This window comes from Paraburkholderia strydomiana (genome assembly GCF_046030495.1).
GTDB lineage: Bacteria > Pseudomonadota > Gammaproteobacteria > Burkholderiales > Burkholderiaceae > Paraburkholderia > Paraburkholderia strydomiana_A.
This window is the reverse complement of record NZ_JAQQCJ010000022.1, coordinates 57,077-114,086: the sequence shown is the minus strand read 5'-3', so window position 1 is coordinate 114,086 and position 57,010 is coordinate 57,077. Positions and strand designations below refer to the sequence as shown.

The 57,010-nt window shown below is 63.3% G+C and carries 49 protein-coding genes and 2 pseudogenes (2 of these 51 cut by a window edge); 23 read left to right on the top strand and 28 right to left on the bottom strand.

Translation table 11 applies throughout. The annotated features are described in order from the left end of the window. Positions 1–991: the 5' portion of an ABC transporter substrate-binding protein gene (locus PQQ53_RS25880; protein ID WP_408149331.1), read on the bottom strand. Its footprint begins 50 nt before the window's first position; only the first 991 of its 1,041 coding nucleotides appear in the window; it begins with the start codon at positions 989–991; its stop codon lies beyond the left edge, outside the window. Positions 992–1,186: 195 nt separating this feature from the next. On the opposite strand from PQQ53_RS25880, the gene PQQ53_RS25875 reads away from it, so the two are divergent. Beyond that, a complete protein-coding gene (locus tag PQQ53_RS25875) occupies positions 1,187–2,095 on the top strand; it encodes a LysR substrate-binding domain-containing protein (protein ID WP_408149329.1) in 909 nt (302 codons plus the stop codon). Between the two features lie 65 nt (positions 2,096–2,160). Here the strand turns inward: PQQ53_RS25875 and PQQ53_RS25870 are convergent, their stop codons facing one another. The 4 genes from PQQ53_RS25870 to PQQ53_RS25855 form a co-directional block, all read right to left on the bottom strand. Then, entirely contained in the window at positions 2,161–2,592 is a 432-nt protein-coding gene (locus PQQ53_RS25870; protein ID WP_408149327.1) for an NUDIX hydrolase, read from the bottom strand. Between the two features lie 204 nt (positions 2,593–2,796). Beyond that, positions 2,797–4,086 (bottom strand): MFS transporter, encoded by a 1,290-nt coding sequence (locus PQQ53_RS25865; RefSeq protein ID WP_408151805.1) that lies wholly within the window; start codon positions 4,084–4,086, stop codon positions 2,797–2,799. Between the two features lie 109 nt (positions 4,087–4,195). Then, positions 4,196–5,524 carry an MFS transporter gene (locus PQQ53_RS25860; RefSeq protein ID WP_408327208.1) on the bottom strand — a complete coding sequence of 443 codons (1,329 nt, stop codon included), beginning with the start codon at positions 5,522–5,524 and terminating at the stop codon, positions 4,196–4,198. Positions 5,525–5,577: 53 nt separating this feature from the next. Further along, a complete protein-coding gene (locus tag PQQ53_RS25855) occupies positions 5,578–6,852 on the bottom strand; it encodes a glucarate dehydratase family protein (RefSeq protein WP_408149321.1) in 1,275 nt (424 codons plus the stop codon). Between the two features lie 209 nt (positions 6,853–7,061). On the opposite strand from PQQ53_RS25855, the gene PQQ53_RS25850 reads away from it, so the two are divergent. Continuing rightward, entirely contained in the window at positions 7,062–7,766 is a 705-nt protein-coding gene (locus PQQ53_RS25850; RefSeq protein WP_408149319.1) for a GntR family transcriptional regulator, read from the top strand. 90 nt (positions 7,767–7,856) lie between these two features. Here the strand turns inward: PQQ53_RS25850 and PQQ53_RS25845 are convergent. After that, positions 7,857–8,120, bottom strand: a pseudogene (locus PQQ53_RS25845) (ATP-binding cassette domain-containing protein); the annotation flags it as partial. Here PQQ53_RS25845 and PQQ53_RS25840 point away from each other — a divergent pair. Beyond that, complete coding sequence (locus tag PQQ53_RS25840) at positions 8,041–8,400, top strand: PRC-barrel domain-containing protein (RefSeq protein ID WP_408327206.1); 360 nt, start codon at positions 8,041–8,043, stop codon at positions 8,398–8,400. The pseudogene PQQ53_RS25845 and the gene PQQ53_RS25840 sit on opposite strands and share 80 nt — an antisense overlap. Positions 8,401–8,425: 25 nt before the next feature. Here PQQ53_RS25840 and PQQ53_RS25835 read toward each other — a convergent pair whose 3' ends face one another. Together PQQ53_RS25835 and PQQ53_RS25830 are read right to left on the bottom strand one after the other, a co-directional pair. Continuing rightward, positions 8,426–9,385, bottom strand: a complete 960-nt coding sequence (locus PQQ53_RS25835; RefSeq protein WP_408149315.1) for a substrate-binding domain-containing protein — start codon at positions 9,383–9,385, stop codon at positions 8,426–8,428. Between the two features lie 97 nt (positions 9,386–9,482). Beyond that, positions 9,483–10,823 (bottom strand): leucine-rich repeat-containing protein kinase family protein, encoded by a 1,341-nt coding sequence (locus PQQ53_RS25830; protein WP_408327203.1) that lies wholly within the window; start codon positions 10,821–10,823, stop codon positions 9,483–9,485. A 360-nt stretch (positions 10,824–11,183) separates the two neighbouring features. Between PQQ53_RS25830 and PQQ53_RS25825 the strand changes: the two genes are divergently transcribed. Both PQQ53_RS25825 and PQQ53_RS25820 read left to right on the top strand, forming a co-directional pair. After that, the gene (locus tag PQQ53_RS25825; protein WP_408327200.1) at positions 11,184–11,813 is read left to right on the top strand and encodes a methylated-DNA--[protein]-cysteine S-methyltransferase; all 630 of its coding nucleotides are present in this window, start codon (positions 11,184–11,186) and stop codon (positions 11,811–11,813) included. A gap of 77 nt (positions 11,814–11,890) precedes the next feature. Then, positions 11,891–12,196 (top strand): panthothenate synthetase, encoded by a 306-nt coding sequence (locus tag PQQ53_RS25820; RefSeq protein WP_408149309.1) that lies wholly within the window; start codon positions 11,891–11,893, stop codon positions 12,194–12,196. 63 nt (positions 12,197–12,259) lie between these two features. Here PQQ53_RS25820 and PQQ53_RS25815 read toward each other — a convergent pair whose 3' ends face one another. Next, complete coding sequence (locus tag PQQ53_RS25815; protein WP_408327197.1) at positions 12,260–13,501, bottom strand: Zn-dependent hydrolase; 1,242 nt, start codon at positions 13,499–13,501, stop codon at positions 12,260–12,262. A gap of 153 nt (positions 13,502–13,654) precedes the next feature. Here PQQ53_RS25815 and PQQ53_RS25810 point away from each other — a divergent pair, with 153 nt between their 5' ends. Further along, positions 13,655–14,254 carry a phosphatase PAP2 family protein gene (locus tag PQQ53_RS25810; RefSeq protein WP_408327195.1) on the top strand — a complete coding sequence of 200 codons (600 nt, stop codon included), beginning with the start codon at positions 13,655–13,657 and terminating at the stop codon, positions 14,252–14,254. Between the two features lie 40 nt (positions 14,255–14,294). Here the strand turns inward: PQQ53_RS25810 and PQQ53_RS25805 are convergent, their stop codons facing one another. The 4 genes from PQQ53_RS25805 to PQQ53_RS25790 form a co-directional block, all read right to left on the bottom strand. After that, complete coding sequence (locus PQQ53_RS25805; RefSeq protein WP_408327192.1) at positions 14,295–15,284, bottom strand: helix-turn-helix domain-containing protein; 990 nt, start codon at positions 15,282–15,284, stop codon at positions 14,295–14,297. Positions 15,285–15,472: 188 nt separating this feature from the next. Continuing rightward, the gene (locus PQQ53_RS25800; protein ID WP_408149301.1) at positions 15,473–16,180 is read right to left on the bottom strand and encodes a dienelactone hydrolase family protein; all 708 of its coding nucleotides are present in this window, start codon (positions 16,178–16,180) and stop codon (positions 15,473–15,475) included. 139 nt (positions 16,181–16,319) lie between these two features. Further along, complete coding sequence (cynS, locus tag PQQ53_RS25795) at positions 16,320–16,763, bottom strand: cyanase (protein ID WP_408149299.1); 444 nt, start codon at positions 16,761–16,763, stop codon at positions 16,320–16,322. A 627-nt stretch (positions 16,764–17,390) separates the two neighbouring features. After that, complete coding sequence (locus PQQ53_RS25790) at positions 17,391–17,555, bottom strand: hypothetical protein (RefSeq protein WP_408149297.1); 165 nt, start codon at positions 17,553–17,555, stop codon at positions 17,391–17,393. On the opposite strand from PQQ53_RS25790, the pseudogene PQQ53_RS25785 reads away from it, so the two are divergent. Continuing rightward, a pseudogene (locus PQQ53_RS25785) lies at positions 17,554–17,679 on the top strand (hydroxyquinol 1,2-dioxygenase); the annotation flags it as partial. The gene PQQ53_RS25790 and the pseudogene PQQ53_RS25785 overlap by 2 nt on opposite strands. Before the next feature lie 81 nt (positions 17,680–17,760). Continuing rightward, entirely contained in the window at positions 17,761–18,828 is a 1,068-nt protein-coding gene (locus PQQ53_RS25780) for an SDR family oxidoreductase (RefSeq protein WP_408327189.1), read from the top strand. A 55-nt stretch (positions 18,829–18,883) separates the two neighbouring features. On the opposite strand, the gene PQQ53_RS25775 is transcribed toward PQQ53_RS25780, so the two are convergent. After that, on the bottom strand, positions 18,884–19,666 hold the full coding sequence (locus PQQ53_RS25775; protein ID WP_121323611.1) for an IclR family transcriptional regulator: 783 nt from the start codon (positions 19,664–19,666) through the stop codon (positions 18,884–18,886). 267 nt (positions 19,667–19,933) lie between these two features. On the opposite strand from PQQ53_RS25775, the gene PQQ53_RS25770 reads away from it, so the two are divergent. The 3 genes from PQQ53_RS25770 to PQQ53_RS25760 all read left to right on the top strand — a co-directional run bounded on the left by PQQ53_RS25770 (position 19,934) and on the right by PQQ53_RS25760 (position 23,629). Beyond that, positions 19,934–21,310 carry an MFS transporter gene (locus tag PQQ53_RS25770; protein ID WP_408149292.1) on the top strand — a complete coding sequence of 459 codons (1,377 nt, stop codon included), beginning with the start codon at positions 19,934–19,936 and terminating at the stop codon, positions 21,308–21,310. Between the two features lie 76 nt (positions 21,311–21,386). Beyond that, the gene (locus PQQ53_RS25765; RefSeq protein ID WP_408149290.1) at positions 21,387–21,842 is read left to right on the top strand and encodes a type II 3-dehydroquinate dehydratase; all 456 of its coding nucleotides are present in this window, start codon (positions 21,387–21,389) and stop codon (positions 21,840–21,842) included. A gap of 278 nt (positions 21,843–22,120) precedes the next feature. Next, positions 22,121–23,629, top strand: a complete 1,509-nt coding sequence (locus PQQ53_RS25760) for an MFS transporter (RefSeq protein ID WP_408149288.1) — start codon at positions 22,121–22,123, stop codon at positions 23,627–23,629. A 335-nt stretch (positions 23,630–23,964) separates the two neighbouring features. Here PQQ53_RS25760 and gudD read toward each other — a convergent pair whose 3' ends face one another. Further along, complete coding sequence (gene gudD / locus PQQ53_RS25755) at positions 23,965–25,314, bottom strand: glucarate dehydratase (RefSeq protein ID WP_408327186.1); 1,350 nt, start codon at positions 25,312–25,314, stop codon at positions 23,965–23,967. Positions 25,315–25,466: 152 nt separating this feature from the next. Next, the gene (locus PQQ53_RS25750; RefSeq protein WP_408327183.1) at positions 25,467–26,798 is read right to left on the bottom strand and encodes an MFS transporter; all 1,332 of its coding nucleotides are present in this window, start codon (positions 26,796–26,798) and stop codon (positions 25,467–25,469) included. A 558-nt stretch (positions 26,799–27,356) separates the two neighbouring features. On the opposite strand from PQQ53_RS25750, the gene PQQ53_RS25745 reads away from it, so the two are divergent. The 3 genes from PQQ53_RS25745 to PQQ53_RS25735 all read left to right on the top strand — a co-directional run bounded on the left by PQQ53_RS25745 (position 27,357) and on the right by PQQ53_RS25735 (position 30,622). Continuing rightward, positions 27,357–28,067 (top strand): FadR/GntR family transcriptional regulator, encoded by a 711-nt coding sequence (locus PQQ53_RS25745; protein ID WP_408149282.1) that lies wholly within the window; start codon positions 27,357–27,359, stop codon positions 28,065–28,067. A gap of 412 nt (positions 28,068–28,479) precedes the next feature. Continuing rightward, complete coding sequence (locus PQQ53_RS25740; RefSeq protein ID WP_408327180.1) at positions 28,480–29,982, top strand: DASS family sodium-coupled anion symporter; 1,503 nt, start codon at positions 28,480–28,482, stop codon at positions 29,980–29,982. A 409-nt stretch (positions 29,983–30,391) separates the two neighbouring features. After that, positions 30,392–30,622, top strand: coding sequence for a hypothetical protein (locus tag PQQ53_RS25735; protein WP_168667352.1), 231 nt, complete (start codon positions 30,392–30,394; stop codon positions 30,620–30,622). Positions 30,623–30,735: 113 nt separating this feature from the next. On the opposite strand, the gene PQQ53_RS25730 is transcribed toward PQQ53_RS25735, so the two are convergent. After that, positions 30,736–32,964: an NADP-dependent isocitrate dehydrogenase gene (locus PQQ53_RS25730; RefSeq protein ID WP_408151792.1), complete on the bottom strand. Its 2,229-nt coding sequence runs from the start codon at positions 32,962–32,964 to the stop codon at positions 30,736–30,738. Between the two features lie 411 nt (positions 32,965–33,375). Between PQQ53_RS25730 and PQQ53_RS25725 the strand changes: the two genes are divergently transcribed. Beyond that, the gene (locus PQQ53_RS25725) at positions 33,376–35,550 is read left to right on the top strand and encodes a TonB-dependent siderophore receptor (protein WP_408147532.1); all 2,175 of its coding nucleotides are present in this window, start codon (positions 33,376–33,378) and stop codon (positions 35,548–35,550) included. Here the strand turns inward: PQQ53_RS25725 and PQQ53_RS25720 are convergent. Further along, positions 35,547–36,485 carry a LysR family transcriptional regulator gene (locus PQQ53_RS25720; RefSeq protein ID WP_408151791.1) on the bottom strand — a complete coding sequence of 313 codons (939 nt, stop codon included), beginning with the start codon at positions 36,483–36,485 and terminating at the stop codon, positions 35,547–35,549. The two genes, PQQ53_RS25725 and PQQ53_RS25720, sit on opposite strands and share 4 nt — an antisense overlap. Before the next feature lie 127 nt (positions 36,486–36,612). Between PQQ53_RS25720 and PQQ53_RS25715 the strand changes: the two genes are divergently transcribed. Then, positions 36,613–38,319: an MFS transporter gene (locus PQQ53_RS25715; protein ID WP_408327176.1), complete on the top strand. Its 1,707-nt coding sequence runs from the start codon at positions 36,613–36,615 to the stop codon at positions 38,317–38,319. Between the two features lie 59 nt (positions 38,320–38,378). Here PQQ53_RS25715 and PQQ53_RS25710 read toward each other — a convergent pair whose 3' ends face one another. The 7 genes from PQQ53_RS25710 to PQQ53_RS25680 all read right to left on the bottom strand — a co-directional run bounded on the left by PQQ53_RS25710 (position 38,379) and on the right by PQQ53_RS25680 (position 46,348). Then, a complete protein-coding gene (locus PQQ53_RS25710) occupies positions 38,379–39,248 on the bottom strand; it encodes an alpha/beta fold hydrolase (RefSeq protein ID WP_408327173.1) in 870 nt (289 codons plus the stop codon). A gap of 79 nt (positions 39,249–39,327) precedes the next feature. Then, the gene (mhpT, locus tag PQQ53_RS25705; protein ID WP_408151788.1) at positions 39,328–40,572 is read right to left on the bottom strand and encodes a 3-(3-hydroxy-phenyl)propionate transporter MhpT; all 1,245 of its coding nucleotides are present in this window, start codon (positions 40,570–40,572) and stop codon (positions 39,328–39,330) included. Between the two features lie 99 nt (positions 40,573–40,671). Continuing rightward, complete coding sequence (dmpG, locus tag PQQ53_RS25700; protein ID WP_408327170.1) at positions 40,672–41,709, bottom strand: 4-hydroxy-2-oxovalerate aldolase; 1,038 nt, start codon at positions 41,707–41,709, stop codon at positions 40,672–40,674. A gap of 12 nt (positions 41,710–41,721) precedes the next feature. After that, positions 41,722–42,663: an acetaldehyde dehydrogenase (acetylating) gene (locus PQQ53_RS25695; protein WP_408327167.1), complete on the bottom strand. Its 942-nt coding sequence runs from the start codon at positions 42,661–42,663 to the stop codon at positions 41,722–41,724. Between the two features lie 24 nt (positions 42,664–42,687). Further along, positions 42,688–43,497 carry a fumarylacetoacetate hydrolase family protein gene (locus PQQ53_RS25690; RefSeq protein ID WP_408327164.1) on the bottom strand — a complete coding sequence of 270 codons (810 nt, stop codon included), beginning with the start codon at positions 43,495–43,497 and terminating at the stop codon, positions 42,688–42,690. Between the two features lie 18 nt (positions 43,498–43,515). Next, positions 43,516–44,466, bottom strand: a complete 951-nt coding sequence (locus tag PQQ53_RS25685) for a 3-carboxyethylcatechol 2,3-dioxygenase (protein ID WP_408327161.1) — start codon at positions 44,464–44,466, stop codon at positions 43,516–43,518. A 1-nt stretch (position 44,467) separates the two neighbouring features. Beyond that, the gene (locus PQQ53_RS25680; protein WP_408327159.1) at positions 44,468–46,348 is read right to left on the bottom strand and encodes a bifunctional 3-(3-hydroxy-phenyl)propionate/3-hydroxycinnamic acid hydroxylase; all 1,881 of its coding nucleotides are present in this window, start codon (positions 46,346–46,348) and stop codon (positions 44,468–44,470) included. A gap of 247 nt (positions 46,349–46,595) precedes the next feature. On the opposite strand from PQQ53_RS25680, the gene PQQ53_RS25675 reads away from it, so the two are divergent. Further along, on the top strand, positions 46,596–47,432 hold the full coding sequence (locus tag PQQ53_RS25675; protein ID WP_408327156.1) for a DNA-binding transcriptional regulator: 837 nt from the start codon (positions 46,596–46,598) through the stop codon (positions 47,430–47,432). 177 nt (positions 47,433–47,609) lie between these two features. Here the strand turns inward: PQQ53_RS25675 and PQQ53_RS25670 are convergent, their stop codons facing one another. Then, positions 47,610–48,305, bottom strand: a complete 696-nt coding sequence (locus PQQ53_RS25670) for an RNA polymerase factor sigma-70 (RefSeq protein WP_408327154.1) — start codon at positions 48,303–48,305, stop codon at positions 47,610–47,612. A gap of 435 nt (positions 48,306–48,740) precedes the next feature. Between PQQ53_RS25670 and PQQ53_RS25665 the strand changes: the two genes are divergently transcribed. Then, the gene (locus PQQ53_RS25665; RefSeq protein WP_408147508.1) at positions 48,741–49,049 is read left to right on the top strand and encodes a putative quinol monooxygenase; all 309 of its coding nucleotides are present in this window, start codon (positions 48,741–48,743) and stop codon (positions 49,047–49,049) included. Continuing rightward, positions 49,049–50,209: an iron-containing alcohol dehydrogenase gene (locus PQQ53_RS25660; protein ID WP_408327235.1), complete on the top strand. Its 1,161-nt coding sequence runs from the start codon at positions 49,049–49,051 to the stop codon at positions 50,207–50,209. The genes PQQ53_RS25665 and PQQ53_RS25660 overlap by 1 nt, the downstream gene beginning before the upstream one ends. Positions 50,210–50,278: 69 nt before the next feature. Here PQQ53_RS25660 and PQQ53_RS25655 read toward each other — a convergent pair whose 3' ends face one another. Continuing rightward, positions 50,279–51,670, bottom strand: coding sequence for a sensor histidine kinase (locus PQQ53_RS25655; RefSeq protein ID WP_408327151.1), 1,392 nt, complete (start codon positions 51,668–51,670; stop codon positions 50,279–50,281). Beyond that, positions 51,660–52,337, bottom strand: a complete 678-nt coding sequence (locus tag PQQ53_RS25650) for a response regulator (protein ID WP_408147505.1) — start codon at positions 52,335–52,337, stop codon at positions 51,660–51,662. The genes PQQ53_RS25655 and PQQ53_RS25650 overlap by 11 nt, the downstream gene beginning before the upstream one ends. Before the next feature lie 261 nt (positions 52,338–52,598). Here PQQ53_RS25650 and PQQ53_RS25645 point away from each other — a divergent pair, with 261 nt between their 5' ends. The 4 genes from PQQ53_RS25645 to PQQ53_RS25630 form a co-directional block, all read left to right on the top strand. Further along, positions 52,599–53,618 (top strand): ABC transporter substrate-binding protein, encoded by a 1,020-nt coding sequence (locus PQQ53_RS25645; RefSeq protein ID WP_408151780.1) that lies wholly within the window; start codon positions 52,599–52,601, stop codon positions 53,616–53,618. Between the two features lie 40 nt (positions 53,619–53,658). Next, positions 53,659–54,453, top strand: coding sequence for an ABC transporter ATP-binding protein (locus tag PQQ53_RS25640; RefSeq protein WP_121323624.1), 795 nt, complete (start codon positions 53,659–53,661; stop codon positions 54,451–54,453). 16 nt (positions 54,454–54,469) lie between these two features. Further along, positions 54,470–55,333, top strand: coding sequence for an ABC transporter permease (locus PQQ53_RS25635; RefSeq protein ID WP_408327148.1), 864 nt, complete (start codon positions 54,470–54,472; stop codon positions 55,331–55,333). 429 nt (positions 55,334–55,762) lie between these two features. Continuing rightward, a protein-coding gene (locus tag PQQ53_RS25630) for a tetratricopeptide repeat protein (RefSeq protein WP_408327232.1) crosses the window boundary here: on the top strand, positions 55,763–57,010 show its 5' portion. 222 nt of this gene lie beyond the right edge of the window; only the first 1,248 of its 1,470 coding nucleotides appear in the window; the start codon lies at positions 55,763–55,765; its stop codon lies beyond the right edge, outside the window.

Genomic DNA, 57,010 nt, shown 5'->3' with positions numbered 1-57,010 from the left:
CGTTGACGAAGGTCCAATCGGTCTTCACGAGCCGGTTGATCTGATCCGGCGTGTACGGCACGGTCGCGGCGACGGCCGGCGAGAGCTTCGTATTCTTGTTGACCGGCCCCCAGCCCTGCCCTTCGGCAAGCCATGCCTGCACTTGCGGCGACAGCAGGAATTGCACGAACTGTTGCGATAGCGCGGCGACGTCGCTATGCACGACCGGACACGCGGCGGTGAACATTGCCGGAGCGCCCTCTTTCGGATAGATGAACTCGACCGGGAAACCGGTCGCCTTCAGTGCCGCGACGCGGCCGCTGCCCCACACGGCGAGCGTCACGTCGCCGTTCTGGAACATCTCCGTCATCTTGCCCGGCGACGGTTCCCACGCCAGCACGTTCGGGCCGACTTCCTTCGCAAGCGCCGTCATGCCGGGATCGATGTTGTGATCGCTGCCGTGGCGCAGCCGCGCGTAGGTCAGCAGCGTTTGTAGGCCATACGTGTTGTTGATCGGCGGAATCGCGATCTTCTGGCGCAGGCGTTTGTCGGTCAGCACTTCCCACGAGTCGGGCTTCGGCAGGCCGGCCTTTTTGAACGCCTCCGTGTTGTAGACGAGACCCGTCGCCACCACGCCCACCGAGGTCGCGTTCGCGTTCATCTTGCCGATGTCGTACACGTCCTTGTAGACCGGGCCGTCCTGCAGCTTGTCGCAGAAGCCGAACTGGGTCGCCTGGTACATCGGGCCGTCGTCGAGCAGCACCACGTCGAGTTCTTCCTTCGCCTTCTGCGCTTGCAGCTTCGCGAGCGTGTCCGTGGAATTGCCCGGCACGTAGACGATTTTCACGTCGTGATTCGCTTCGAACGCGGGAATGATCTTCTTCTGAAACAGGTCCTGCGTCGAACCGCCATATGAGCCGAGATACAGCGTCGGCGCCGCCAGTGCCGGCAACGCGCAGCCGGCGGCCAGCACGCCGGCTGCACCCAGTAACCACCTCGAACGTCCAGCCATCTTCGTCTCTCCTCGAGAAGCGCCCCGCAGCGCGGTTGAGTCAATGAGGGATATCACCGGGTTATTGGCATGTATCGTAAACAATGCGCCGCATATCCCGCAGTAAAGTCAGCTTATTTGGAAAAAAAAGCAGCGGATAATCGAATTTTTTTGGTGTCGTATAACATTTGCTTATACCAATTGGAGAGACCCGCCGTGAAGATCCGTCAGCTCGAAGCCTTCAACGCCGTGATGGTGTGCCGCACGGTCACGCGCGCGGCGCAAATGCTGCACATCTCGCAGCCCGCGGTGACGCGGCTCATCAACGACCTCGAAGAGAACACCGGGTTCGCGCTGTTCGACCGCACGCTGGGCCGTCTTCAGCCGACACCGGAGGCCTTCGCGCTGCATGAGGAAGTGCAGCGCTCGCTGGTCGGCGTCGAGCGGATCGAACGGGCGGCGCTGGAGATTCGCGCGTCGCAGCGCGGCATGTTGCAGATCGCGAGTGCCCCGGCGCTGGCGCTGTCGTTCCTGCCGCGCGCGATCGCCGGGTTCAGCGCGCTGCATACGGGGGTGGAGATATCGCTGGCGTCGCACGCGTCGCGCACCGTCCTCGACATGGTCGTCGAGCATCGCTGCGATGTCGGGTTCGTGATTCTGGCGCTGACCACACCGAGCGCACACGGCGAGTTGCTGATGTCCACGCGGATGGTGTGCGCGGTGCCGGCCGCGCATCCGCTGGCGGCCAAAAGCACACTCGTGCCGGAGGATTTGCGCAATGAGCCGTTCGTGTCTCATTGGCGCGGCTTGCAGTCGCGTTATGAAATCGACGCGCTGTTCGCGTCGCACGGTATCGAGCGCAAGCTGATGGTGGAGACGCAGACGTCGGCGGGCATTTGTTCGTTCGTCGCCGCGGGCATGGGCATCGCGATTATCGATCCGGTCGCCGCGCTCGAATATCGCGGCAAGGACGTGGTGTTTCGCCGTTTCGAGCCGGCCATCGGAACGGATTTTTCGGTGCTGCTGCCGTCGCAGCGGCCGCCTTCATTGCTGGTGAAGAAATTCGTACAGCACGTGCGGGCGTTTGCGCATGCGCAGTTGCCGGAGGATGCGTGGCTTCGATGAGGATGAGGTCAATGGCGCGAATCGCGCTAGACCGTCGCATCAGAAAAAGATGCGCGAGCCTGCGCCTATGGTTTGAAGTCGGCCAGCTGCACGCCTTCACGAATGCGTTCGAGCGCATTGGCCACGTAGTCGACGGTCGGCGCGGGAGGGTTGTCCAGTTTCGCCCATACGAAGCCGGCGCATTTGTGCGGCTCCATGTTGATCAGGACGCCTTGCCATGCCCGGCACGACAGAAAGAAGCTAATGCGGTTCTGTTCCGAATCGCGCCTCATCACCAGCGAGAATTCAAGCGCCCCTGGTGCAATCGTGACGCCCGCTTCTTCCTTCGATTCGCGGATCGCACACGCCTCGATGGATTCGCCCGGTTCAAGGTGGCCGGCCACCAGCGAGTACTGCCCGTCTCGATGTCCGGTATTGGCTCTCTGGATGAAGAGGCATTCGTCGTTGTCGTTCAGGAACAGAACATGCACATCGACGACACTTTGCATTCGGGTCATTTTGTCGGGCCCCGGGGACCAATGGCGAGAGTAGCCGGATGCGGTATTTCATGCCGGGAGGTTCCGGCTTCAAATAAATGCACCGATGCCGGCCAATGCATGGGCGCAACCCCGTCAATACACACGCAAAACACGGTCTCCGGCGCGACACCCATCCAGTATCGCGCCTGCTCTTTCAAAGAGACCTCAACCAGCCATAGCCCGTTAATCGCGCAACTTCACAGGCGTCATCCGCGGCATCAACAAATGAATGATGCCGAGCGCCACCAGATAAGCCGACGCCCCCACAGCGAAGAGCGCCCAATACTGACCGGTGCGCTGCAACGTCTCGCCGATCACGCCCGAGAAGAAGAACGAACCGATCATCCCCGCCACGCCGCCGATACCGACCACCGTGCCCACCATCCGGCGCGGAAACACATCGCCAACGGTAGTGACGAGATTCGCCGACCACCCCTGGTGAGCCGCCGCGGCCAGACCGACAGCGAAAACCGCGTACCAGAGGCTCTGAAAATGCGACAGCGTGGCAATCGGCAGCACGCACAGCGCGCAGATACCCATCGTGACCTTGCGCGCGATATTGGGTTTGTGGGCACGCTGCATCAGTCGCGATGACAGCCAGCCGCCCGCCACGCTGCCGACGGATGCCATCGTGTAAATGGCGATCAACGGCAGGCCCATATTGCTGATGTCGATATGCCGCGATTCATTGAGCCATTTGGGCAGCCAGAACAGATAGAACCACCACACCGGATCGGTCAGCAGCTTGCCAAAGACGAACGCCCACGTTTCGCGGTACTTCAGCACCGAAAGCCAGCTCACGGGTTGCTCGACGCTTTCGTCGCGGTCCGAATTGATGTAATCCAGCTCAGCCTTCGATACCGACGCATGCTCCGCGGGAGGACGGTACACCAGCATCCACACCGCCAGCCACACGAAACCTGCCGCCCCGCCCGCAATGAACGTCGCGCGCCAACCCCACGTGACGGCGGCGATCGGTACGAATGCAGGTGCCACGATCCCGCCGATGGTAGCGCCCATGTTCCATAAGCCCGTGGCCAACGCGCGCTCCTTCTTCGGGAACCAGGTGGCCGTGGTGCGGATAGCGACCGGGAAATTGGCCGCCTCGCCGAACCCGAGCAAACCACGCACGGCCGCGAAGCCCGGGACGCTCGCCGCCACCGCATGCAGCATCGCGGCGAGGCTCCACATCGCCATCGCACTGCCGTAGACCACCTTGGTGCTGATCTTGTCCGCGATGCGCCCGAACGTCGCGAGACCTACTGCATAGGCGACCGTGAACACCATCACGGTTTGCGCGTACTGGACCTGCGTCCAGCCAATGTCTTTTTGCAGCAGCGGCGCGAGCAGCCCGAGCATCTGACGATCCATGTAGTTGATCGTCGTCGCGAAGAAGATCAGCGCGCAGATCGTCCATCGGTATCGTCCGACTGCCGTTTGATCGGCGGCGGATTGGGTTCCTATCATTTTCATCGTGTGTCCCCAACGTTGGTATGAATGGCCGCGATATCCTCGTGAATACGACGGACACCGGGACCTGAATGTCAATATGAAATGCCCGGCAAAGCGATCCGTACGCCGTCTATAGCGCGAGGGCGCGCCGGCCCTCGCGAGGCGTCATGCGGGCAAAGAAAACCACCCCGGCGGCCACCACCGACATCACGGCCAGCCCCGTGAGCCCGCCTTCGATCGAGCCGGTCTTCTGCTCGAGCAAGCCGAAGGTCGCCGGCGCGACGAAGCCGCCCAGGTTGCCGATCGAATTGATCAGCGCCAGCACCGCCGCGGAAATCCGCGCGTCCAGATAGCCCTGCGGAATCGGCCAGAACAGGGCGGATGCGGCTTTGAAACCGATCGCCGCAAAGCAGATCGCGACGAACGAGAATGTCGGGCTGCCCTTGCCTGCTGCATACATGCCGAGCGCGGCGATCAACAGCACGCACGCAACCCATGCCTGCTGGAACTTGAAGCGCGCGGCGAGCATGGCGAAGAAGTACATCGCCACGATCGAGATCAGCCACGGGATCGAATTGAAGAGCCCGACCTGGAAGTCGTTGAAGTGGCCCATCTTGCGAATGATGCTGGGCAGCCAGAAGGTCGCACCGTAGATCGTCAGCGAAACCGAGAAATAGATCAGGCAGAAGATCAGGATCTGCGGGTCGCGCAGCAGGCTCCACGCCGACGGCGCGACCGCGTGCGCCGCATCGCGCCGGCGCTGCTCGTCCTCGATCTCGGCAACGACCGCATCCTGCTCGGCACGGCTCAGCCATCGGGCGTCGCGCGGATTCGAGTCGAGCCAGAACCAGATGAAGCCGGCCAGCACCACCGAGGCCATGCCTTCGATCACGAACATCCACTGCCAGCCGTGCAAGCCGCCGCCGCTGATCAGCATCAGCGCGCCGGAGATCGGCCCGGAGAGCACCGAGGCGAGCGCCGAGCCGCTGAGAAAGATCGCCATTGCCTTGCCGCGCTCGTCGCGCGGCAGCCATTTGGTGAAATAGAACACCACGCCGGGAAAGAAGCCGGCCTCTGCCGCGCCGAGCACGAGCCGCATCGCGTAGAACGACATCTCGCCGCGCACGAAGGCCATGCCGACCGCGGCCAGCCCCCACGTGAACATGATGCGCGTGAGCCACGCCTTCGCGCCGTAGCGTTGCAACAGCATGTTCGACGGCACTTCGAAGACCGCATAGCTGACGAAGAAAAGCCCCGCGCCGAGCCCGTACGCCGCCGCGCCGATGCCAAGATCGGCGCTCAGGTGCTGGCGGACGAAGCCAATATTCACGCGGTCGATGTAGTTGACGATGAACATCACGACGAAGAGCGGCAACACATGCCACTTGATCTTCCGGACGGCAGTTGCCAGCGCGTCGACTCGGTCCACGCCGGCCGTGGCCGGATTGGATCTGCTCATGGGGTTGTCTCCTTGGTTGGCAATGCGCGTTGCGGATCCGCTGTCCGCGCGGTTCAGAAGCGCGGGTTCTTGCCGGTGAAGCTGGGGTCGTACTTTTGCATCTGCTTCAGGTCGTCGCGATTGCGCACACCGCATGACAGATATTGGGCATGCAATTCGGCCAGCCGGTCGCGGTCGAGCTCGACGCCAAGGCCCGGCGTGGCCGGCACGCGCACCGCACCGTTATCGAAGCTCACGCGGCCGCCCTTGATGACTTCTTCCTCCTGCCACGGGTAGTGGGTGTCGCAGGCGTAGGTCAGATTGGGGATGCTCGCCGCGACGTGCGTCATCGCCATCAGGCTGATGCCGAGGTGCGAGTTGGAGTGCATCGACATGCCCAGGTCCCACAGCTTGCACATGCGTGCGAGAGTCTGGGTCGCGCGCAGGCCGCCCCAGTAATGGTGATCCGAGAGCAAGACCTTGACCGAGCCCATCTCGGCGCCGCGGCGGAAGTCGTCCATGGTCGTGATCACCATGTTGGTCGCGAGCGGCAGGCGGGTGTGCTTCGCCAGCTCGGCCATACCGGCCAGCCCCGGACACGGGTCTTCGTAGTACTCGAGCAGTTCGTCGAGTTCTGGCGCGGCCTTGATGCTCGTTTCGAGCGTCCAGTTGGCGTTCGGATCGAGGCGCAGCGGCACACCGGGGAAGGCCTGATGCAACGCACGCATGCACGCGATTTCGTGCGCCGGCTCGAACACGCCGCCCTTGAGCTTGATGCTCTGGAAGCCGTACAGCTCGATCATGCGGCGCGCCTGCGCGACGATCTGCTCCGCGCTCAGGCCTTCGCCCCAGGCATCAGGCGCATACGGCTTGTCGACGTGCTCCGCGTACTTGAAGAAGAGGTAAGCGCTGTAGGGCACCGCGTCGCGAACCTTGCCGCCGAGCAGGTCGACGATCGGCGCGCCGACGATTTGCCCCTGCAAATCGAGCATCGCGACTTCGAGCGTGCTGATGACTTTCGGCGCGTTCTTCGCCGCGTGCGAGCCGGGCGCGAGTTCGAATTCGACCGCGCCTGGCGCCGCCTTGATCGACGCGCGCACGCGCTCTTCCATCCGGTTGAGATCGAACGGCGACAGGCCGATCACCAGTGCCTTGGCCTGTTCGAGCACGCGCAGCATCGGTTCGTCGCCGTAAGTCTCGGAGATGCCGACGCGGCCGTCGCTCGTCTCCAGTTCCACAATCGCGCGCAAGGCCCACGGCTCGTGGATGCCGGCTGCGTTGAGGAGCGGGCCGTCGCGGAAAGCGATCGGAGTAATTCGCACTTGGGTGACGGTGATGTCCCGAGTCATGGTGGCAATCCGGCAGATAAGGGGGTGGAAATTGATGGACGCATAGTAAAGCACTAATGTATTAGTGCGTTAGTGGGGTAAATACCCACCTTCGCCTGGCCGGAAAATGGTTGCACGATCGCAGAAGGCGTGCGGGCGTCGGCTATAGTATTAATATTTCAGCGGGTCGGATCAGCCTTTCCGTCCGCGTCCACGCATTGCGCTCCGCCATGAAAACCAACGCTTCCCCGCCGACGGCGTGCCGGCTCGACCGGTCCCGCCACGCCGCGCCGCAAGTATTCGAACGACTGCGCGAAATGATCCTGTCGCTCGAACTGGCGCCCGGCACGGTGCTCTCGCGCGCCGATCTGGCCACGCAGTACGGCCTGAGCCAGACGCCCGTGCGCGATGCGTTGATGAAGCTCGGCGAGGAAGGCCTCGTCGACATCTTTCCGCAACACGCCACCGTCGTGAGCCAGATCAGCGTGACGTCGGCGTTGCAGGCGCACTTCCTGCGTCGTTCGATCGAACTGGAGGTCGTGCGCACGCTCACGGAGCAGCGCGATGCCGCATTGATCGCCCAGTTGCGCGCCACGATCGCGGGGCAGATGGAACTGCGTGATCTCAAGAACTACGAGCAGTTCTCGCTGCTCGACCAGCGCTTTCATCGACAGATGTACGAGGCGGCGGGCGTGCCGCAACTGTGGGATCTGGTGCGCAGACTGAGCGGCCACATCGACCGGCTGCGGCGCTTGCACCTGCCGGTGGAGGGTAAGACGATGGCGGTGGTGCGCGATCACACCGAGATCGTCGATGCGATCGACAAGGGCGACGTCGCGGCCGCGCAGGCGGCGCTGCGCAAGCATCTGTCCGGTACGCTCAATCAGGTGGATCAGATCCGCACGAGTCATCCGAACTTCCTCTCGGACGACTGAAGACGCCTGGTGACATGTGGGCGACCGCCGTTGTTGCAAGCCGCCCCACATCGCGTGAATGGCGTACCGGCAACCGACCTGATCCGCCCTCACCACCTGACAAAGAAACTGCTTCAACCGCGCACTGCGAGGATGATCGAACACCGCCCGCGGCGTGACGGTCTCGATGATCTCGCCCTGATCCATAAACACCACGCGGTCCGCAACCTGCCTCGCGAATCCCATCTCGTGGGTCACGCAGATCATCGTCATGCCGGAGTCCGCCAGCCCGATCATGGTTTCAAGCACTTCTTTGATCATTTCGGGATCGAGCGCCGAAGTCGGCTCGTCGAACAGCATGATCTGCGGCTCCATGGTCGACGAGCCGGTCTATAACGACCTCAACGACAAGATCGGCAGCATCGATGACGTGATCGTTTCGCCGGACCGTCAGGCGACTTTCGCGGTCGTGTCGGTCGGCGGCTTTCTCGGCATGGGCAAGCATTATGTCGCGATCCCGATCGATCACTTCGAGATTCGCGACGGCAATCTGTTCCTCGCGGGCGCCACGAAGGAAGCGTTGAAGTCGGTGCCCAGTTTCGAGTGCAACAGGCTCGAAAAGGCGACCAAGCCGCGCAAGGTGAAGGCGGAATAGACAAAGGGCCGGCGAGCGCCGGCGCTCAATGACCCGCGGCGGTGACGAGTTGCAGCGGCGTTTCGATCAGTCTCGACAGTTCTTTCTGCTTCTTGTGCTCGGTCACCGCCTTTAACGCCACATCGATTCCGAAGATGGCTTGCCGGTCGGCAAACTGATTGATCGTCGCGAGCACGCGGCCGTCGGCGAGAAGCGGTTTGATGGCTTCGACTGCGTTATAGCCGGTGACATACACGCCGCCGCTTCGGCCCGCGTCGCGAATCGCATCGACCGCGCCCATCGCCATGTTGTCGTTGCCGCACAGCAGCGCGCGAATCTGCGGATGCTCGTTGAGCATGTTCGTGGCCACGTCGCGGCCCTTGCCGTAGTCCCAGTTGCCGGCCTGAATCGCGACGACCTTGATACCGGCGGCGTCCATGGCGTCCTTGCTGCCGGCCGTGCGTTGCTGCGCATTGCGATCCACCGCGATGCCTTCGATGATCCCCACCTGATCGCCCGCCTTCAGCCGCCCGGCCAGATAGTGGCCCACTTGCGCGGCGCCTTTGCGATTGTTCGGACCGACGAACGGCACCGAAATGCCGGCGGCCACCTGCGAGGCATCGTCGAGTGGATTGTCGATCGTGATCATGATGATGCCGGCCCTGATGCCACGCGCCACCACCGCCGTGAGCGCCTTCGAATCGGTGGGCGCAATCACGATCGCGTCCATCTTCGCCTTGATCATCTCCTCGACCATCCGGATCTGCGCGGCCGTGTCGGTCTCTCTCGCCGTGCCCCGAACAGTCAGCGCGAATTGCGCTGCGTAATGCTGCTGATGATTGCGCGCGGCGTCGGCCATCGCCACCGTGAACGGATCGGCGAGCGACTTCAGCACGAGCGCGACCTTCGGCTTGCCGCCTTGCGCGTCGACACGGGCTGCCCCGCTCAGTCCGGCAGCGGCGAGCGCGCCGGCAAACAGTACGCGGCGGCGCATGGTCTGCTTCATCGGTTCTCTCCTTGCGGGCCGGCTCGGCGCATCGGCGCGCCGCGTTCGAACGAAAGCGGATCGCGACGCCGACAACGTGCGGAGCCGTGCATGCGGTTCATCGATCGCCCTTCAACGCGAGCACACAGGCCGCGATTTCGTCGAACAGCGGACGGCTGCCGACCGCTTCGGTGAGGCAGGCGTCCTTCAATGCGGTGAGCTTCGCCGCGATGTCCGTGTGTGCATCCAGAGCGTCGCAGCGTTCGATCAATTCTTCGAGCAGGCAGCCATACGCCCTGATTTCCACGCGCTGCAACACGGCGCCGGTGTCGCGATCGTCCGCGGCATAGAACGACGCTGCGCCGAAATCGCCCAATAGCGCGCGCCCCGTGCCGTCATACAAAATATTGTGCGCATAGAGATCGCCGTGCATCACGCCACGCCGATGCAAATGATTTGCCGCCGCTGCAATGCCGTACGCGATATCCAATGCGGAGTCGAGATCGAAGCGCGTGCCGGCGTCGTAGATGTCGCGCGTGCAGGACGCGAGGCTCGGCGGACCGGCGAGGTTCCTGAATTGCGGATCGATCAGTTCCATCACGAGACCATGCGTGTCCGCCGGATGGTCCTGCACTTTTCCCGCCACGGGGATCAGGTTCGCATGGTCGCCGCCTCGAATGCAAGCGGCCATTTCGCAGTCGGGCAAACCGTCGCTGGTCACGGCGCCCTTGAACAGCTTCACGGCGACGGCACGCGACGCGTGCTCCGGGTCCGCGAAAAGCTGCGCGCGATAGATGACACCGGAAGCGCCTTCGCCCAATGGCTGTTCGAGTGTCAACCGATCCCATCGAATCCCGGCGATCGGCGTGTCGCGCAATGCCGCCGCTTCCAGCGCCTCGCTGAACGGATTGCCCGCATAAGCCAGCCATGCGAGCCGCGGCAGACGCAGCAGCCAGCCCGGCAATCCGTCGAGCCGGTTCGCCGCGAGACGCAGCAATTCGAGCCGCGAGCACGCGGCCAGTTGGTCGGGAAGCGTGCGCAAACGGTTGCCGGCCAGCATCAGCTTCTGCAATTGCGTACAGCCGCCTATCTCCGGCGGCAACGCTTCGATCTCGTTGTCGGTCAGGATCAGCCAACGCAATTGCGGTGCGAGCGCGTTCCCCGGCACCGTCCGAATGCGGTTCGCCTTGAAGCCGACCATGCTCAATTGCGAGCATTCGCCCAGCACTTCCGGCAGTTCGGTGAACGGGTTGTCGGACGCGAAAAGAATGCGCAGATTGCGCAGTCGCGGCAAATCGTCGGGCAACGAGGTGAGCGCATTGCCCGAGAGGTCGAGTACTTCCAGCGTGTCGGCGAGATCGAAAATTTCGCGCGGGAATTCGTTCAGGCCGCATGTCAGTTTGAGCTGGCGTGCGCCCGTGAGTTGCCCGGCCCGCAGTTGTTCTAGTGTCGTCGTCACAGTGAGGAGAAGGCGGTGAGCATCGTATCGAAGGTATCGATTCTACTGAGTCGCGGGCCGGATGCGCGCGCGGGCCATTCGCCGGAGCTTGTCGATGCGGTGCGGGCTGAGCGTGTCCGATCGGATGGCAATGCCCGCGACCTGCTATGAAGAGACGCGCAAAGAGCGGTACAGTGACAGCCCTGCGTGCTTTCCCGCCAAGGTGCGGGAACATCGATGCCGGGCACGAATCAGATAGCAAGATCTGGAGCGTCTTCAGAAGCAGCGAGGCTCACACTGTCGAATATAGGCGCGCTTTCAGCGCGGATTCGCCGGCCGGCCTCGTTTGCCTCGGCCTCCAACCAGTCAGGAGCAAGCAAAGTGACGTACGCATACAAGTTGATGGATTCGCCTGTCGGTCAGTTGAAGCTCGTCGCCAACGGCGAGCGCCTGGCCGCGATTCTGTGGGAAAACGACAAGCCGAACCGGGTGCGTCTCGGCGAGCTCATCGAAGCGAATGACCGTGGCGTGCTGATCGAAACCGAGCGGCAATTGCAGGAGTATTTCGCCGGCACGCGCCACGCGTTCGACCTCGCGCTCGATTTTCAAGGCACCGAGTTCCAGAAGAAAGTCTGGCACGCACTGTTGACGATCCCGTTCGGCCAGACGCGCAGCTACGCGGAAATCGCGCAGCAGATCGGCAACGTCAATGCGGTGCGGGCAGTCGGCGCGGCAAACGGCAGGAACCCGATCTCGATCGTCGCGCCGTGCCATCGCGTGATCGGCGCGTCCGGCGAGCTGACCGGTTTTGCGGGCGGGCTGGCCAACAAGATGCTGCTGCTGTCGCTCGAAGCCGGGCAGACTTCGCTGGAGGCGGCGGCCGATACGCAAGGAAAGACGCAAGCGCAAGCGCACGCGCCGGCAATCGCCGGCACGGAGAGCAAGGCTCAGGCGAAGCCCGCGCGCTATGCGCCGAGCCACGGAACGCAAGCATCGCTGTTCGGCAACTGAGCGCAAGTGCGGACTAGTAGCGGCGCATAAAGCACCTATCCTTAAGAAGCCCTTTGGGCCTCAACCAGGAGGATGACATGCGCATGCTTCTCAACATACGAATCCCGCACGAACCGTTCAACACGATGGTGCGCGACGGCAGCATCGGCGAAGTCATGGCGAAGATACTCGACGAGACGAAACCGGAGACAGTCTACTTCACCGAACAGAACGGTCACCGCGGAGCGGTGCTCGCGGTGAACATCGACGACGCGTCCGCGATTCCGTCGCTCGCGGAACCCTGGTTCCTGAAGTTCAACGCCGACTGCGAATTGCGCATTGCGATGTTGCCGGAAGACCTGATGAAGGCCGGATTGGACAAGCTCGGCTCGAAATGGAAATAGTGCCTGTGGCGCGTGAAGCGTCGTGGCGGTTCATCTGACGTAACGCCACGGCGCCCGTGCGCGTCACGCATGCTTCGTCCACTGTTCCCGCAAGATAGCGGCGGCCGCCGTGGCCGCGACCTGGCAACCGAGGACGATGTGCTCCTCGGCCGTATCTTCGATGAAGTCGTGGCTCACGCCGCCGATGCTCGGCACGAACATCATGCAGGCCGGCATGCAGCGCGCAATCACCTGCGCGTCGTGCGCCGCCCCGCTCGGCATGCGAATCCATTGCCGTGGCGCGATCGCGTCGGCGGCCTGGGCGAGATGCTCCGCGAGCGCCGACGACATGCTGACCGGTTCCATCGGCTCGTCGATGGCCGTCAATTCCACGTGCACGCCGTTTCGCGCATTGAAGTCCCGTACCAGCCCGGCGAGTCTGCTTTCCATCGCCTGCAAGCGCGCGGCATTGGCATCGCGGAATTGCAGATACATATCGGCCGCGCCCGGCACGACGCTCAGCGAGCCCGGGTCGAGATCGATGCGGCCCACGGTCCAGACGGTGTCGGCATCCGCGAGTTGCGCGAACGCGTCGTTCATCGTGGCAATAAAGGCGACCAGCGCCGCGCCGGCATCGCGCCGGATCGCCATCGGCGTGGTGCCGGCATGGTTGCGCTGGCCCGTGAAGCACAGACGCAACTCGCGCAGCCCAACGATCGTCGTGACGACGCCGATCGATTTCGCCGCCGCTTCCAGCCGGCCGCCCTGTTCGATGTGCGGCTCCAGATAGGCGACCTGACGGCCGGGCTCGAAGCGCGCACGCGGCCGTCCCGCGAGACCCGCGGCTTCGAGCACGTCTTCGAGGCGCTCGCCTTGCCGGTTCGTCGCACCGTGAATCGCGTCGTCGACAGCATCGCCCACGAAGCTGCGGCTGCCGAGCAAGCCGGAAAACGTGCCCTCTTCGTCGATCCACGAAGCCACGTCCACGGCGAGATGCTTCGTATCGTCGTGTTCCGCCAGCGCGCGGGCAATCTCCAGACCGTAGATCACGCCCATCGCGCCGTCGAGCCAGCCGCCGGTCGGTTGCGTGTCGGTATGTGAGCCGATCACGAGCGCGGGACCGCTGTTGCGCGAGCGCCCGAACACCGTACCCACTCCGTCGATGCGCGCGTCGAGTCCCGCCTCCGTCATGCGTGCCGCGAGCCACTCGCGCGACGCCAGATCCACCGGCGAGAGCGCAAGCCGGACCACACCCGGTCCAGTCGCGCCGAAACTGCGCAGCCGCTTGAGGTCGGCCAGCAACCGGTCCGGATTGATCTTCACCACGCTTTGCTCTCCTTTGATTGATTACCCACGCTGCGTGGGTTCGGTTGCGACGCGCGTTCATGCCACGCGAGCGCTAAGCATGCCATAAGCTTGGGCCGCTAATATCGGTCGGCACAACTCAACTGAAACGCACTGCCCCGAAAAACTCACGGCATGAATACACTCGAAGCGTTCAATCAGACGCTCTTCCTGGCGATCAACGCCACGCCTTCGACATCGGCATCGCTGCTCGACGTCGCGCGTTTGATCGCCGATTACGTGATCTATCTCGTGCCGCTGTCGTTGACCGCGATGTGGTTATCGGGCGACGCGCATCGCCGCGAAACCGCGTTGCATGCGTGCTGCGCGGCCCTGCTCGCGCTCGGCATCAATCAGGTGATCGGCTTGCTCTGGCCGCATCCACGGCCGTTCGTGCTGGGCATCGGCTACACCTTTCTCGATCATGCGCCTGATTCGTCTTTTCCCAGCGACCACGGGACGATATTCGCTTGCGTCGCGCTGACGTTGCTGCTGAACGGGGTGAGGCGCCTTGGCGTCGCTATCGTGCTGGCAGGTCTCGCGGTGGCGTGGGCGCGCGTCTTTGTCGGCGTCCATTTTCCACTCGACATGGTGGGCGCCGTCGTCGTGGCGAGCGTGGCCATTTGCCTGCTCGCGCCGTTCTGGTTGCTTGGCACGAGCGCGACGCGCGGGTTGGTCGCGGTGTATCGCAGGCTGCTGGCGTGGCCGATCGGGCGGGGCTGGTTACCCCTGTAGTGCGGCATGACGCGCGCGGTTTGGCCGGCGCGCAACGCGCCTAACGCGTCAGCGCACGGAAATCGCTCGGCGACATGTCATACGCGCGACGAAACGCGCGATTGAAATCCGACGCGCTATTGAAGCCCCAACCATAAGCGACTTCGATAACCGCCTTATGCGGGTAGCGGCGCAGTTCATCGGCCGCTTCGCGCAAACGGCGGTTGCGAATATAAGCGGCGAGGCCGCCTTCGGATTCGAACAGCCGGTACAGCGTGGGCCGCGAAAGTTGCGAGACGGCAAGTACGTTATCGAGCGTGAGATCCAGTTGCCCGAGATTGGTGTCGATGTAACGGCGCGCCGTCGCGAACATCGCGGCGCGCGCCGCCGCACGCGCACTGCCGCTAAGTCCGGTCTGCTTGCCGAAGGCCGCCGCGATCAGCATCGCGCAGGTGTGCATTGCGTCGTGGGCTTCGGGCCCGCTCATCGTCGGCAGCCTCGTGCACAGGTGGGCAAGATGCGTCGGAATCATTCGCGCGAGCGGCGAATGATAGTCGATCACGCGGCCATGGATCGACTCCGCCTCGGGCAGGACGGATTCCACCAGTTCGCGCGGCAGGAAAAACGCGAGTACGCGGCAGGCGCTGCGCGTCATCTGCATCGGCTGATTCATATCGAGCGCGAGGATGCCCGGCTCGGACTGGACTGCGATGCGTTTCGGGTACAGCCCCGAGCCGGTTTCGATCGTGCCTTCGACGGCGACGTGAAACACCAGTTGGCGTACCGAATCCGTGGAAATACGCGCCACCGATCGCGATTGCGAAATCGGATCGGTCCTGCAGTCCATAAAAGTCAGATTGCCGGCGCGGTAGCTGTCGATACTGCCGCTGAAGCCATCGGCCAGTTGACGGCGCGAGATCGGCACATCGAGAAAGTGACCCAGCCGGTCTCGCCATGCGAGTAGTTGCGCGCGTGGTGCTTCGTGATGCGTATCGAAGTGGCTATAGACGCAAGGCGTGGCGGCATGCGTCGTCAAGGAGTCGGTCCTCAAGATTTTTTCCGCCGGTCGCAATTTGCGAATCATAGCCGCACACGGCGAAAACTTCACGACCGGGCGAGGCGGCGGCGCAACACTCGCACTCGAATGCGAAAGCGGGCGAACGGCCCCGCCACGGCGAGAGGAGTATCGGCCGACGCGCTGACCTCAACGGACCATCGTATAACCTGCCGCCCTGCCGCTTACTTCCACATCGTGCGGCCAAAGAAGGTCAGCGTGCGGTCCCACGCAAGCTGCGACCACACCGGATCGAACTGCGTCTTCGCGATACGGCCCGGGCCCACCGCCGTTTCGTTCGCGAACGCGTGATGCGCCAGGTAACGATGGAACTCGAAATCGACGTTGGCGTCGGTCAGTTTCTTCTCCAACGCGTCGACCGTTTCGGCGGGGAAGAATTCGTCCTGCGATGCCCAGTGGCCGATCACCGGCACCTTGATCTTCGACGCGTCGATGTAGTCGAGCGGCGGGAAGCCATACCACACTACACCGGCCGCCACGTCAGGAACATTGCACAGCGAGAGCCAGGTGAGCGCGCCACCCATGCAATAGCCGGTCACGGCGACCTTCGCCGCATGCTGCTTCAGATACTGGACCGCGCCGTGCACGTCCTGGGTGGCGGCGTCGCCGAAATCGAGTCCGCTCATCAGGTGGTGCGCCTCTTCTTCCTCGACCGTCGTTTTGCCGCGGTAGAGATCGGGCACGAGCGCCAGATAACCGGCCTGCGCGAGCCGGTCGGCCACGCCGCGAATCTGCTCGTTCACACCCCACCATTCCTGAATTACGACAATGGCGGGCGCGCCTTCCAGCTTCTGCGGTTTGGCCAGATAGCCCTGGAGCTGCTGGCCATCGGGGCGGCTAAAAGTGATCATCGATCCTGCTGGGTTTTTCATCGCTTGCTCCTCGGGGTTAGACGAAGCTGCTAGCATAAACCCAGCGCAGCTGGTTCTGCGAAGGCCGACGCCGATCGCGGACGACACGCACGACGCCAGCCGGCACAGACACGCGGAGCGCGCACTGCCTGCGGCACAATCAATACGACTTGTAAGGCAGAAACTTGCCGCTGAGCACCACCTGCACGCGGTCGCCATTCGCGTTCGGCTCGCGCTGGATATCCATCGAGAAATCGATCGCGCTCATGATGCCATCGCCGAACTCCTCGTGAATCAACTCCTTGATCGTGGTCCCATACACGTTCACGATTTCGTACCAGCGATAGATCAGCGGATCGGTCGGCACCGCGCCCGGCAGCGAGCCCTTGTACGGGACGATTTGCAGCCATGCGGTTTCTTCGTCGGTCAGATCGAACAGTTCGCGGGCGACGCCGGCCTGCTTCGCATCGAGCGTCATCTGACCGAGCAGCGCCGCGGTCGTCCACTCCTTGCTTTTGCCGATCTTGCCGGCAATCTCGGTCCACGTCAGCTTGCGGGCCACCTTGGCGGCGACAATTTTCTTCGTGACTTCATTGCGGTCCATAATCGCGTCCTTTTGAAAAGTCGGGCAACAGACGTTGCGTGGCACGTACGGATAGTATCCGGAATCGGATCGATCAAAAAAACAGTCTGGCGCCCTCTCACCACTGATTCGTGACTCAATCCGGCATCGCGCCTTCTTTAATAGGGATTGATCAAGGTCATACAAATACTATAAATACTTCTGAATTTTCTGATCATTAACAAGAATTGTTCGGCTGACAAAGTTTATAGAACTGGTTATGCTTCGATCCATGCTGTTTGGTTTAAAGTGACGATCACGAAGGCGACCATTCTGCGCTGCCGCCTGACTGCCGTCGTTAGAAGCTACTCCGCGTGATAACCGCGAATTCCGGTATCAGGCAAACAGTCCCGCATACTGAAGGCTAATTGCAAGATTAGCCTGACTCAATGTCTCTCAGGTTCTGGCAAGCAATCCTCGGACGCCAGAATCTTTAGGCCGACACGTCGTGTCGGCCTTTTTTATTGGCGAATTCTTACAAAATAGAACCATACGGCGCCGAATCAAAAAACCTGCATCCAAATGTCAAATTAATATCACCATTGCCGCGGGAGATTGATGAGCCGCGTCTGAACCCGGTTATCGGATTGAATCCCCGGCGCAATCGGATTACGAAAAAATCAATTGACTTTTGGGGGAGATATTGGCGGACGGTTCGGTCGTCATCGCCACGGCGTTGACGCCGCGCGGCGTCGAGCGAGGGGTCTGCTTCGAACGCCCGCAGTCAAACAGGCCGATAATCGCGAGACCGACAGCAGGAGACAAGACGGTCATGCGCAATCTCGACGAGGACACGATCACCGACGCAGTACTGGCGCGCCTCGCCCACGCCGATGACGAACGACTGAAGACCATCGTCACGAGCCTCGTGCGGCATCTGCATGCGTTCGCCCGCGAGGAGACAGATTCGCCTTCGGCTCGCCCCTGATCGCAGAACCACGCCGAGTCCCCAAGCCCTTCTTTTTACGACTTCACTCTCATGGAAAAACGAGCACTCATCATTGGCGCAAGCGGCATTGTCGGCAGCAATCTCGCGGACCGGCTGCTCTCGAGCGGCTGGCAGGTAGCGGGACTCTCGCGCGGCCGCACGCCGGTCTCACCGGCAGTCGAATCGATCACCGCCGACCTGGGTTCGGCCGACTCCGTCAGCGGCGCGTTAAGCGGCAAGTCGTTCAGTCACGTATTCTTCACCGCGTGGTCGCGCCAGGCCACGGAGAAGGAGAACATTCGCGTGAACGGCGCGATGGTTCGTCACGTGATGGACGCCGTGGGTCCGGCGGGCACGCTCACGCATGCCGCGCTCGTGACCGGCCTGAAGCATTACCTCGGCCCCTTCGAAGCGTATGCGACCGGCGCGGTGCCGATCACGCCGTTTCGCGAGGAGCAAGGCCGCCAGCCCGTCGACAACTTCTACTATGAACAGGAAGACCGTCTGTTCGAAGCGGCGCAGCGCTATGGGTTCGGTTGGAGCGTGCATCGTCCGCATACGATCATCGGCTATGCGCTCGGCAACGCGATGAACATGGGCGTGACGCTCGCGGTCTATGCAACGCTCTGCAAACAGACCGGCCAGCCGTTTGTCTTCCCGGGCTCGGCCGCGCAGTGGAACAGCCTCACCGACATGACCGATGCCCGCCTGCTCGCGCGCCATCTCGAATGGGCCGCCACCTCCGCGACTGCGCGCAACGAGGACTTCAACGTGGTGAACGGCGACGTGTTCCGCTGGAAGTGGATGTGGTCGCGCATCGCCGGGTACTTCGGCATCGAAGCCGCGCCGTTCGATGGCGAACTGCGTCCGCTGGAAGGGCGGATGCAGGACGCCGGGCAGACATGGGCCGCGATCGCGGCGCGCTTCGATCTGAAGGAAGCGGACATCGGCAGGCTCGCCTCGTGGTGGCACACCGACGCGGACCTCGGCCGTCCGATGGAAGTGCTGACGGACATGACGAAGAGCCGCCAGGCGGGCTTCCTCGATTATCAAAGCACGCCCGATGCGTTCTTCGCGCTATTCGACCGGCTGAAGGCGGAGCGGGTCATTCCGCAATGAGCGGGGGCGCGGACAGCCGCTTCCTTCGGCCTTCGATCTTCTCGCTCGCGGGCGGCTAACGCCCGCGATTGAACAACGGCGACGCGTGACTCGCGGCGGCGAGTTCCGCGGCCGCCGCGAGCAGCGTCGGGCCCAGTGTCTCCATGCGTTTTTCGTCGAGCCGCACGAGGGGACCAGCGATACTGATCACCCCCATCGCGGCATAGCCGCGCCGCTGCAAGGGCGCGGCCATCGCCGTCATGCCGGGGGCGAACACCTCGTTGATAGTCGCGTAGCCTCGCTCACGCGCGGCATGCACGAACTTCAACAAGCCGTTGATCGTGGTCGGCGCGTTCGGCCCGTATTGTTTCGGCTGTCCAAAGCCTTGCCGCGAGACGAGTTCGAGCGCGCGTTCGTCGGTCATCGTCATCATCCACGCGTGGCCTGTCGCGCTGCACGAGAGGATCGTGTCCATGCCCATGTCCGGGTCGTAACGAAGCCCTTTCAGCGCACCTTGCGACTTCGCGACCCATGTCAGTCTGTCGCCGTCCACGATCGCGAGCCGCACCAGTTCGCCGGACTTCTCGGCGAGCCGGTCGAGTATCGTCTGCGCGATATCGACGATGCCCGACGTCGCGAGAAAGCCGAGACCCAGGCCGACGAGCTTGGTGGTGAGCACGTAGTCGCCGTGTTCGCGCAACTGCCGCACGTAACCGCATTGCTTCAGATCGACCAGCAGCCGATGACACGCGCTGCGCGGAATATCGAGCTGGTCGGCGATCATCGCGAGCGGCGTGCCCTCCATCTGCGTGGCGAGAAATTCGAGTACCGCGAGGGTGCGTTCGGTGACGCCGGGCATATCCGTCTCCCACGAAAAGCCTGCTTTTTTCCTATGCCGTAAACGCGGCAGCAGCCCGCAGTTTTGCACATTGTGAGATCAAATTCCACCCTGGAATGGCATCCCACCTTCGGATGCTAAGCTGTTTTCAAGGCTGCGATGCCGGATGCCGACAGCGCAATCGCCGAGTCAAGCGATCAGACAAGAGAGCGAAAGCGAGGGCATGGCAAGGCGTCAGGACTCCGCCCTCCCCAGCATTTCGCACGACAGACGGACAAAGGAGACAACATGATTCAGGATGCACAAGCCGGCGCGCACGCCGCGATGCGCACGCGAGCGGTGACCGCCGCCGCCATCGGCACGGCGCTCGAATGGTTCGATTTCACGCTGTACGGTGCGCTCGCCGCGACGATTTTGCCGCGGCTGTTTTTCCCGTCGATGGACCCGACCTCCGCGCTGCTCGCCTCGCTCGCGACCTTCGGCGTAGGGCTCGCCGCGCGCCCGCTCGGCGCGATCATCTGCGGGCATCTGGGCGACAAGCTTGGGCGCCGCAACCTGATGCTGGGCACCGTCACGGTGATGGGCCTCGCGTCGATGGCGATGGGTCTGTTGCCGACCTACGCGAGCATCGGCGTATGGGCGCCGGTCATCCTCGTGCTGCTGCGCATTCTGCAGGGCTTCGCGCTGGGCGGCGAATCGACCGGCGCGCAATTGATGGCGATCGAACATGCGAGCGCCGATAAACGCGGCAAGTACTCGGGCCTGCTCGGGCTGTGCTCGCCGCTCAGCCAGATCATGGCCAACGGCGTGCTGCTTCTGCTGTCGTCCGTGATGTCGGCGCAGGCATTCGATTCGTACGGCTGGCGCATCCCCTTCGTGCTGAGCTTTATTCTCGTGATCGTGGGCGTCTATATCCGTTTGCGCGTCAGCGAAACGCCCGCGTTCGAGGCGCTGCGTAAAACGGAAGTCGTGCACGTAGGCAGCCCGTTGCGCGATGCGCTGCGTCTGCACTGGCGCACCGTGCTGCGCTGGATGCTGTTCTTTTGCGGCCCGGCGGCGATCTTCTATCTGATCGTGGTGTTCTCGCTCAGCTACATCACGAAGACGCTCGCCATTCCGAAGCAAACCGGTTTCCTGCTGCTGATGGGCGCCAATGTCTGCGCGATCGTCGGCGCGCTCGCGGGCGGCATGTTGAGCGACCGCATCGGCCGCAAGAAGGCGCTCGCGATCGGCTCGACGGCGACCCTGCTGATGCTGTTCTTCTACTTCCAGATTCTCGATACCAAAAGCTTCCTGCCGATGCTGGCCGCGATGGGGTTTTTTCTCGGCTTCACGCAGTTTCAAAGCGGCATTCAACCGGTGGCTTTCGCGGAAGCGTTTCCGACCAACGTCCGCTACTCCGGCTCAGCGCTCGCCTACACGGGTGCGAACCTGGTCGCGGGCGGCCCGATGCCGGTACTGGCCGTGTGGCTGTTCGCCGTATGCAACGGCTCGCCGTGGGGAGTCGTCGCGGTGTGCGTGGTCTTCAACGTGATCTCGCTCGTGATGATTCTGACGGCACGCGAGACGCGCGGCATCGACATGAATCGCACGGATTCGGCCGCGGCCGTGACCGGCGAAGCAGACTTTGCGGCGGCCGGCGTGGGTAACGGCCACCGCACGTGAACACCAATGTGAGCACCGACGTACGCGCTACGGCATGCCGGCGACAGACTGAATTTTGCAAACAGGCGACTGAATAATGACTGAACTCGTTTATGTATTGAATGGCTCGAATCTCAACATGCTCGGTAAGCGCGAGCCGCATCTGTACGGCACGACCACGCTCGCGCAAATCGAACAACAGGTGCAAGCGCTAGCGACGAAGCTCGAACTCACCTGCGAGTTCCGCCAGACCAACAGCGAGGCGGCCATGGTCGACTGGCTGCAGGAAGCGTTCGAACGCGATGCCGCGGTGATCATCAACCCGGCGGGCTTTTCGTTCGCGTCGGTGCCGGTGTTCGATGCGGTCAAGCTGATCGAGCGTCCGTTGATCGAGCTGCACGTCACCAACATTCACAAGCGCGATGAAACCTACCGCCATTCGTTGATCTCACGCGCGGCGACCGGCGTGATCTGCGGGCTCGGCGCGAACGGCTATCTGGTCGCGTTGCAGGCCATGGCGATGGCGCTCGGCAAGAGCCCGCATTTCGGCTGACGTGTGATGTGCCCGGAGGGCGGCAGAGATCGTACGTCCCCCTCCCCCAACATGCCGTGCCCGCGTGGCGCGGCATTTTTTTGCCTGTCAATCGCAAGAAATTGTTTTGCCTAGGGGAAAACCCGTATAATTCCCGCCAAGAGGTCAGACAACTAGAGGATGTAGCCGTCAAGACCCTGGCCCGCGCTCCAGCGCGCGACGCCCACCCTGAACAGCCCTTTGCCAGCTCCGTGAATCCGACTGCCACTGCACTGCCTTTCCGAAACGCCCTCTTTGCGATGCTCGGCATCGGTCTCGTCAACATGCTGGTCGCGCTCGACCAGACGGTCGTCAGCACCGCGCTGCCGTCCATCGTCGCCGAATTGCACGGCTTTGAATATTTCGCGTGGATCGCCAGCGCGTACCTGCTGGCGTCGGTGGTGACGGTGCCGGTGTTCGGGCGGCTCGGCGACTACTTCGGCCGCAAGCGTTTCGTGATCGCCGCCGTGATCACGTTCACCGTGGCGTCGGTGCTGTGCGGCCTCGCCAACGACATGCTGTTTCTCGTCATCGCGCGCGGCCTCCAAGGCGTCGGCGGCGGGATGATGGTCGGCACGGCGTTCGCATCGATACCGGATCTGTTTCCCGATGCCCGCACCCGCGTGCGCTGGCAAGTGGTGCTGGCCGCCGCGTATGGCATCGGCACGGCCGCGGGCCCGTCGCTGGGCGGCTGGATGAGCGAGCACTGGGGCTGGCGCTCGACCTTCCTCGTCAACCTGCCGGTCGGCGCCGCCGCGCTGTATTTCATCTGGGCGCATCTGCCGAGTTTCCGCCGACCGCAAGAGGGCGAGGTCAAGATCGACTGGCTCGGCGCGGCACTCGTCGCGGCGGTGCTCGCCGGCTTGCAGACGTTCATCGAAGCGGTGCCGAAAAGCGGGCTGACCACCGGCAACGTCGTATTGGCGGTGTGCGTGGTCGCCGGCGCGATTGCGTTATTCATCTGCGAAAAGCGCGCCACGCATCCGATCATTCCACTCGACCTGTTCAAGGACGCGCAGCTCGTGACGCTGTTTACGCTCGGCATGTTGTCCGGCTTCGTGATGTTCTCGCTGATCTTCTTCGCGCCGCTTTTGCTGCAAGGCGGCTTTGGCCTGTCGCCCCAACAGGCCGGCCTGCTCGCGACGCCGATCGCCGCGTGCATCGCGCTCGGCAGTCTGCTGAACACGCGCATCGTGATTCACATGAAGAAGCCCACGCGGATTCTGACGATCGGCTTCGCGCTGCTGATGTTCGCCTCGATCGCACTGGCGTTCGCGAATCCCGATACGCCGCATCTGCGCATCGTCGTGCCGATGGCGGCGGTCGGCATCGGTCTCGGGTTCATCCTCAACAATCTGAATGTGTTCGCGCAGGAAATCGCCGGTCGTGAACGCTTCGGCATCACGACCGCGCTGCTGCAGTCCACGCGGATGGTGGGCGGCATGCTCGGCACGAGCATCGTCGCGACCGTCGTGTCGCATCACTACCGCAACGTCGTCACGCGCACGATCAGCGTGCTCGGCGAACCGGCCGCGTCGCAATGGCGGCCGCGCTTCGTCGACCTGCGCATTCTCATCGACGAAGCGTCGAGAACGAAGCTGATCGCGGATATGAAAACGTCAGGGCTCGATACGCTCGCGCTGCTCGATACGGCGCGCGATGCGCTGGTGCAGTCGATTCATATCGGTGTGTGGTTGACGGCGGTGGCGTCGCTGGCGGCGGCATTGCTGGTGCAGCGGATTTCGCACGTGGTGTTTCGGCGCAGCTGATGCTGCTGTGGGGTCGCCTGTGGCAGCGGTCGCAGTTGGCGTGGTGAACGACGCGCGGACTTTCTTGATGGTGCCGCCATGGCGCGCAGTCACTCGGTCCAGCGATCCGCTACGCGTCGTAGTTTGCTGATCGGCGCCGTGGATGGCGCGATCTCGTGGTCGGCGTCATGCTACGCGGGCCGCAACGGCATCGTGATGATCACTGCCTAACCTGCGCAATGATTGCGTATTGCCACGTGCATGTTGCAACGAAGCACGCACGCGGCGTCGAACAACGGCAGGCGCCGCGCGGTTTCCCGCCCCGCCGCCCGCTTCAGTCAAGCTTTATTCAAGCATCAACGCACGAGGCACGGACGCTTGTTGTCGAACTTCCAGTTCGGGATCAGGTATTGCATCGCCACGCCGTCGTCACGCGCGCCGAGACCATGCTGCTGATACAGCGCGTGCGCCTTCTCGATCTCGTCCATATCCAGCTCGACACCCAGCCCCGGCGCTTGCGGCACCTTCACCTTGCCGCCGACGATCTGCAACGGATCGCGCGTCAGACGCTGGCCGTCCTGCCAGATCCAGTGCGTGTCGATCGCGGTGATCTTGCCCGGTGCCGCGGCGGCCACGTGCGTGAACATCGCGAGAGAAATGTCGAAGTGATTGTTCGAATGTGAGCCCCATGTCAGGCCCCAGTCGTTGCACATCTGCGCGACGCGCACCGAGCCCTGCATGGTCCAGAAATGCGGATCGGCGAGCGGAATGTCCACCGACTGCAACTGGATCGCGTGCCCCATCTGGCGCCAGTCGGTGGCGATCATGTTGGTCGCCGTGGGCAGGCCGGTCGCGCGGCGGAATTCGGCCATCACCTCGCGGCCCGAGTAGCCGTTTTCCGCGCCGCACGGGTCTTCCGCGTAGGCGAGCACGTCATGCTGGTCGCGGCACAGACGGATCGCTTCGGCAAGCGACCATGCGCCGTTCGGGTCGAGCGTCACGCGTGCATGGGGGAAGCGCTCGGCGAGCGCGGTGACCGCTTCGATTTCGGCGTCGCCGGGCAGCACGCCGCCCTTCAGCTTGAAGTCGTTGAAGCCATAGCGCGCCTGGGCGGCTTCGGCGAGACGCACGACGGCTTCGGGCGTCATCGCTTCTTCGGTGCGCACGCGGTCCCAGTCGTCGCGGCCGTCGGCGCCGCTCGCGTACGGCAGATCGGTTTTGTTGCGATCGCCGATGTAGAACAGATAGCCGAGCATCTCCACTTCGTCGCGCTGCTGGCCTTCGCCGAGCAACGCCGCAACCGGCACGTTCAGATGCTGGCCGAGCAGATCGAGCAATGCGGCTTCGAGCGCGGTCACCGCGTGAATCGTGGTGCGCAGATCGAAAGTCTGCAAGCCACGGCCACCCGCGTCACGGTCGGCGAACTGCGTGCGCGCCTTGTTCAGGATCGCCTGCAGATTGCCGATCGACTGGCCGACGACGAACGGACGCGCGTCGTCGATCGTCTTGCGGATGCTCTCACCGCCCGGCACTTCGCCGACACCGGTATGGCCGGCGCTGTCACGCAGAATGACGATGTTGCGGGTGAAGAACGGACCATGTGCGCCGCTCAGATTCATCAACATGCTGTCGCGGCCGGCGACCGGCACGACGCGCAGCTCGGTGACGATCGGCGTGGCGTTCGATTCAGAGAGATTCGTGGACATGTAAATAGGATCTGTTGAGTGAGTAAAGCCGGCGGGTGGAAATCATCGCGACTCGAGATCGCGTTCGACACCGATACCGGGTGGAAATTGAAAACCGCGTGAGCAGCCCGTGGTTCGTCATTCGTGATTGAAAGTAGTGAACGTCAGTGTAGTCAATGTACTTCGCTGCGCAACGCCTCGGGCCGCTCGCTGTGAGCGCCCCGGCGATTGCGCGTCAGGAAGCCGGCGGCCGCCGCGATCAGCGAGGCCACACCCAGCGCATACAGGCCGCCGGTGATCGAACCGGTGTGCTGCTGCAGATAACCGAACGTGGCCGGCGCGAAAAAGCCGCCGAGATTGCCCACCGAGTTGATCAGCGCGATCACGCCGGCCGCCACGCGGGCGTCCAGATAGCCCTGCGGAATCGGCCAGAACAGCGAAGACGCCGCCTTGAAACCGATCGCCGAAAAGCAGATCGCCACGAACGACAGCACCGGATTGCCCGAAGTCGACGCAAACAGGCCGCACGCCGCGATGACGAGCGCTACCGCGAGCCATGCCTGCTGGAAGCGCCATTTCGCCGACAGCACCGCGAAGCAGTACATCGCGACCATCGCGATCAGCCACGGAATCGCGTTGAGCATGCCGACCTGGAAGTCGGACAGGCCGCCCATCTTGCGGATGATCGTCGGCAGCCAGAAGGTGGCCGCGTAAATGGTCAACTGGATCGCGAAGTAGAGGAAGCAGAACAGCAGAATCTGCGGGTCCTTCAACAGCTTTATCGTTGGCAGATGCGCGCCGCCTTGCGCTTCGCGTTCGGCCTGTTCCGCCGCGATCGAGCGTTCGAGCACGCTCTGCTCCTCCCGGGTGAGCCACGTCGCGTCGCGGATATGCGACTTCAGCAACATCCAGCTGACCCCGCACAGCACGATCGAAAAGCCGCCTTCGATCAGGAACATCCACTGCCAGCCTTGCAGGCCGAAGCCGCGAATGGACAGCAGGCTGCCCGTGATCGGACCGGACAACACCGACGCGAGCGCCGAGCCGGACAGGAAAACCGCCACGGCCTTGCCGCGCTCTTTCTGCGGCAGCCATTGCGTGAAGTAATAGACCACGCCCGGGAAAAAGCCCGCTTCGGCCACGCCGAGCAGGAAACGCAACACGTAGAACGAGGTGTCGTTCCACACGAACACCATGGCCCCCGCGACCAGCCCCCACGTGCCCATGATGCGGGTCAGCCACGCGCGTGCGCCGTACTTCTGCATCAACACGTTCGACGGCACCTCGAACAGCGCATAGCCGATGAAGAACAGCCCGCTACCCAGCCCGTACGCCGCGGCGCCGATGCCCAGGTCCGTCTGCATGTGCGAATTGACGAAGCCGATGTTCACGCGATCGATGTAGTTCGCGATGAACATGATCAGAAAGAGCGGCAGCACGTGTCGCTTGACCTTTGAAACCGCGGAATCCAGCGGGTTGACTGCGGTGGTGAGGGCTGATGTCAAGGTTGTCTCCGGGATCGGCCACGCGCTGGCAGCCTGCTCGAACAAAACGTCGCGCAGCGCGCATTCGGGCAGAGTAAAACTATCCTATCACGCGTGATACGTTGTCTGATGACAGTCTACCTTGCAGCGCGCAGGTTTGAATTGGGTGTTTACCCTGTTTTCTCGCTTGCGACAAGCTCGAAGGCGGTGATCATTCCACCGTTTGGCGGTGGCAAAATGGCAAGGCGCAACTGAACTAGGACGTCTGATGACAAGGTAGCGCGGCCCCTTAAACGGCAATCGACACTCGCTCGCCCAACTGATAAACATTGGAGCAGCGAGTCCATGAAAGCGCGCCAATCCGGCATGCATCGTCGGCAAAATAGCCGACGCCGGGACCGCCGGGCGCGCGAGAATCGAGTAAAGTCCTGTGCGATACTTTGCAGCAAGTCCAGCCACGGCGTCGCTCCCGCTGCCGGCCGGCTCCATGATGGTGGCCGGTCGGTCCGAACCGTCCGACGCCGTCACGCGCTCCCGCGAGCGTGCGCATTCCAGCCGATTAGTCAACGACCCACAAAAATGAGCAGCCTAACTGAGAAGGTGGTGGCCACCCTTTCCGATGAAATTCGTCGCGGCGCCCTGAGGCCGGGAGACCGCATTCCCACCGAAGTCGCGATGATGAAGCAGCTCTCCGTGAGCCGCTCCGTGGTGCGCGAAGCCATCTCACGCCTGCAGGCGGCCAAGGTGGTCGAGACGCGTCACGGCATCGGCACATTCGTGCTCGCGCCCGCCGCCGAAAAGCCGATGCAACTGCCCGCCGCCGATCTGTCGAGCATGCTCGACGTCATGGCGATCATCGAATTCCGCATCGACGTCGAGGCTGCCTCGGCCGCGCTCGCCGCCGCAAGGCGCACCGAGCAGAATCTCAAGCAGATTCGCGCGGCGCTGGAGCGCTTCGAGTCCGAACTCGAACGAGGCAGCACGGATACGCTCGCGCACGACATCGAGTTCCATCTGCAGATCGCGCGCGCCAGCGGCAATCGCTATTTCTTCGACGTGCTCAGCCAGCTCGGCCGCGCGGTGAGCCCGCGCACGCGGCTCGGTTCCGCCGAGATCGCGGAACTCGACCATATCGAGCATCTGCGCAACGTGCTCGGGGAACATCAACTAATTTATCGTGCGATCGAGCGGCAGGACGCGGACGACGCGCGCGCGGCGATGCGCATGCACTTGAGCAATAGCCGCGAACGGCTACGGCGTGCGCATGAGTTGAGTAAAGCGGGCGGATGAGTTTTTTTCCGCTCGAATCGACGAGCGGGGGTTGAGCGCGGCGTATTGATCAGGCGCGTGCCGCGCGAGGCTCGCTCAACGCCCCTTGACGGCCTCAAAAACGGGACGCTACACCGCGTACTTCCCGACTCGATGAGACCGACCGATATCCCAGCCCCAAGGACGCGAAGCCGAACACATCGCGCTCATCTTCGTGACGCCATGAATACGATCATGCGTATCGAATTCACGGAAAGCCATGCCTGCGCCAGCGCATCAAACTCGATTGACCCCCAGACGAATTCAGTGATCCAATCACCGGGCACGCACGGACTGCCGCCGCTACATCGACGACGCCGGCTTTGAATCAGCAATGCCACCGCTTGAAACGAAGGATCAAGGCAAGCCACACGCCACCTAAGGAGCGACCAGCATGAGCGTATCGAAACCCGAAGCTCCGTCCGCACCAGGTTCCGCTCCGGCCAAGCGTGGTGTGCCGATCGGTTTGATCGCGAGCGTGGTCGCGATGATCGTCGTTCTGACGCTGCCGTTGCCCGATACGCTGCCGCCGGCCGGGCACCGCATGCTCGCCATTCTCGCGTTCGCGGTGGTCGTCTGGCTGACCGAAGCCGTCTCGTACGAAGCGAGCGCGATCATCATCACCTCGCTGATCGCGTTTCTCATCGGTACCGCACCGACCATCAAAGACCCGAGCGTGACGTACGGCACGTCGGCGGGAATCAGCATGGGGCTCGCCGGCTTTTCGAATTCGGCGCTCGCACTCGTGACCGGCGCACTGTTCATCTCCGCGGCGATGACCATCACGGGACTCGACAAGCGCATTGCACTCGTGACGTTGTCGCTGATCGGCACCACCACGCGGCGCATTCTGATCGGCTCGATCGCCGTGACGATCGTTCTTTCACTGGTGGTGCCGAGCGCCACCGCGCGCAGCGCCTGCGTCGTGCCGATCATGGTCGGCGTGATCTCGGCGTTCGGCGTGGACAAACGCTCCAATATCGCGGCCGGCATCATGATCGTGGTCGCCCAGGCCACCAGCATCTGGAACGTCGGCATCCTGACGGCGGCTGCGCAAAATCTGCTGACTGTCGGCTTTATGGACAAGATGCTCGGCGCGCGCGTCACGTGGCTCGAATGGCTGATCGCCGGCACGCCTTGGGCCATCATCATGTCGGCTGCGCTGCTGATCATCGTACTGAAGATGTTGCCGCCCGAGACCGACAGCATTGCCGGCGGCAAGGAAGCGGTCGCGCGCTCGCTGCGCGAACTCGGTCCGATGACGGGGCCGCAAAAGCGCCTGCTCGGCGTCGCCGTCGGGCTGCTGTTCTTCTGGGCGACGGAGGGCAAGCTGCACCCGTTCGACACCACCTCCGTCACCTACGTGGGCCTCGTGATCCTGATGCTGCCGCGCGTCGGCGTGATGGACTGGAAGACGGTGCAGAGCCGCATTCCGTGGGGGACGGTGATCGTCTTCGGGGTCGGCATCAGTCTCGGCACGGCCTTGCTCACGACCACCGCGGGTCAGTGGCTCGGCGACCTCGTCGCGCATCACACCGGTCTCGATCAGGCGAGCGCGTTCACCGCGTTTGCGATTCTCTCCGCGTTCCTGATCGTCATTCACCTGGGGTTCGCCAGCGCGACCGCGTTGACCTCCGCGATGCTCCCGATCCTGATCGCCGTGTTGCAGTCCATGCAAGGCGACTTCAGCCGGCTCGGCATGACGATGCTGCTCGGCTACGTGGTCAGCTTCGGCTTCGTGCTGCCGATCAACGCGCCGCAAAACATGGTGTGCCTCGCCACCGACACATTCAACGCGCGCCAGTTCGCGCGCGTCGGCATCGTGCTGACGATTGTTGGATATTTGCTGCTTCTACTGTTCGCCGCGACGTGGTGGAAATGGCTCGGGTGGCTGTGAAGAGCCTAGCCATGCTTCGTGAAGAGGGAGGCCGCGCGCCCCCTCTCACACGCCCAATGCTTCAAGACGACGCCGACCCCGGCAAAATTTCACGATGCGGGACGATGCGTTGCTTCGTAAAAAATCGTGGTGCGTGGCACAAATCAGGCATTTCGCAATGTCGCCCCACGTTGCACATCGCAAAATGAAACGCGTAAACCTTTATTTTTAAACGATAATTTTTAATAGATCGAACTGTCCAACCTCCACTTGCGACGCGGTTCGCTAACGTAGACTCTTTTACAAGAGCAGCGGCTTCAGGCAGTCGAGTTTGAATGGGTCAGAAAAGACGCAGTCTGCCCAGTAGTCAAATCGACGCACGAAGCCGCTCAGGCACCGCGGTTTTTAATTGGCAGTTGGGAGACAAAAAATGAAAGGCTTTCGCTTTAGTTCGACCCAGGGAGCGTTCTATATTCTGCCGGGCCATGATGGCTGGGAGGCAACCTACGGCAACGACACGCTCGGTGAATTTTCCACCCCGCAACAGGCTGCCGACGACCTCGCGCGCGGCCTGACCTGCCCGCATCTGTCCGAGAGCGACGACACGTCGACGCTTGAAATTCCAGAGAAACTGGCTGATTGGGAAATCGTCCACGTGTGAGGGCGGGCATGACCGCTGGTCACGCGGATGTAGAAACGGCGATGGCGCTTGTGAGCGCCATCGCCGTCTTTACAGCTTACTTCGCTGCTTGCGTGGGAACTTCAGTGGATGCTTCAGGCCACCGAGTCCACGATCTGGTTCAGCGTCGCGCTCGGGCGCATCGCCTGGCTCGTCAGTTCGACATTCGGACGGTAGTAACCGCCGATGTTCACCGGCTTGCCCTGCGCCGCACCCAGTTCTTCGACGATCTTCGCTTCGTTGTCGGCCATCGCCTTCGCGACACCGGCGAACTGCGCCTGCAGCGCGGCGTCGTCAGTTTGCGCGGCCAGTGCTTCGGCCCAGTACATCGCGAGGTAGAAGTGGCTGCCGCGGTTGTCGATACCACCGACCTTGCGCGCCGGCGACTTGTCGTTGTCGAGGAATTTGCCGGTAGCTTGATCCAGCGTCTTGGCCAGAACCTGCGCCTTCGGGTTGTGGTACGCATTGCTCAGGTGTTCGAGCGACGCGGCCAGCGCCAGGAATTCACCCAGCGAGTCCCAACGCAGGAAACCTTCTTCGACCAGTTGCTGAACGTGCTTCGGTGCCGAACCGCCCGCACCGGTTTCGAACAGGCCGCCACCTTCCATCAGCGGGACGATCGACAGCATCTTCGCGCTGGTGCCCAGTTCCATGATCGGGAACAGGTCGGTCAGGTAGTCGCGCAGCACGTTGCCGGTGACGGAGATCGTGTCCTTGCCCGCGCGGATGCGTTCGATCGAGAACTTCGTCGCTTCGACCGGCGTCATCACGCGGATGTCGAGACCGCTGGTGTCGTGGTCCTTCAGATACTGCTCGACCTTCTTGATGATCTGCGCGTCGTGTGCACGACCCGCGTCCAGCCAGAACACCGCAGGCGTGTTGCTCGCGCGGGCGCGGTTGACCGCCAGCTTGACCCAGTCCTGCACCGGCGCGTCCTTGGTCTGGCACATGCGCCAGATGTCGCCCGCTTCCACCGGCTGTTCGATCAGCACCGTGCCGGCTGCGTCGGTCACGCGGACCACGCCGTTCGCCGGAATCTGGAACGTCTTGTCGTGTGAGCCGTATTCTTCGGCGGCTTGCGCCATCAGGCCGACGTTCGGCACCGTGCCCATCGTGACCGGGTCGAATGCGCCGTGCTTCTTGCAGTCTTCGATCACCGCCTGATACACGTCCGCGTAGCAGCGGTCCGGAATCACGGCCTTGGCGTCGTGCAGCGCGCCGTCCGCGCCCCACATCTTGCCCGACTCGCGGATCATCGCCGGCATCGATGCGTCGACGATCACGTCGCTCGGCACGTGCAGGCTGGTGATGCCCTTGTCCGAATTGACCATGGCCAGTTGCGGACGCTGTTCGTATTGCGCCTTGATGTCGGCTTCGATCGCCGCAGCCGTTTCAGCCGGCAGATCCTTCAGACGCGCGTACAGGTCGCCGATACCGTTGTTCGGGTTGAAGCCGACTTGCGCCAGCGCGTCGGCATGCTTGGTCAACACGTCCTTGTAGAACACCGACACCACTTGACCGAAGATGATCGGGTCCGAGACCTTCATCATCGTCGCTTTCAGGTGCACCGAGAACAGCACGCCCTTGTTCTTCGCGTCGGCGATTTCCGCTTCGATGAAGCTGCGCAGCGCGTTCTTGCTCAGCACCGATGCGTCGATGATCTCGCCCGCCTGCACGGCCGTCTTTTCCTTCAGCACCGTCTTCGTGCCGTCGGCGGCCGTCAGTTCGATCTTCACGGCGCCCGCTGCCGCGATCAGCGCCGACTTTTCGCTACCGTAGAAATCGCCGCTGCTCATGTGCGCGACATGCGACTTCGAGTCCGCGCTCCACGCGCCCATCTTGTGCGGGTGCTTGCGCGCGTAGTTCTTCACCGACAGCGGCGCGCGGCGATCCGAATTACCTTCGCGCAGCACCGGGTTGACCGCGCTGCCCTTGATCTTGTCGTAGCGAGCCTTGACGTCTTTTTCGGCGTCGGTCGTGGCGACGTCCGGGTAGGCCGGCAGCTTGTAGCCCTGATCGCGCAATTCCGTGATCGCGGCCTTCAGTTGCGGCACCGACGCGCTGATGTTCGGCAGCTTGATGATGTTCGCTTCCGGACGCGTGGTGAGTCCACCGAGTTCCGCCAGATCGTCGGAACCCTTCTGCTCCGCGGTCAGGTAGTCCGGAAATGCAGCAATGATCCGGCCGGCGAGCGAGATGTCGCGCGTTTCAACGATCACGTCGGACGAGCGCGTGAACGCCTTGACGATCGGCAGCAGCGAGTAAGTCGCCAGAGCAGGCGCTTCGTCGGTCAGGGTGTAGATGATCTTCGGCGGTGTGGACATGTTCGATGCTTTGCTAGATGAAGTGATAGACAGAGCGTTGGTAGCGCTGAGCCAGCGAAGTTGCGACGAAGCAGCAAAAACGCAGCGCAACCTACGGCACTACTTTTTACGGCCTGACCGTGAGTATATGCGCGTTTTCCTCTATTCGCTGCTAAACAAACAGGTCCGGAAACACCCCTCAACAGGGCCGAGTCCCGCCAGATAAGGCTTTGGTGGCAATGAGGGCTGTCTTAAGACAGATGTCTTATACATGACTCAATGTTTCCCATGTTTGTAAATGCGAATTAGATGCATTAATATTCATGCTCTTTGAAGGTTTGAAACATCTGTTTAACAACCACTCGTTCGAACGCGCGCCGTTGCGCCCGACTTTGGTGCGTAGCTGCGTCACCCTGCCTAACTCAAACAAACATGCAGAAATCCTTTATCGCCGGCCGTCCGGCGTTTGCGCGCGCTCCGCGCCGCACCCCTTCGCTGCTGAGCGCGGGGCTTCTGGTCAGCGTGGGCCTGTCGCTTTCCACGCTGTCATCGTCGGGGTGGGCGCAGGCCGCGGCTAGCGATGCGGCCGCCACGCTGCCGGCCGTGAGCGTGTCGGCAGCGAAAGATACGACCGTGGCGCAGGCCGATACCGTCAGCGCCGGCGCGCTGGGTTCGCGCAAGCAGGTGGACACGCCGTTCTCGACGCGGGTCGTGACGAGCGAGGAAGCGCAGGATCTGTTCGCGACGACCGCCAACGACCTGTTCAAGTACGACCCGGCCGTGACCGTCAGCAGCGAAAACTCGGTCAGCGAAAACTCGATGTTCAACGTGCGCGGCATGCCGATCGACACGCTGAACAGCATCAAGGTGGACGGCCAGACCTTCCCGTCGTGGGACACCGACCTGTCGCTCGAACCGTTCGAGCAGGTCGAACTGCTCAAGGGCCTGTCCGGTTTCATGTACGGCTTCGGCTCGCCCGGCGGCATCGTCAACTACGTGCTGAAGCGCCCCACCGACGACCCGTACCGCAGCTTCACGCTCGGCTACGAGTCGTCGAGCGTGTTCACGCAGGCGGTGGACCTGGGCGGACGCTTCGGCAATGACAACCGCTTCGGCTACCGCCTGAACCTCGCCAACGAATACGGCAACACCGCCGAGGAAAACGGGCACGTGAGCCGCCAGGTCGCGTCGCTCGCGTTCGACTTCCGCATTACGCCGGACCTCGTGCTGAGCGCCGACGCGCTCTACCAGAAACGCAAAACCGAAGGCACGCTCTTCGGCCTGATGTTCGCGGGCGGCATTCCCGACGCGAGCAAAGTCAGCGGCACGCTCACGCAGCCGCAGAACTACTACATGACCGAGATGGCCTCGTTCGGCACGGGCCTCGACTATCGCCTCTCCGACAACTGGCACGCGAGTGTGAAGTACCGCTTCGCCAAGGAGAACCGTACCAACTCGGACAGCTTCCTGTATGTGTCCGACGACGCGGGCAACTACTCCAACACGCTCTATGCGGCGATGACGCGCTACTTCTACCAGAACGTCGACGCGATGGTGCAGGGCAAATTCAACACCGGCTTCATCAAGCACGACGTGGTGCTCGGCGCGGGCTACCAGACGCAAACCAGCGAGTACAGCAACAGCGTCGGCTGGAACGAAGGCTACTTCCTCGGCAACGGCAATCTGTACAGCACCACGCTGCTGACCAACGACGAAGTCAGCATCGGCTCGGACCTCTATCGTGAGCAGCGCACCACGCAGGCCGCCGTGTATGCGAGCGACACGCTGCAGTTCACCTCGCGCCTGTCCGCGCTGCTCGGCGTGCGTTACACGCAATACCGCCAGAACGTGTACGACCCGAGCGGCGCGGTCACGTCGCAATACAGCGCGAACCCGGTCACGCCGACCTTCGCGCTGATGTTCAAGACCGATCCGTATTCGACGGTGTACGCGAGCTACGTCGAGTCGCTGGAACAGGGCGGCGCGGCGTCGAACCTCAACCTCAACTATCCGGCGACTTTCGGCCCGCTGCGCAGCAAGCAGTATGAAGTGGGCTTCAAGTCCGACCACAGCAAGTGGGGCGCCAACCTCGCGCTGTTCCGTGTCGATCAGGGCTACAACTACACGAACACCGCGAACGTCTTCGTGCAGGACGGCACCAAGCGTTACACCGGCATCGACGCGAGCGGCTGGCTCGCGCTGACCAGCGAATGGCGCGTGATGGGTGGCGTGATGTGGCTCGACACGAAGGCCGTCGACATCGACGATCCGGCCATCGAGGGCAAGCGCATTTATGGCGCGCCGCGCTTTACGGTGACGGGCCGTGTCGAATACAACCCGGCGTATCTGCGTCCGTTGACGCTGGCGTTCGGCGGCAAGTACGTGGGCAACCAGGCGGTCAACGCGGCCAACACGCAGTTTGTGCCGGCCTACACCACGTTCGATCTGAGCGGCAGGTACGAAGCGAAGATCGCCGGCAAGGACGTCACGTTCCGGGCGGGCATCAACAACCTGTTCAATCGCCGCTACTGGACCACCGCCTGGGGCTATTACGTATCGCCGTCGCCGACTCGCACCGCGGTAGCGAGCGCTACTTTGCAATTCTAACTATTGCGTGACCGAGGGGCGGCCCGCCCGGGCGCCCCGATCATCGTGGGTATCTCCGCCACCAGCGCGTCGATGGCGCAGCGCGTTTTCAGCGCGAGATAGCGGCTCTTCGGCCACACCGCGTGGATCTCCTGCGAAGGGCGGAAACAGTTCTCCATGACGGTCACGAGTTCGCCGCTTTGCTCGTACCGCGCCAGTAGCCAACTCGGCAGCCAGGCCAGACCAAATCCGGCGAGTGCGGCATCGAGAATGCCCTGCATGTCGTCGAAACCGAGTTGCGGCTCGACCTGCGCGCGGCGAATCTGCCCGTCGACGTCGACCACGTCCCAAGGTTGCGCGACACCCGCGCGCAAATACGCGATCACCGCGTGCCCGCGCAGTTCATCGACGTTGCGCGGCGTGCCGTGCCGCGCCAGGTACGCAGGCGCCGCGCCGATGCTCGCGTGCTGCATGCCGAGCTTGCGCGCGGCCAGACTCGTGCTGTCGGCGAGCGGCCCCACCCGCACCACGAGATCGAAGCCCTCCTCCACCACATCGACGAAGCGGTCGCTGATCGATATGTCGATCTTCAATTGCGGATGCTTGCGCGCGAGGCCGAGCAGCACCGGCGCCACGCAGTAGTGGCCGAAGGCTTGCGGCACGCTCACGCGCAGGCGCCCTTTCGGCTCGCGCCGCCCCGAATCCAGATCGGCTTCGGCAGCTTCGAGTTCGGCCAGCGCGCGCACGCAGCGGTCGTAATAGGCCTGGCCGTCCTCCGTGAGACTCTGACTGCGCGTCGTGCGATTGATGAGACGCACGCCGAGCCGCTTTTCGAGCCGCACAATCACCTTGCCGACCGCCGAGCGCGTGAGGTTCATGCGCTCGGCCGCCAGCGCGAAGCTGCCTGTTTCCACGACACGCACAAACGTCGTCACACCATCGAGGATGTCGCTCATACCTTCACCTGATTGGTTCCCCCGTGGACACATTGATGGGATTTTTGTGTGCCAATAGGGACACTGATTCCCCCTATATTACCCATTCCATGATGGCCAAGCCCATCGTCCAATGAGGTGAAAGTCCATGTCCAGTCATCCGCACGCGCCGCCACGGCGCGACGAACGTGAAAAGCCTGAAACAACCGCGCGTGACTCACAAAGCGCACGAACCAGCGCAAGCGAGGCCGCCACCACCCCACCGCGCGCCGCGCGCCTCCCCAAGAACACGCTTGCGCTCGGCGCCGTTTGCCTCGCGTCGCTGATGTTCGGTCTGGAGATCTCCAGCGTGCCGGTCATCCTGCCCACGCTCGAGCACGTGCTGCACGGCGATTTCAAAGGCATGCAGTGGATCATGAACGCCTACACGCTCGCGGTGACCACCGTGCTGATGGCAACCGGCACGCTCGCGGACCGCTTTGGGCGCCGCAGGATTTTCGTCGTCGGCATCGCACTATTCGGCATCACGTCGTTGCTCTGCGGCTTCGCGCAGAGCGTGCCGATGCTGATCGCCGCGCGCCTGTTGCAGGGCGCGAGCGGCGGCGCGATGCTGATCTGCCAGGTCGCCGTGCTCTCGCATCAGTTCAGCGACGGCCCAGAGCGCGCCCGCGCATTCAGCGCGTGGGGCATCATCTTCGGCATCGGGCTGGGTTTCGGGCCGATCATCGGCGGGATAATCGTCGCGGTGTCGAGTTGGCAGTGGGTCTTCTGGGTGCACGCGCTGCTTGCCGTCGTCACGTTGACGCTGGTTTTCGGCGGCGTACAGGAATCGCGCGATCCGCATGCGGATACGCTCGACGTCGCCGGCATCGTCACGCTTTCGCTGGCGGTTTTCGGCCTCGTGTACTTCATCACCCAGGTCCCGGCGCTGGGCTTTACGAATCCGCGCGCGCTCTTCATCATCACTGCGACCGTGCTCGCCTTCGTGGCCTTTCTCTACGCGGAGAACCTAAGCGCGCGGCCGATGTTCGATTTTTCGGTCTTCAGGATTCCGCAATTTTCGGGCGCGCTGATGGGCTCGGCGGGCATGAACTTCAGCTTCTGGCCGTTCATGATCTATCTGCCTATCTATTTCCAGATCGGCCTCGGCTACGACAGCGTGAGCGCGGGCCTCGCGCTGCTCGCGTACACGTTGCCGACGCTGCTGTTCCCGCCGCTCGGCGAACGGCTCTCGCTGCGTTACGGTTCGGGCATCGCGATACCCGTGGGCCTGTTGACGATCGGCCTCGGCTTCATGCTGATGAAACTCGGCAGCGGCGCCGCGCATCCGGGCGTGTCGAGCATGCTGCCCGGCTGCGTGATTGCAGGCGCGGGCCTCGGCCTCACCAACACGCCCGTCACCAATACGACGACCGCCGCGGTGCCCACGCAGCGCGCGGGCATGGCATCCGGCATCGACATGAGCGCGCGGATGATCACGCTCGCCATCAATATCGCGTTGATGGGAGCGATCCTGGTCGGCGGCATTCTCTACCATCTGAAGACGAACCTGCCGGCCACGCTCGACATCGCGGAACTCGGCCGGCTGGCGGAAAAAGTGGCGGCAGGCGATGTCGATGCGATCCGCGCGGGCATCCCGGCGCTCACGCGAATCGATCCGTCCGGCAGCATCGTGCATGCTGCGCTGATGCGGGGTTTCGGCTGGGTGATGCTTTACGGCGGAATCGGCGTGTGGGTGCTCGCGGCCCTCAGCTTCGTGATCTCGGGGAGCGCTTCGAGGAGGCTGATCAAAGTGCCCGCCTCGAAGCAAACGTCGCCCGCTACACGGCAGAACGCTCGCTGCGATTCATGCTAAACCGCCGGTGCCTGGCAAGCCGTCATCGCGACTTGCCGGACACCCATGAGCCAACAGACTCAACGGCCCAGGAACTCGACAACCATGCTGTTGAACTTGTCCGCATGCTCCCACTGCGCCCAATGACCGCAGCGGCTAAAGATATGCATGTCCGCATTCTGCATCCCGGCGACGAGGCGCAGACCCACGTCCATCGGCACGAAACGATCGTCACGCCCCCAGACCACCAGCGTTTGCGCGCACACTTCGCCGAGACGCGGACCGAAGTCGTTGAACTGCTTCGGATTCGCCGCGAGGCTCGCGACGAAATTCTCCAGGTGGTCGCGGCGCGCGAGAATGTTGTCGAGCCGCGCCTTCATCAGATCTTCGGTCAGCGCTTTCGCGTCGAACACGAAGATGTTCATCATGCGCTGCAGGTTCCCGATCGTCGGCTCCTTGTACACCCCTTGCAGCAGCTTGATGCCTTCGGTCGGCATCGGTACGAACTGACTCGGGCCGCCCGTGCCGCCGCCCATCAACACGAGCTTGCCGACGCGCTTCGGTTCGGCCAGCGCGAACGCCACCGCGCTATGCCCGCCCATCGAGTTGCCGATGATATGCACGCGCTCGATATCGAGCGCGTCGAGCAGGCTCTTCAAGGAGCGCGCGTTGAGTTCCGAGCGTGAGCCCTTGCATACGATCGGATCGCTCTTGCCCCAGCCGAGGCAATCCATCAGGATGACCCGGTAGCCCGCGGCGACGAGCGGCTCGACGTTGCGATTGAAGTTCGCCCAACCGGTCGCGCCCGGCCCCGAGCCGTGCAGCATCACCACGGTTTCCGCGCCCTGCCCCACGTCGTTGTAGTGGAGTTGCATGTCGCGCCCGTCTTCCGTGATGCGAACGAAACGGCTGGTCGATGCTTCGGTGAATGCCGGTGCTTGTGAGCTCATGTTGAATCCCTTTCTTTCACGAGTTGGGTAAGCGGACCGCCTTCGATGACGCGTCCGCACGGTTTTTCTTGCCGCGCATCTATTGCACGGATTGCACGGCGCCCGCGCTATAACGAGACGCGGACTTGCTGACCACGAGCCATGCCGCGACTGCCGCGACGGCGATCAACGGAATGCTCGCGCCCAACAGCACGGAAGCGCCTTGACCAATGGCAAGCAACTGCCCGGCGATCAACGGTCCGAGAATCGAGCCCATGCGACCCACCGCCACGGCGGCGCCCACGCCGGTGCCGCGAACTTCGGTCGGATAAAGACTGCTGGCGAGCGCATACAACACCGATTGCCCGCCGACGAGAAACAGCCCCGCCAGCAAACCGCCCCACGCCATCGAGGTGCCGCCGTTCGCGCTCAGCAACGCCGCCAGCGCGACGACGATGCCCAGATACATGCCGCCGACCGTGCGGCGGCGGCCGATGCGGTCCATCAGGCTCGCGATCACGATCGCGCCGATCCCGCCGCCGACGTTGAACATCATCTGCACGACGCCCGACTGCACGCGCGTGAGACCGCGACTCAACACCAGCGAAGGCAGCCAGTTGATGAGGAAGTACAGCACGATCAACGTGCCCAGATAGCTGACCCACAAGGCGATGGTCGTACCGGCGCGGCCCTCCTGCCACAGTGTGCGCGCGACGCCGCCCGACGCCTCGCGCGAAACATTGCTCGGTGAACTGACCGCTACGAACTCCGCCGACTCGCGCAGGAACAGCGCCAGCAGCGGCAGAACCAGAAGCGGCCCGATACCGCCGACATAAAAAATATGCCGCCACCCTTCATCGCCTGGACTGACGATGCCGATCACCGCCGCGAGCGCCGCACCGAACGGCATGCCGCAATACATCGCTCCCACCGCCGTGTTGCGCTGATGAGGCCGCGCGGCTTCCGAACACAGCGCGATCAGATTCGGCATCGCGGCGCCGAGACCGAGCCCGGTGAGAAAGCGCGCCGCCAGCAAACTGTTGAGGTCCCACACCTGAGTGGTCGCGATCGAGAAAATACCGAACAGCGCCACCGAAATCATCAGCACGCGCTTGCGGCCCAGCTTGTCGGCGAGACGCCCGCCGATCGCCGCGCCTGGCAAAAGCCCCAGCGCGCCGATGCTGAACGCCCAGCCCATCTGCGCGACGGCCAGATGAAATTCACGCGCCATGCGCGGTGCGGCGACGCCGGTCGATTGCAGATCCAGCCCCTCCAGCAACGCGACGATGAGACATAGCCCGATGGTCAGGGCACCACTTTCCGACGCTTTCGTTGATTGCCGCATACAAGTCTCCAATATTGAAATCGGCGTCGCTCTAACGGCGATATGGCCGGGGTATCGACAATGCACGGACAGCGCGCGACGCCGCCGTGCAACGTCAGGTCATGAAGCAACAGCGTCCTTCTCATGCGCGCGTGCGAGATCCAGCGCGACGTCGACGATCATGTCCTCCTGGCCGCCGACCATCCGGCGCCGGCCCAGCTCGACCAGGATGTCGACCGTCTTGAGCCCATACTTTTTCGCGGCGACTTCCGCGTGCCGCAGGAAGCTCGAATACACGCCCGCATAGCCGAGCGCGAGCGTCTCGCGATCGACGCGCACGGGCCGGTCCTGCAACGGCCGCACGATGTCGTCGGCGGCGTCCATCAGCGTGTACAGATCGGTGCCGTGATTCCAGCCGGCGCGCTCCGCCGCGGCGATGAACACTTCGAGCGGCGCATTGCCCGCGCCCGCGCCCGCGCCCATGCCGGCGAGTGAAGCGTCAATGCGGTCGCAGCCCTCTTCCACCGCGACCATCGAATTCGCCACACCCAACGACAGGTTGTGATGCGCATGCATGCCTGTGTGCGTTTCAGGTTTGAGCACGGCTTTCAAGGCGCGAAAACGTGCACGCACGTCGTTCATCGTCAATGCGCCGCCCGAGTCCACCACGTAGATGCAGGTCGCGCCGTAGCTTTCCATCTTCTTCGCTTCGCTGGCGAGGTTGTCCGGCGTGGTCATGTGGCTCATCATCAGGAAGCCGACCGTATCCATGCCGAGTTCGCGCGCATATTCGATGTGCTGCTTCGAAATGTCCGCTTCGGTGCAATGCGTCGCGACGCGCACGATACGCGCACCCGCCTGGTACGCCGCCTTCAGATCGTGAATCGTGCCGATGCCGGGCAGCAGCAGCGTCGCGATCTGCGCGTGCTCGAGCACGTCGGCCGCCGCCTCGATCCATTCGAGGTCGCTATGCGCGCCGAAGCCGTAGTTGAAGCTCGACCCTTGCAGCCCGTCGCCGTGCGCGACTTCGATGCTGTCGACCTTGGCCTTGTCCAGCGCGCGGGCGATGTCCTGCACATTGCGGATCGAGTACTGATGGCGGATCGCGTGGCTGCCGTCGCGCAGCGTCACATCGGAGATATACAGTTTCTTGTCCATGCGAAAGTCTCCTTATGCCTGCACGAGCGATTGCGCCATGCGTTCCGCCGTGGCGAGCGCGGCGGAAGTCATGATGTCGAGATTGCCCGCGTATGCAGGCAGGTAATGCGCGGCGCCTTCCACCTCGACGAACACCGAGGTCTTCAGGCCGCTGAACTTGCCGAGGCCCGGAATGTTCAACGGGGCAGCGGTGCCGATCTCGTCGAACTGCACTTTCTGCTTGAGGCGGTAGCCCGGCACGTACGCATGCACGGCGGCGGCCATCGCTTCGATCGATGCCTCCACCTTCGCGCGATCGGCGAGTTCGGACAGCACGTAGACGGTGTCGCGCATCATTACCGGCGGCTCGGCCGGGTTAAGCACGATGATCGCCTTGCCCTTCGCCGCGCCGCCCACCACTTCAATTGCCTTCGAGGTGGTTTCGGTGAACTCGTCGATGTTCGCGCGCGTGCCTGGACCCGCCGATTTGCTGCTGATCGCCGCAACGATTTCCGCGTAGTGCACCTTCGCCACGCGCGACACGGCCGCGACCATCGGAATCGTCGCCTGTCCGCCGCACGTGACCATGTTCACGTTGAGCGCGTCGAGCTGTGCGTCGAGATTCACGACCGGCACGCAGTACGGGCCGATCGCCGCCGGCGTGAGGTCGATCAGGCGGATGCCCGGCTTGAGCGCGCGCAGGAACGCGTCGTTCTTCACGTGCGCGCCCGCCGACGTCGCGTCGAACACGAAGTCGATGTCGTCGAACACCGGCAGACGCGTCAGTCCTTCGACGCCTTCGTGCGTGGTCGCGACACCGAGCCGCGCGGCGCGCGCAAGGCCGTCGGAGGCTGGGTCGATGCCTACCATCGCCGCCACTTCGAGATGCTTGCCGTGACGCAGGATCTTGATCATCAGATCGGTGCCGATGTTGCCCGAGCCGATGATCGCGGCCTTGAGTTTTTCGCTTGCCATGTCATTCCTCAATCGAGTGCTTGCTTATGCGGAGAAAGTCGCGCGGACGCCGCCGAGACCGTCGATCTGCGCGCTGAAGGTGCCCGGTCGCGTCACCGCGACCATCGGACCGAGTGCGCCGGTCATCAGGACAGCGCCGGCACGCAGCGGCGTGCCCAGTTGAACCAGGCGGTCCGCGAGCCAGACGGCGGCGTTCAGCGGATTGCCGAGGCACGCCGAGCCGTTGCCGCGCGACAGCACTTCGGCATCGTTCGTTAGCGTCATGGCGCAGGCCGCGAGGTCCACGTCGCGCAGCAACACCGGGCGGCTGCCGAGCACGAAGCGCGCGCTCGACGCGTTGTCCGCCACCGTGTCGACGAAGCGGATGTTCCAGCCCTCGATGCGGCTATCCACCACTTCGATCGCCGCGACCGCGTAGGCCGTCGCGCGAATCAGATCGGCATAGGTGTGGCGCTCGTGCGTGAGGTCGTGTTCGAGCACCAGCGCGATCTCCGCTTCGACCTTCGGCTGGATCAACTCGCCGAGCGGAATCGGCTGGTTGTCGCCGAAAGCCATCGAGGCGAACAGCGCGCCGAAATCCGGCTGATCGACGCCGAGCTGGCGCTGCACCGCAGGCGAGGTCAGCCCGATCTTGCGGCCGACGATGCGCTCGCCCGCGGCCACGCGCGCCGCCACGTTGACCTGCTGCACGGCGTAGGCGAGTTGCGCGGCATCGGCGGCATCGTTCAGATCGGCGAAGCGCGCGTCGTCGCGCAACGGTGCGATGGTCTGGCGCGTGCGCTCGGATTCGCGCAGCCGCAGGGCAAGCGTTTCGGCATGACTGGAATGGTTCATAGCGATTTCCTCGTTCGGTTAGGCGTTGGCGGCAACAGGACGCGCGTGCATCGCACCGAAGCCTGCAATCCACTCGGGGATCGGCCGGTAGTAGTCGAGCGTCGCGCGATATGACCCGCCCGCGTTCAGCGCGCCGAACGCAGCGACCCACGTGCGGATCTCGTGAGCGGATTTGCCGGCGGCCCGTGTGATCGCTGGGTCGGTCAGGCCGTCGAGCGCCTTCAGATCACCGTCTTCGAGCAGCTTCAGGAACGACCGGTCCCACTCGGGATTGAGCGGGTGCAAGCGGCTGTCGCCTGCCGTGAAGGCACGCGCCGCCGCGACCGTGCGCGCCTGGCGCGCCGCCCGCGACTCGGCCGAAGGATTGCGGCCCGCGATCAGCCGTTGCGCGACTTCATCGCTGGCGCCGGCCAGTTCGGGCACCGGCGGCTCATGCGAGATGCCGCCCGACCCGATCAGCAGCACGCGTTTGTCCATGCGTGCGAGCGCGCGGCCGAGCGCATCGCCAAGCAGGCGCGCACGGCGGCACGAGGCCATCGGCGGCGCCACCGAGTTGATGAACACAGGGACGACCGGATAGCGATCGAGGCTGCCGGTGAGCAGTTCCAGCGCTTGTGCGCAGCCGTGATCGACCTGCATGCGGTACGACACTGCCACGTCGATGTCGCTATCGAGCACGGCTTCGGCGAGTTCGAGCGCAATCCCGGCGGGCACGTCGAGCGGCCCGGCAAGACTTTTGAAGTCGCCGACCGCAGTGGCCGCCGCACCGATGCAGAACGGCGGCATCAGATCATAGAAGAAACCGTTGTAGTGATCCGGCGCGAACACCACCACCAGTTCAGGATCGAACGCGGCGACACGCGCGCGCGCCGCCGCGTGAACCTGCTCGACTTGCCCGACGACTTCCGCCGGCGGGTCGTAGTAGCCGGCGAGCGGCGTGTGCGACAGGCACTCCAATAACATCGGCATATCAGGCTCCGGTTGCAACAGCGGCGACTGCAGCGGCGTGCGCGACGTTGCCGCGCGCCATGACCGGTTCGCCAGCGACCGCAGCGCCGCCGACATCGGCGCTGCGCGGCGCGGCCGCATTGAGATTGAGCTTCGCGGCAAGCTCGACGATGTACGACGAGACCTGCTGCGGCGTACACATGCCTGCGACGAAACGGTCCGGGCGCAGCAACACGACGGACTCCGGCACACGCGAGAACCAGTCTTTCAGCCGGCCATTCACGTCGCCGATCGCGATCACGTCGGCGGGCACGTCGTCCTGAAACGCGAGTTGTGTATCGGGCTTCGCGACCACGAAACAGCCGCCCAGGCGCCGCCAGATTTCGCGTGCCGCAGGCGACAGGCCGAAGGTCGGATCGGCGCCCCAGCCGAGGATCGCGAAGCGGTTGCCGAGCGCATCGTCCAGCCGCACGACATCGCCCGCCACCGTGCGCACGCGCGGCTGAATGAACATGCGGCCCACCGGCGATTGACAGTGCGGATCGCGGCCATACACGAGGCGACCGAGGCGCGACTCGCGCTTCTCGCTCATCAGCCCGAGCAAACGTCCCGGCGCCGAATGGCCTGAGCGCTCCAGCACGCGAGCGAGCCAACCATGCTTGCGTTCGCTGCGTGCGAGCAGCACCACGCCCGTTTCATAGCGCGGCATCGGCTTGAAACGCATTTCGACGAAATAGCGTTTGACCGCGGGAAACAGGTTGAACGTGCGCACGAACGCGTCGCGGAACCTGATGCCGAAGCGGCTCGTCGGCGCGAAGATGTCGCCGGCCACTTCCGAGAGATGGATCATCGAGCGGGCATGCGCGCGGCGTTCGGCGGTGTAGGTGTCGAGCAGCGCGTCGCCGGCGAGACCCTTGACCACCATCGCGAGTTTCCAGCCAAGATTGCTCGCGTCGCGAATGCCGCTGTTGTAGCCCTGGCCTTGCCACACCGGCATGATGTGCGCGGCGTCGCCCGCCAATAACACGCGTTCGACGCGGAAACGGCTGGCAAGCCGCGCATTGTGCGTATAGACGCGCTTGCGGATGTAGTCGACCTTCTCCGGATCGGCGACGACCTTGCGGATCAACGCCGCCATGTTCTCCGGCTTCGACAGTTCTTCTTCGGTCTCGCCCGGCATCACCATGAATTCGAAGCGGCGGATGCCGTGCGGCAGCGCAGCCGACACATAGGGCCGCTGCGGATCGCAATGCATGTAGACATGCGGCGAGCCGATCGGATCATTACGCACATCGACGACGATCCATTGATTCGGCTTGGTCCTTCCTTCGAACGGCACGTCGAGCGCGCGCCGCACGAAGCTGTTGCCGCCATCGGCGCCGACCATGTACGACGCGCGAATCGTGCGGCGTCCGCCTCTCGCGTCTTCCGTCTCGATCGTGACGCCGCTCGGATCCTGCGTGAATGCGCCGACGCTGTTGCCGAACAGCACCTCGACATGCGCAAAGCGGCGCAAGCCTTCGAACAGCACACGGTCCGCGAGCGGTTGGATGAAAGCGTTGCGGCGCGACCAGCCGAATTCGTCGGTGCGCGGTTCGATCGACGCGAAGCAATGGCCTGTGCGCGTGACGAAACGCATCCAGTGATCGGGCGTGGTGTGGGGCAACAACGCGTCGGTAAGGCCGACAGATTGGAATACGCGCAGCGCTTCGTCGTCCAGACCGATGGCGCGCGGATAATCGATGATCTGTTCGAGCTTTTCCAGCAGCACGACGCGCACGCCCTGCAAGCCGAGATAGTTGGCGATCATCAGACCAACCGGGCCGGCGCCGATAATCGCCACGTCGGCGTGCAGGGTCTCGGTGTGACCGTGGGCGGCCACCGGATCAAAAGGTGGGGGCATGCTGTCTCCTTTCTCGCGCGCGGCGCAAACCGCCTTCGCTTCAGATAACGAACCGGGTCGAAATGATCAGGAGCGCGGCGAGCGGGTAACGCCTTCGGCCGCAGCGAAAAACTCGCGCACGGACAACTGCTTGCGTCTCCATGAATCGTTTTGATTTGTTCGCAGTCTAGGACCGGCCACCTACTCGCTCAACAAATTGTGCAAATTGTGCATAGAATGCACATAGTTGAATTCATTGAGGTTTTAGGTGACCAAATACACCAGTGTGAGAGGTCTCTCGCGTGGGCTGCAGGTCTTGCAGGCGCTCAATTCGCTGGACAGCGGCCGCGCCACGAGCCAGCAGATCAGCGAGCTGACCGGCCTGCATCGCACCACCGCACGGCGGCTGCTGGAAACGCTGATGGAAGAAGGCTTCGTGCGACGCAGCGCGTCGGACGACAGTTTCCGGTTGACGTTGAAAGTGCGCGCATTGAGCGAGGGTTTTACGGACGACGAACGAATCGCGACGATCGCGCCGCCGATCATGGGACGGCTGCTCCAGCGCGTCGCATGGCCCTCGGATCTGACGACGCCCGATGGCGACGCGATGATCATCCGCGAGACGACCCACCGGTTCAGCACGCTGTCGTTTCACCGCGCGATGGTCGGCCGCCGTCTGCCCATTCTGTTGACGGCGGCAGGGCGCGCGTACTTTGCGATGTGTCCCGACGGCGAGCGCGAGGACATTCTCGACTTGCTACGCTCAGGCGCGGGCGGCGAAGAGCAAAAAGCGCTGGCGTCCAACGACGCGCTCATTCGCAGTCTCGTGCGGCGTGTGCGCGCGGACGGGTTTGGCTCCAATCACGGCGACTGGTCCGCGCAAAGCAAGATCGGCGCAGTGGCCGTCGCGATCGTGTCGGAGCAGCGCGTGCTGGCGAGTCTGAACGTGGTGTTTCTTTCGCGCGCCGTCACGCTCGCGGAAGCGAAGCGGCGGTTCGTGCCCGAGCTTCAAACGGCTGCGCGTGAAATGATCGAAGGGTTGGAAGCGCAGGTGTCCTCGGGTGGCAAAGCCAGGCCGCGCGGGGGACGTGAGCGGCGTTCGTGAGAGGTGATGAGCGAGTTGCGCAGTGGTGGAACGGTGGCGCGGCTGGTAGCTGACGGTTCGGCCAGCAAATGAACTGGCGCGAAGCACGACCTGGTGCTCGCCGGTATAGCGGGCAACAGCGCGACATTTCGCTCGCGCACCGCGCCTCGATCCCGCCGTCGTTCGATAGCCGCGTGCCTATCGACGGCGCGCACGGCCGCTGCAATACGCCGAACCCGCCGCGCTGCGATTGCCCCCGTCGATGCAAGCGGCGCAATGCTTCTCGGCGTCGCGCACGAGGCAATGCACCTGCGACTGCGAAACGTCGAGCGCGCGCGCCGTGCTTTGCAGCGTTTCTTCACGTACCCGCACCATTTCGAATGCGGCGCGACTGCGCGGCGGCAATTGTTCGAGCGCGTGATACACGTGACGCAGCGTGTCGCGCACGAGCAGCGCCGCTTCGGGCGAAGGCGCCGGCGACGGCACGAGCAGCGCGTCGTCCGCATCGTCGTGATAGGTGTCTTCCACGCTCTGGCGGCGAGTGACGTCGATCGACGCGTTGCGCACCATGCGCGTGACGTAGGCCACCGGTTGACGCACGGCGTTCTGATCCCGGAAGTCGACGAGCTTGATGAAGACGTCGTGCACCACGTCCTCTGCAAGACTGGTGCAACCCACGATGCCATGCGCTAGCTCGACGAGCATCGGCCGGTTCGCGACCAGCACGTCGAGCAGCGTGCCCTTCTCCCAATCGATAGCGCGCTCAAGGCCGCGCGAGCGTCGCACGACGGGCGCACAGGCGGCGACGGCATTGAGCACCGGCATCGGCATTGGCATCGGCATCGGCATCGGCATTGCTGTTGAAGGCGCCTGCCGGACGAGCACCTCGGACATGATTCGCTCCGTTTTCGCAAAGGTCAGCGCAACAATTTAACGTAAACGCGAATCATTCTCAACAAACGCGAGATTAACCTTACTCGTCGGACGGGTTGACCAGAGGATTCATCGCCGATGCGGGGTACCCGCCCATGCTTGGGCGTGCCACTCCGGATCGAAGCGTCATCACGTGGGAACGTCAATCCTTGACTGAATCGCACCTCACACGCCGCCCGCGTTATGCAGCGTGAAGGCATGCGGGCAAAGCGGTCCTAATCTGGTACAACTGATGTCCGTGTCGATGCTCGCCGCGGCCCGCGCAAGATTTTCGCCGCGATCGTCACGCCGGGCCTCCTCCGCAAAAGGCCGGCGTTCCCGAGCGACGACAGCGAATGATGAGATCCCGATTCCGAATGCGGAAACGTTGACATACCCGTCTTGATGGAGTGATCGATGGCTGATGTTTACCTGCAGGTGATCGCGCATTACTTTGCCAAACCCGGCAACGGCGACGCGCTGGTGAAGCCCCTCACGGAGCTTGCCGCGGCAACCCGAGCCGAGCCCGCCAACCTGTACTACGAATTCTTCCGCTCGCCGCTCGATCCCGACCACTTCGTGATCATGGAGCAGTACAGCCACGCCGATGGTCTCGCCGTGCACCGTGAGACCGAGCACTTTCAGCGCATCGGCGTCGGCATCATCATTCCGCTGCTCGAGCGGCGCGAAGTGTCGAGCCATCTGGTATCCGGAGATACAGCATGATGAGCGCATTCAAATTCCAAACGGTGCCGACGCTGGTCGTGGAGTTCGGCGCCGCGCGTCGCCTCGGCGCGTTGCTGCGCGCGCAATTTCCGGCGCTCACGCGCTTGTGTGTCGTCACCGATGGTTTTCTGCACACGAGCGGCCTGCTGAATCCCGCGCTCGCCGATCTCGCGGCGCATGGCTGGAACGCCACCGTGATCGACGACGTGATCGCCGATCCGCCCGAACATATCGTGCTCGAAGCGACGTCGCGCGCGCGGCAAGCCGGCGCGGAAATCGTGCTGGGGCTCGGCGGCGGATCGTCGATGGACGTCGCGAAGCTGATCGCGGTGCTCGCGCCGCAGCAGGAGCAGGCGCTCGGCGAGATGTATGGCGTGAACAAGGTGAGCGTCGCGCGCTTGCCGCTCGTGCAGATGCCGACCACTGCCGGCACCGGTTCCGAAGTGACGGCCGTGTCGATCGTGACGGTGGGGGAAGCGAAGAAAATGGGCGTGGTCGCGCCACAACTGATCGCCGACCTCGCGATCCTCGATGCGGAGCTCACGCTCGGCCTGCCCGTGGCCGCGACCGCGGCAACCGGCATCGACGCGATGGTTCATGCGATCGAGGCGTACACGTCCGCGCATCTGAAGAATCCCGTTTCCGACATGCTCGCGGTGAAGGCCCTCGAACTGCTGTCGCGCAGCCTCTTGCCCGCCTGCGAAAACGGCCAGAACCGCGGGGCTCGCGAAGCGATGCTGCTCGGCGCGACCTTCGCGGGGCAGGCGTTCGCCAATGCGCCGGTGGCGGCGGTGCATGCGCTCGCGTATCCGATCGGCGGCATTTATCACGTGCCGCATGGCCTTTCGAATGCGCTCGTGCTGCCGCACGTGTTGCGCTTCAACGCCGGGGCGGCGGCTCATCTGTACGCGGAACTCGCGGATGTGATCGTGCCGGAGGCGACCGGCGGCGACGCGAGCAAGACTCAGGCGCTGATCGAACGGCTCGAGCAGATGATCGCCGCAACCGCGATTCCGGCGCGGCTGCGCGATGTCGGCATTGCACGCGACGGGCTCGAACGGATGGCAAGCGATGCGATGTTGCAGACGCGGTTGCTGGTGAACAATCCGCGGCCGGTTAGCGAGAGCGATGCGTTGGGGATTTATGTCGCGGCGTTTTAAGGGTGGCACCAGGGGGTGAAGCCGAGCTGTCGAGAAGTTGATTCAGACAGCCGGTTTGCTTCGGATACCCTATCGATCACGAAGCTGCATAGCCGCGCGCGGGAACGACACGCTGATGTGCACGCCCTTGCCGCCGCCCCCTGGCTTGAGTGCTATCTCGCCGTGATGCGTATCGGCAATTTCACGCACGATTGCGAGACCCAGGCCGGTACCCTCGGTATCCGGCGACGCCCGGAAGAAAGGTTCGAACACGCGGCTGCGCGACTCGGCCGGAATGCCGGGACCATCGTCGAGCACACTCACGGTGACCGTATCGGCGCCGGCGCTAACGGCAACCGTGACGTGGCCGCCGCTGCCGGTATAGCGAATCGCGTTTTCCGCGAGATTCGCGATCAGCGCCTGAAGCAGACCCCGATGCCCGGTCACCGGCGCGATGCCCCTTAGCTCGGCGCCCAGATCGATCTCTCGTGCCTGCGCGAGCAGGGCGAGATCTTCGACGACTTCCATCGCAAGCGGCACCAGGTCCACGGTTTCCGTCGCGAGCTGCGTGTTGTCGGTGGCTTCGGCCTGTGCCAGTAACAGCAGCTTGTTGGTGAGCGCGACCATCGAACGATTGCTCCGATGCATCGCGGCAAGCGCTTCGTCGAGCGCGGGATGAATGCCGTCCTGCTGCCGCGCGAACTGCAACTGCGTGCCAAGCAGCGTAAGCGGCGTGCGCAACTGATGCGCGGCGTCGGCGATGAAACGTCGTTGCGCCGCCACCTGTACACCGAGCCGCGCGATGCATTGATTGATCGCTTCGACGATCGGGCGCAACTCGGTGTGCAGCCGTTCGACGCGAATCGGTTCGAGCTGCATGGGATCGCGGTCGGTGACATCCTCTTTGACTTTCATCAGCGGCCGCAATTCGAACGTCAGTCCGATGCACACCAGCGCCACCGCGAGCGCGATCATCGCGATCTGCCGCACGAGTTGCGGCTGCCACAATTGCTGAGCCATGGCGTCGCGAGAACGCACGGTTTTGCCCACCGTGACTCGCACGCGGCGCGTCGCGCCATTGTCGTACATGAGACGCACGAGCCCGACCGCACGCACCGGCTGGCCTCGCAGCTCGGTGTCGTAATGGTCGGGCGTGTCGGCCGCCCGCAGCGGACGCGGCGGAAAATCCGGCGTGCCGGCGAGTAGCCGCCCATCGTCGACGCGCACGCTGTAGAACACCTGATCGCGATAGGGCGACGCGAATACTTCGAGCGCGGCGGGCGGCACGTCGACGCGCAGGAAGCCATCCACCCACTCCACTTCGCCGGCGATCATGCGCGCCGACGAGATCAACTGATTGTCCTGCACGAGATCGGCCGTGCGCCGCGCGTTGTCGTATTCGGCCTTGCCGGTGACGAACACATAGAGAGCGAGCGGCACCAGCAGCCACCACAACAGACGTACCCGCAGGCTATTGGTCATCGTCTTTCTTACGCAGCAGATAGCCGAGCCCGCGCAGCGTGACGATCGCCGCCGAGCTGCCGTCGAGTTTCTTGCGCAAACGTGAGATGTAGATTTCGACCGCGTCCTCGCTCGGTTCGTCGGCGAGCGTGAAGATCGCGTCGACCAGCGCGGGCTTGGTCACTGTTTTGCCGAGGCGCAGGATCAACGCTTCGAGTACCGAGCGCTCGCGCGGTGTGACGTTCAGCGGTGCGCCCTTCAACGTGAACTGGCGGGTGTCGATATCGAACGCGAGATCGCCGCACGCCACCTCGCTCGCCCTCGACGGCGACTGACGGCGGATCGCCACCTTGATCCGCGCGATCAGCTCGCGCACTTCGAATGGCTTGACGAGATAATCGTCCGCGCCGGCGCCAAGCAGTTCCACCTTTTCGTCGATCGAACCGCTCGCGGTCAGAATCAGCACCGGCGTCGCGTCGCCGCGTTGACGCAAGCGGCGCAGCACGTTTTTGCCCGACAGCTTCGGCAGATTCAGGTCGAGCAGGATCACGTCGTAATGATTGGTGCGCAGTAGCTGGTCGGCCGCGTCGCCATCCTGCACGGCGTCGAGCGCGAACGCCTCCTGCTCCAGCATTTTTGCGAGCCAGTGCGCGAGCGTGGGATTGTCTTCGATGAGCAGCAGCTTCATGGCAGGGACGGCAAAAGTCAGGCCGTCGATTGTGCCGTAAAACAAAGGCTTTGCGCGCGCCCCGTTTGATCCGCAGCATACCGGACGCGCGCTGGCGCGCCGGACCGCACTGGGGTTTTCGCGCAGTACGGGGTTAACACCCATGCTTTGTCCAGGCCTCAGAAAGCTACCAGAAGGTTTCGGATTTCTATAATCGCCGTCATTCACCCAGAAAGCGCCGCGTGCCATACCCGCGGCGACCAAACCTAAGGAGACTGCTTCATGCGTACCTTGCGCCAGATTGCCGCTGTGTCAGGTGTTGCGTTTACCCTTGCCGCCGCTTCGGCTGCCGCACACGCCGAAAAACTCACGATCATGGTCGGCGGCGCCACCAAGATCATCTATCTGCCGGCCAAGCTCACCGAACAGCTCGGCTACTTCAAGGACGAAGGTCTCGACGTCGAGATCCTCTCGCAACCGGCGGGCGTCGACGCGGAAAACGAACTGCTCGCGGGCGCGGTGCAAGGCGTGGTGGGCTTCTACGATCACACGATCGATCTGCAAAGCAAGGGCAAGGAAGTTCAGGCGTTGGTGATCTTTGGCCAGGTGCCGGGCGAAGTGGAAATGGTGTCCACCAAAGCGGCCGGCACGTTCAAAAGCATGGGCGACGCGAAGGGCAAGACCCTCGGCGTGACCGGCCTGGGCTCGTCGACGAGCTTCCTCACGCAATACCTCGCGCAACGTGCGGGCGTGCCGTCCACGCAATACACGCTGCTGCCGGTCGGCGCGGACAACAGCTTCATCGCGGCCATCAAGCAAAGCCGTATCGACGCCGGCATGACGACCGAGCCGACCGTTTCGCAACTTCTGAAGACCGGCGACGCCAAGGTGCTGGTCGACATGCGCACGCTGGAAGGCACACGCGCCGCGCTCGGCGGCACGTATCCGGCTTCGAGCTTCTACGTGCAGCGCGCATGGGCCGAGTCGCACAAGGACGATGCGGCGAAACTCTCGCACGCTTTCGCCAGAACGCTGAACTTCATTTCGACGCACAGCGCCGAAGAGATCGCCGCGAAGATGCCGAAGGACTACTACGGCAACAACAAGGACCTGTACGTCGGCGCGCTGAAGGCATCGCTGCCGATGTTCACGAAGGACGGCAAGATGCCCGCCGACGGCCCGGATACCGTGCTGAAGGTGCTGTCCGCATTCAATCCTTCGGTGAAGGGTAAGCACATCGATCTCGCCAGGACCTACAGCAACGACTACCTGTCGGCGCCGGTCAAGACCGCGGCGAAGTAAGGCCTTTTTCAACATCACGAGCACTGCGAGGCACCAGCCGATGAATCAACCTATGTCACGCGATACGCCAGCGATCGAAATGCGCAACGTGTCGTGCCGTTTCATTTCGCCGGATGGCAAGGCGACGGTCGCGTTGCGCGACTTCAGCATGTCGGTGGCGCGCGGCGAATTCGTCGCGGTGGTCGGCCCGACGGGTTGCGGCAAGTCCACCACGCTCAGCATGATTACCGGCTTGCTGAAGCCCACCACCGGCGAAGTGCGCGTGATGGGCGCGCCGGTGGACGGCATCGACCCGCGCATCGGCTTCGTGTTCCAGGCCGACGCCGTGTTCCCGTGGCGCACGGTGCTCGACAACGTGGCCGCCGGTCCGCTGTATCGCGGCCGCTCGAAGTCGGCCGCGTACGACGAGGCCAACGAATGGCTGCGCCGCGTGGGCCTCGACAAGTTCGGCAAGCACTATCCGCATCAACTGTCGGGCGGCATGCGCAAGCGCGTCGCGCTCGCGCAGACCTTCATCAACAAGCCCGAAATCCTGCTGATGGACGAGCCCTTCTCGGCGCTCGACATGCAAACGCGCACGTTGATGCAGGACGAACTGCTGCAATTGTGGGGCGGTGCCGGCTCGGTGGTGTTCGTTACGCACGATCTGGAAGAAGCGATTGCGCTCGCCGACCGCGTGTTCGTGCTGACCGCGCGCCCCGCGACGCTGAAGAAGGTGTACGAAATTGATTTGCCGCGTCCGCGTGTCACCTCGGAGGTTCGCTACGACCCGCGTTTCATCGAAATCTCGCGCGACATCTGGCATGACCTGCGCGAAGAAGTGCAGATCGGATAATCAAGGAACGGCACACATGTCTACTACCTCTCAACAGATGATGCCCTCGGGCATCGACGCCGCGTCGCTCGCGCATGTCGAACGCGTCGCGCAAAAACGCATCCGGCAACGTCATGCGCTGGTGATCACGATGCGCGTACTCGTGCTCGTGGTCGTGCTCGGCGGATGGGAACTGTCCGCGCGCCTGAAGTGGATCGACCCGTTCTTCTTCTCGATGCCCACCGCCATTTTCGATCAGATCGTCGACTGGTTCGTGAACGGTACGTCGCAAGGTCCGTTGCTGACCCAGGTGTGGGTCACGCTCGAAGAAACCGGGCTCGGCTTCATCATCGGCTCGGTGGCGGGCATCTTCTGCGGCATCGTGCTCGGCCGCAACAAACTGCTCTCCGACGTGTTCAGCCTCTACATCAAGATCGCCAACTCGATTCCGCGCGTGGTGCTCGGCTCGGTGTTCGTGATTGCGTTGGGCCTCGGGATGGCGTCGAAGGTGGCGCTGGCGGTGGTGATGGTGTTCTTCGTCGTGTTCGCCAATGCTTTCCAGGGCGTGCGTGAAGCCGATCGCTACATGATCGCGAATGCACAGATTCTCGGCGCGTCGCGTCGCCAGGTGACGACGTCGGTGGTGATTCCGTCGGCGCTGAGCTGGATTCTCGCCAGCTTGCACGTGAGCTTCGGCTTTGCGCTGGTCGGCGCGGTGGTTGGCGAGTTTCTCGGGTCGAAGCAGGGTATCGGTCTGTTGATCTCCACGGCGCAGGGCGCATTCAATGCGAGCGGCGTGTTCGCGGCGATGATCGTGCTGGCCGTGGTCGCGCTGGCGGCCGACTATCTGTTGACCGCAATCGAGCGGCGTCTGTTGAAATGGCGTCCCGCTGCGGTTTGAGCGAAACGGATGCGGCCGTGTAGCACATGGCCTCGGAGTATCTTGCCGTTCAGTCCGGGACTGAACGGCATTTTTCTTTCTGCCGCGAGAAAGCGAGCAATGAAGCGACGACGCGCTGCGTCGCTTGAATAACGCCCTACTTGCTTCGTTCTCAGTTCAGGAAGCGAAAGCGGCGTGTCTCGCAGCCGTTCTTCCCGGATCACGCGCCTTTCTGTCTGCCGTGGCCTTCGTCCCACGCAATGTCCTCTGCCGGCCAACTTCCCATCGGAATGCGTTGGCTTGCGCACAACACTTTTCCCGCTCTCGACCTCTGCGTTAACCCCCACACGCCCCTCGCACAAGGGCCGGTGCCCCTATGGCACGGTCAATGCGTTATTGCGCCCAGGCAAGTCGCGCGGTGACCAACAACGCATTGAAACGAGGTACGTCATGTCGAGTATGCAGAGTCCACGTCGGCCAATGAATTGGCGCAGCCGGCCATTCCGTTCAGGCAGCGCCGCGCAGAGGCGCCATAGTCGCCAAACCCACGGTTTCGCCGGATTCCTGCCGCTCGGGTGGCGCGCCGTCGGCTTCATCGGCAGGGGTCCGAAGCGTGTGTGGCCGTACATCTTGCCGTGGTTCTTCATCGTGCTTGCGATCGGCTTTTCCTGCCTCGTCGTACGTGGCGTGCTTAACCGGCAATTGCTGGTGCCCCCCGTCGAAACACCGCAATCACTCTCACAGCGCGGCTACACGTCGAGCTTTCTCGCAGAGCGAATCATGTCCTCCATGCGGGATATCGCTCAGGATGCCGATTCGATTCCTCACGACACGATGACCGACACCGACTCCCAACCCGACATCCAGCTTCCTGGCCAGGATATGTCGTATGCGTCGACGGTCCGCTTCATCAAAGGGGTCATCAAGCGCACGGACGTGGTCGTTCATGTCGGCATCACGAAAATCAACGAAAGCGCCGACTCGTACGTTGCCCACGTGCAGATAGAAGGCGGCCCGTTCAATTCCCGCGAAAGCATCGTGCCGTTCGAAGGACGTGACCTGGAAGATTTCGTGCGCGGGATCGCTGTCGAAGCGATGCGCCTCGCAGAGCCGAATATCCTCGCCAGTCATCTCTATTCGCAGGTCCGGAAAACCAGATGCCATCCGGAAGAGTGCCGCTACAACGAGATCATCGCGATCTACGACAAGGTACTCACCCTGCCCTCACCTGAGCAAAGAGAATGGGCGCTCGCGGGCAAAGCGTGGTTGCTGACCGATCAAGGAGAGTCGAAAGCGGAAGAGGCGGAACGGCAAACCCGCGAAGCGCTGACCGTCTACAAGCATTCGGCCATTCTGCACGCGAGTCTCGGCCGTGCGCTCGCCCAGCAGGAACGCCTCGACGACGCACTCGAAGCATTGCGTGCCGGCGCGAGGGAGAAATCGAAGACGGCTGAAAATCTGCGTCTTCTCGGCGACGTGCTGTTGCGCGCCCATCGCAACGAAGAAGCACTCGACGCGTTCAGGCAGGCCGACGAAATGAATCCGAGTTCCGTCGACAATCTGCACGACTGGGGCGAAGCGCTCGACAAGGTCGGCCGATACGACGAAGCGATCGACAAACTCTCTCGCGCCATCTCGCTGCGCCCCGACCTTGCGCCGTCCTACGCGGAAATGGGCCGGGCACTCGATCACAAGGGT

Bases quoted from the DNA above. Each gene is read 5' to 3' on its own strand.
- PQQ53_RS25635 (WP_408327148.1), top strand. From the start codon at position 54,470: ATGTCTACTACCTCTCAACAGATGATGCCCTCGGGCATCGACGCCGCG.
- PQQ53_RS25835 (WP_408149315.1), bottom strand. From the start codon at position 9,385: ATGAAGCAGACCATGCGCCGCCGCGTACTGTTTGCCGGCGCGCTCGCC.
- PQQ53_RS25680 (WP_408327159.1), bottom strand. From the start codon at position 46,348: ATGCCCCCACCTTTTGATCCGGTGGCCGCCCACGGTCACACCGAGACC.
- PQQ53_RS25780 (WP_408327189.1), top strand. From the start codon at position 17,761: ATGGAAAAACGAGCACTCATCATTGGCGCAAGCGGCATTGTCGGCAGC.
- PQQ53_RS25855 (WP_408149321.1), bottom strand. From the start codon at position 6,852: ATGACTCGGGACATCACCGTCACCCAAGTGCGAATTACTCCGATCGCT.
- PQQ53_RS25870 (WP_408149327.1), bottom strand. From the start codon at position 2,592: ATGACCCGAATGCAAAGTGTCGTCGATGTGCATGTTCTGTTCCTGAAC.
- PQQ53_RS25725 (WP_408147532.1), top strand. From the start codon at position 33,376: ATGCAGAAATCCTTTATCGCCGGCCGTCCGGCGTTTGCGCGCGCTCCG.
- PQQ53_RS25730 (WP_408151792.1), bottom strand. From the start codon at position 32,964: ATGTCCACACCGCCGAAGATCATCTACACCCTGACCGACGAAGCGCCT.
- PQQ53_RS25655 (WP_408327151.1), bottom strand. From the start codon at position 51,670: ATGACCAATAGCCTGCGGGTACGTCTGTTGTGGTGGCTGCTGGTGCCG.
- PQQ53_RS25765 (WP_408149290.1), top strand. From the start codon at position 21,387: ATGACTGAACTCGTTTATGTATTGAATGGCTCGAATCTCAACATGCTC.
- PQQ53_RS25775 (WP_121323611.1), bottom strand. From the start codon at position 19,666: ATGCCCGGCGTCACCGAACGCACCCTCGCGGTACTCGAATTTCTCGCC.
- PQQ53_RS25650 (WP_408147505.1), bottom strand. From the start codon at position 52,337: ATGAAGCTGCTGCTCATCGAAGACAATCCCACGCTCGCGCACTGGCTC.
- PQQ53_RS25790 (WP_408149297.1), bottom strand. From the start codon at position 17,555: ATGACCGTCTTGTCTCCTGCTGTCGGTCTCGCGATTATCGGCCTGTTT.
- PQQ53_RS25690 (WP_408327164.1), bottom strand. From the start codon at position 43,497: ATGAACCATTCCAGTCATGCCGAAACGCTTGCCCTGCGGCTGCGCGAA.
- PQQ53_RS25660 (WP_408327235.1), top strand. From the start codon at position 49,049: ATGAGCGCATTCAAATTCCAAACGGTGCCGACGCTGGTCGTGGAGTTC.
- PQQ53_RS25695 (WP_408327167.1), bottom strand. From the start codon at position 42,663: ATGGCAAGCGAAAAACTCAAGGCCGCGATCATCGGCTCGGGCAACATC.
- PQQ53_RS25760 (WP_408149288.1), top strand. From the start codon at position 22,121: ATGCTCGGCATCGGTCTCGTCAACATGCTGGTCGCGCTCGACCAGACG.
- PQQ53_RS25640 (WP_121323624.1), top strand. From the start codon at position 53,659: ATGAATCAACCTATGTCACGCGATACGCCAGCGATCGAAATGCGCAAC.
- PQQ53_RS25860 (WP_408327208.1), bottom strand. From the start codon at position 5,524: ATGAGCAGATCCAATCCGGCCACGGCCGGCGTGGACCGAGTCGACGCG.
- PQQ53_RS25840 (WP_408327206.1), top strand. From the start codon at position 8,041: ATGGTTTCAAGCACTTCTTTGATCATTTCGGGATCGAGCGCCGAAGTC.
- PQQ53_RS25740 (WP_408327180.1), top strand. From the start codon at position 28,480: ATGAGCGTATCGAAACCCGAAGCTCCGTCCGCACCAGGTTCCGCTCCG.
- cynS (WP_408149299.1), bottom strand. From the start codon at position 16,763: ATGGACCGCAATGAAGTCACGAAGAAAATTGTCGCCGCCAAGGTGGCC.
- PQQ53_RS25670 (WP_408327154.1), bottom strand. From the start codon at position 48,305: ATGTCCGAGGTGCTCGTCCGGCAGGCGCCTTCAACAGCAATGCCGATG.
- dmpG (WP_408327170.1), bottom strand. From the start codon at position 41,709: ATGGACAAGAAACTGTATATCTCCGATGTGACGCTGCGCGACGGCAGC.
- PQQ53_RS25810 (WP_408327195.1), top strand. From the start codon at position 13,655: ATGAATACACTCGAAGCGTTCAATCAGACGCTCTTCCTGGCGATCAAC.
- PQQ53_RS25800 (WP_408149301.1), bottom strand. From the start codon at position 16,180: ATGAAAAACCCAGCAGGATCGATGATCACTTTTAGCCGCCCCGATGGC.
- PQQ53_RS25735 (WP_168667352.1), top strand. From the start codon at position 30,392: ATGAAAGGCTTTCGCTTTAGTTCGACCCAGGGAGCGTTCTATATTCTG.
- PQQ53_RS25745 (WP_408149282.1), top strand. From the start codon at position 27,357: ATGAGCAGCCTAACTGAGAAGGTGGTGGCCACCCTTTCCGATGAAATT.
- PQQ53_RS25770 (WP_408149292.1), top strand. From the start codon at position 19,934: ATGATTCAGGATGCACAAGCCGGCGCGCACGCCGCGATGCGCACGCGA.
- PQQ53_RS25685 (WP_408327161.1), bottom strand. From the start codon at position 44,466: ATGCCGATGTTATTGGAGTGCCTGTCGCACACGCCGCTCGCCGGCTAC.
- PQQ53_RS25645 (WP_408151780.1), top strand. From the start codon at position 52,599: ATGCGTACCTTGCGCCAGATTGCCGCTGTGTCAGGTGTTGCGTTTACC.
- PQQ53_RS25665 (WP_408147508.1), top strand. From the start codon at position 48,741: ATGGCTGATGTTTACCTGCAGGTGATCGCGCATTACTTTGCCAAACCC.
- PQQ53_RS25710 (WP_408327173.1), bottom strand. From the start codon at position 39,248: ATGAGCTCACAAGCACCGGCATTCACCGAAGCATCGACCAGCCGTTTC.
- gudD (WP_408327186.1), bottom strand. From the start codon at position 25,314: ATGTCCACGAATCTCTCTGAATCGAACGCCACGCCGATCGTCACCGAG.
- PQQ53_RS25715 (WP_408327176.1), top strand. From the start codon at position 36,613: ATGTCCAGTCATCCGCACGCGCCGCCACGGCGCGACGAACGTGAAAAG.
- PQQ53_RS25720 (WP_408151791.1), bottom strand. From the start codon at position 36,485: ATGAGCGACATCCTCGATGGTGTGACGACGTTTGTGCGTGTCGTGGAA.
- PQQ53_RS25865 (WP_408151805.1), bottom strand. From the start codon at position 4,086: ATGAAAATGATAGGAACCCAATCCGCCGCCGATCAAACGGCAGTCGGA.
- PQQ53_RS25850 (WP_408149319.1), top strand. From the start codon at position 7,062: ATGAAAACCAACGCTTCCCCGCCGACGGCGTGCCGGCTCGACCGGTCC.
- mhpT (WP_408151788.1), bottom strand. From the start codon at position 40,572: ATGCGGCAATCAACGAAAGCGTCGGAAAGTGGTGCCCTGACCATCGGG.
- PQQ53_RS25820 (WP_408149309.1), top strand. From the start codon at position 11,891: ATGCGCATGCTTCTCAACATACGAATCCCGCACGAACCGTTCAACACG.